Raw genomic sequence first — 56,608 nt, 5'->3', positions numbered from 1 at the left:
CGGCTTGGCAGTCAAGCGTCACCACTTTTGTTTGAGTTGCGCTAAGACAATACGTTTCCCAGTCTGCTAACAGCAATCGTCGGCGTTCTAGTAGCTTGCCTCTTCTGTATGCCGCTTCAACTTTATTGGCTATGGTGTGAGCAAGTGCCATCTCAGCAACCTCTGGGCTGTGCTCAGTTTCTTCAGAAACCCAGTCGCGAAAGGTGCTTCTAAAGCCGTGCACAGTAAGTCCCTTTTTTAATCGCCGGACTTTCATCAGCATCGCCATATTTGAAAGATGCTTTCCATTTTTCGAGAATATGTATTCGCTTTCTGGATCAAGTAACTGTGCTTTTTCAATTAGCTGAATAGCTCTGAATCCAAGTGGTACTTGATGCTCGTTTCGTGCCTTCATACGTTCTGCTGGAATGGTCCAAACATCTCCAGATACCTCTCGCCTTTTGGCGTACAGAACTTCACCCGAGCGTGAAGCATTAAGGATGGTGAACTGAAGGGCTAGTGACGATGTGCATTCGATGTCATGTAGTTTTGCCATCATTAGGGGCAACTCTTTGTAGTTGAGAGCCTCAAAATGATCGTGAGTTCGTCTGATAGCTGGGAGTAAATTTTCAAGGTGACCTCGCCATATTGCCGGATTTGATTTTGTTCTGAGGCCGCTGGTGATTGATGCAGAAATGATGCGCTCTAACCGTCCTCGTAGTCGTATTGCAGTTTCGTGCTTACTGGCCCATATCGGTGAAAGTACATCGAGAACATCTTCTGTTGTGATTTCTTCAAGCGTTAACTCGCCAATTACAGGTATTGCGTAATTTGTTACCGTGCTGACCCATTGCGTTTCATGTGCCCTATTGGTCCATTTCGGCGACATTCGCTCTATATATTCAAGTGCAAATTTAGCAAACTTGATAGTTTTCTTTTCTTTCGATTTTTCGATACGTTTCAATCGTTTTTCGTCAGCAGGATTGATTCCGTTCAAAAGAAACCCCCTGAGTCGCTGGTGTGTGATGCGAACCTCTGAAAGCGAGATATCAGGAAAGTTTCCGAGACTCATGTCAATTCGAGTGCCCTCATGGGAAAATCTGTAAACCCAATATTTTTTTCCATCAGGTCGAACCCATAGGTGTAAGCCTCTGCTGTCGGGGATCGTGTATCGAATAGGTTTGTGTAGATTTTTTAGCGTGCGGATGTCAGTTGATTTCTTCATGGGCAGAGCTTTCAAAAAAAATGAAAATCTGTTACCACACGAAGACGACAACTCAAACAAAAGTGGTGACGCTTGACTGCCAAGCCGACTAGTTCAACAAGGCTGTGTCGACCTTTAAAAGGCTTTAAAAGCAACGGTTTAGGGTAGACACCCTTACACCATTTATTCGGGCTTAATGAGGTGCATAGCACCCATTAGAGACCGATATACATGAGCCAGTTTTATTGTTGGTTTTAGTTTGAGGACCTTAACTGTTCTGATTTTATAGGCATGAATATTTGAACAGCAGTCTGTCAATATGTGTATAGCGAAGGTGTATGAGTCCAAGGTCTCTGAGCTAAATGCAAAAGCTCATGGTTTCGACTGTGCTTGGAATTGTGACGATACAGCCAACCTTTCTGATGCCTTGAGGCAACTTATGGCTAGTTCCATGAAATTCGAATTCATTTGAAATAATTCCTAACTCTTCATTAAATCGCATTTTTGAATTCAATGGTTATGCATGTGTGGGTGTCGACAATGTGCAACGAGCCTGCCTAAGACACTTGACATGACAAATGGATTGTTCAATTCGAAGTCATAGTGGTGGGGCAAAGGTAGCTAATTGAAAAAGGGGGGCATTGTCTAAATTGAAGAAGCTCTCATGGTTGAAAATTGCTTGTGTGTTAGGAAGCACATTCAAAAATTACGCTAAGTGATTGCATTGAATGGACTTTTTTTCACAAATAAACAACAAATAAATTCGATTTATGTGGTTTTTGATGGTTTGTTTGATAGACTTTAGGTAAGGAGTCCATATGTCAAATCAATCTGATTCGCTCGAAAGTGTTGTTATCGGTGACGGCGTCGTCGTCAAAGGTACGTTCACAGTTCCCTCAAAAGCCATCATTAATGGCGTTATCGAAGGTGATTTAACTGCAGAAGAGGTCTTGATCGGTCCAACAGGAAAGATTACAGGGCGTGTTTCTGCCAAAGTGATTGATGTTCGTGGCCAGCTTCACAACACCATCATTTCTGAGAAGAGCCTGATTGTTCGTTCAACTGGCAAGATCGCAGGCAAAGTTCAATACTCAGAAATCGAGATTGAAAAGGGTGGCGAGATCGAGGGTACTCTGAGTCAAGATGCCAATGGTCCTGTGATCCAAGTGGGCGGTAACGCAGCCGCTTAACTCGAGGCCTCTGAGTAATGATTCGCCGACTACTTACTGCTGCTTACTTGCTTCCGGGTGTCGTATCCCGTGGGTGGGCGCGTCAGTACGAGGATGCGAGAATTATTCTTGAGCAAAACGGCGATCTTCATTACCTCAATATCAGTGGTCGCATGCAGCGTATTTTGGTGCGTGGTGGCATCTTGACAACAGGGGCGATGCTGATTGCAATCGCAGTGTTGTTTGCGACCAGCATCAGCTTGATGCTGAGTCGCTCTAAATTAGAGCGCTCCCATGAAGAGGTTTACCGTGCCTTGCTCAGTAGCGCATCAGATGTAGATGGTTCTGAACCTCTATCTATGAATGATGAGCAAATGGTGGCCCTGGCTCAGACCATTCGTGATCGAGATATGAGCATTCGTCGATTTGTGGATACATCAATGGTGGCTGTTTCGCAAGAAAACGTCAGCATGAAATCCCAACTTGAAGCCTCTGGTTTGACTGAAAAGATTGTGAAGATCATTCAGCAGAATGCGGCGAATGGTGGCTTTAGTCTCGAGGATGATGTCAAAAATAATCCGTTGTTGCGTGGCAAAGTCGCAGATGAGTTGTCAACCAATCGCGGCTTGCGTGAAGTGCTGTATGCATTGCCTAGTGTGATGCCAGTGCCTAACTACAGCGTGACATCTGACTTCGGTGTGCGTCGGCACCCCATTTCTGGACAAACCCACTTTCATACAGGCGTCGATTTACAGAGCCAAACAGGAGATGAAAAAGTTCATCCTGTTAAGCCTGGGGTTGTTGTCTTGGCTCAGTTTCACACACAGTATGGCAACACGGTGGTCGTGCGTCATACGAACGGCGTAGAGTCTCTCTATGCTCACATGGCAAATATTGCTGTCAAGCTGGGCGATAAAGTTACTAACGAATCTGTGTTGGGCAACATTGGCAGCACAGGTGCTTCTTCAACTGGAAAACATTTGCATTTGGAAATTTTGATTGGTGGATATCCAGTCAACCCACAAAAAGTTATACGGACGGCACAATATGTTCAACAAATCCAAAATCAACAACATTAATCAGTCTCAGCCTGATACGTCTGCGATAGAAGACGAATTGGTCGCAGAAGAGCAGATTGAAGAGGTTGTATCTCAACCTGCACCCGCTCCTGTAGTCACACCTACAACAACACCGAGAAATAGCATGATGGACATCATTTCACCCGCCGCAACAAAACCCTCCATTTTGAGCGAGGGCTTCTCGTTCCGTGGTGAGATTTCCGCCAAAGGTGCTATTCACGTTGAAGGTGCATTGAATGGGCAAATCCAGGTTGACGAGTTAACGATTGGTGCACGCGGTCAAGTTGAAGGCGTTGTGACATGCAGTAGTTTGCATATCAAGGGTAAGTTCTCTGGTACGGCAACATGTGACGAGTTGATCGTGACATCGTCTGCGACCGTTGATGGCCACGTTGTTTACAAGACTTTGTCTGTTCAAAAGGGTGCGTCTATCAAGGGCGAACTTTTGTTGGTCAAGTAATTCATTAAAAACAGATCAAGCACCGTTTGGATATGAGCCAAGAAGAAATCTACATCAATGGCGAATTATTGCGACTACGTCGTGAAACTCGCGGTTGGGCTCTAAGTGATCTCGCAACGCGTGCTTGTATGTCTGTTAAACAAATCCGTCAACTTGAAGAGGGCGGACTGAATTCTTTCTACAGCCAAGCTGTCAAGTTAACTGCAGCCAAAAAAGTAGGTGCTTTGCTTGGCGTATCTGCTGAAGAGGTTTTCGCGCAAGAGGCAGAGGTTGAGGTTGTGCCTGAGGTTGCCGCCAGCGTTGAATTAGCTCATACCGAAGAGCCTGCTGTTGAAGATGAAGCAGTTGTTGAGGTTGATGCTACGGTTGCCCCTGCTGAAGAAAAAGCAGTTGATTCCTCTCCGACTCATGTGGAGCATGTAGAGTCTTCAACTAGCAAAGTTGAAGTTACTGAGCCGACCAAGCAAAAAACATCATTGTGGGTAATCGCTGGTTTGTTTGCTGCTGCTTTGGCGGTTGCTGCCTATATGCAGCCAAAAGAAGATCCTGTGACAGAGCCTGCACCTCCTCTGCAAGTGATTCCAAGTGAAGCTGATGCAGCGGCAAGTGCAGCAGAAGATAGTGCTTCATCGGCATCAGCCGCTGCCTCTGCAGAGTCAGTCGCACCTGTTGTTCAAAAGACAGCATCTGCCAGCGTTACTAGTGCATCTGCATCTGTTTCTTCTGCCAGTGTGCCCCGCACTACATCGCCTTTGCCTTTTGCGTCAGCTGTTAAAACAGTGACAGTCCCATCTGCTGCAACGACTGCATCAACTGCCAGCGCAGCCAAAGCACCTTGAACGAAAATCACTCACAAAACTAATAAAGCCGCTTTTGAGCGGCTTTTGTTTTGGTTAATTTTTTGCACCTAATGCAAGAGCTTCTTGCCGACTCGTTTGCAATTCAGTGCTGTTTTGTGAACTAAGTATTGGCCAACCACCCATATGTGATTTGCTGAGCTCATACAAGCCTGTTACCCAGGCTGGGCTGTCATTCAAACAAGGAATGTAGTGAAACACTTCACCACCTGCATGCAAATATGCCTCTTGGGCTTCATCAGAAATTTCTTCCAATGTTTCTAAGCAGTCGCTTGTGAAGCCTGGGCAAATCAAATCAACACGTTTCACGCCCTTCTGGGCCAGTGCAATTAAGGTGGGCTCTGTGTAGGGTTCTAACCACTTGGCTTTACCGAAGCGAGACTGGAATGTCACCATGTATTGGGCTTTGGTTAGCCCCAACGCTTCACCTAACAAACGTGCAGTCTTATAGCACTCGCAGTGGTATGGATCACCTAAATGCAATGTGCGCTCAGGTACACCATGAAAACTCATCACCAAGCGCTCAGCTTGTCCGTGTGCGGCCCAATGTGAGCGTACACGCTCAGCCAATGCTTGAATGTAGGCAGGATGATCGTGATAGTGGTTGATGAACCGGAACTCTGGCAGTACGCGGCTACGAAGCCCCCATTGATACACAGCGTCAAAAACACTGGCCGTGGTGGTACCTGAGTATTGTGGGTAAGCCGGCAAAATCAAAATGCGAGTGAAGCCTTCAGCTTTTAATGCATCGAGTTGGCTGGTAATGGATGGATTGCCATAGCGCATGGCATAGCGCACAGTGATGGCCTCACCGTTCGAGTTGAATACTTCTTGCAAAGCCTGTGCTTGCTTGGTTGTCCAGATTTTCAAGGGTGAACCATCTGCAGTCCAGATACTGGCATATTTGGCCGCTGATTTAGCTGGGCGCACCCGCAAGATGATGCCGTGCAGGATCGCCATCCAAACGAGGCGTGGGATTTCTACGACGCGGTGATCACCCAAAAACTCAGCAAGGTAGCGACGCACCGCCGAAGCTGTGGGTTCGTCTGGTGTCCCCAAGTTACAAAGCAACACCGCTGTGAGCTGTGCTTGTCCGTGAGTGAAGGGGGGTTCGGGTTTGAATGTGGGTGTAAACATGATGAGGTATTCTCGCCCAGCATGCTGAACCTTTCCAAAATCCAAGCCATAACCCTAGACCTTGACGACACTTTGTGGCCCGTTTGGCCCACAATTGCCCGTGCAGAGCAGGTTTTGCAAGAGTGGTTGAGTGTCCATGCCCCACAAACTGCGCAGTTGTGTGCCGATGCTGATCTGAAGAAAAGCATTCGAAGCGAGATCAATCAACGTCATGCTGACAAAGCGCATGACCTGAGCTTTTTAAGGCGAGAAAGCATCCGTGAATGTTTGTTTCGCGCAGGTGATGCGCCGCACCTGGCCGAGCCTGCATTTGAGGTGTTTTTTGCCGAACGCCAAAACGTCACGCTTTATGAAGGAGTGCAACAGGCACTCGAGCGTTTATCCATGCGTTATCCGCTCGTGGGACTGTCCAATGGCAACGCAGATGTCTTTCAAACAGCAGCTGGTCCCTACTTTCAAGCATCACTGAGTGCGCGATTGTTTGGTGTCGCTAAGCCTGATGTGCGTATTTTTCATGCGGCGGCAGCTAAACTCAACTTGCCAGTAGAAGCCGTCTTGCACATAGGTGATGACGCCACAACGGATGTCTTAGGTGCGAGAAATGCTGGCATGCAAACTGTGTGGGTGAATACCCAAGGCCATGAATGGCCGTATGGGTCAATTCAACCGTTGACGGTGGCTAGCTTGGTTGAGTTGTGCGACCACCTGTTGCCCTGATTGCACGGCTCCTTCAAGCGTAGAGGGGTAGGGGCCTCGGATGTAGTCCCCACAGGCCCAAAGTCCCTCTGCGACCAGTGCCTCAGGTCTATTGAGCATCGGTGTGCACGCGAGCGTGGCGCGTTTTTCAACCACGGTCTGCAAAATTTCTAAATCCTTGAGCCCTAGCTGATCGCCAACTTGTGCACGCACTTGCTCGGCCACCAGGCCGCGCTCTGTCGTGCATGCGCTGACCACTGCAGCCAATAAGCGCGGTTGATTGGACAGTAGACCTTTGTCAAACACGAACTGTGCAGGCGCCTTTGCTTCACTGTGAAGCGCCATCATGGGTCTTGCTAAGCCTCTGAAATTTGGGTCTTTGCACTGTAAATACACGGTTGCAATCGCTGAGTGAGGCAACTCTGCACATTGGCTTGCCCAGTTTGGCGCAATGTCTGCGGTGAGTCGCGCAGCTTCCCAAGGTGGGCAAGAGAGTAAGGTGGCGTTTTGTGCTGATGCGTTGTGATGAAGCTCCAAGATTTCTTCGGCAGAGAGGCGCGTGCCAAGGTGAATGTGCGCCCCATGTGTGTTCAGCCAGTCCAAACATCCGTCCGGTAGCAAGGCGCCTAAGTCGACGCGAGGCACTAGCAGGTCAGAGCTACCAGCACCGCCCAAGAGGGCATCCTGCAGAACGCGCAAAAACACGTTGGCACTTGCTTCATGTATCGGTGTGTTGAGTGCCGATAGGCAAAGCGGTTCGATGAGTTGCAGCATCACGCGAGGGCTGAGCTGGGATGCGTCGCACAGATGAGCGACCGTCCATGTCGGTTCGCATTCAAACTGTGCACGTTGCCATCTCCATGCCGCTTGAATTAGGCTGGATTTGTCATGCAAGGACCAGCCTTGCGCACGAGCTAAGCCTGCCAGTAGGTTGAGGGGAGTGGGCCAATCCGGCAGATTGAGGCCTTGGCCATCTGCAAATCGCAAATCTAGTGGCAAGCGTTGCAGCAGGCCTTCTGGTTTTAAACCTACCGTGCGCATCAGCGAGAGGGTGTCGCGATAGGCGCCAATGAGCACATGCTGCCCATTGTCCAAAGGTTTGCCGCAAAAGCTTTGTTGCAGGCTACGTGCACGGCCACCTGCCGTGACTGCTGCTTCATGCAACTCGACATGCCAGCCGGCTTGTGTGGCGGCTACGGCAGCAGCCAAACCCGCCCAGCCTGCGCCCACGATGGTCAGTTGCTTCATGTGCTGTCTGGCGTGCTTAGAAGCGACCCAACGCTTGCATCTTCCAAGCAAGCCAGAGTTTGTGCAGGGGGGTGAGTGCCACGCGTTGCTTGAGAACCGGGAACTTTTTGGCTTCGATTTCGCGCAGCAGAGTTCTGTAGATGCTGGCCATCATCAGGCCTGGTTTTTGGTGTTTCCAATCGCCTGCAGGCAGCAGTGCAAAGGCTTCGTCATACAAGGCATGCGCGCGTGCAGCTTGGAACTGCATGAGTGCTTGAAAACGCTCTGAGTCCAATCGGTTCAAAATTTCGTGCGCTTTCACATCAAACTGCTGCAGCTCTGTGACGGGCAAGTAAATGCGTCCACGCAGCGCGTCTTCACCCACATCACGAATGATGTTGGTGAGCTGAAACGCTTGGCCTAATTTGTGAGCGTACGCAGTCGTGGCTGCATCAGTTTGACCAAAAATCTTGGCTGACACTTCGCCCACTACACCTGCGACCAAATGGCAGTAGCGGGTGAGGTTGGGATAGTCGAGGTAGCGGGTCTGGGTCAGGTCCATTTCGCAACCGTCAATCACCGATTGCAAAGAGGATTCTTCAATACCAAACTCTTCCACCAAAGGCATTAGCGCCTGTGTGACCGGGTGGTTGGGCTTGCCCGCAAAAGCTTGGCGCACTTCGTTGTGCCACCAAGCCAGTTTGCTGGCAGCCACACCAGGGTCGCTGACCTCGTCCACCACATCATCTACCTCGCGGCAGAAAGCATAAAACGCGGTGATAGCAGCTCGGCGCTGTGGTGGTAAAAAAAGAAAGGCGTAATAAAAGCTGCTGCCCGAAGCGGAAGCTTTTTGCTGAACGTAGTCTTGGGGTGTCATGTGTGCCTGATTATCGGGCACGCAGAGTGCTATCTAGCGACGAGCTCACATGCGTATGCAACGCCAAAGAATGCGAAGGAAGTCTGGTTTTTTTAAGGTGGGGCGTTCTAGCTGTGTGTGATCTTCGGTTTCAACACGCGCTTGCAGCTTGTCCAAGATTCTTAAACCGCCTTGCACCACTGCGCGCAGCTCCCAGCCCGCACGACCTTTGACTCGGTGTGCCAAGGGCGCGCCTTGCAGCATCAGTTCACGCGCAAAAACCAGTTCTTCTTGCAGTTTGTGGCCTTGCGGCAGATAGTCGCGGCCGCGCTGTAGGTCCTCTGCGCGATCTTGCCAAAAGTTGATCAGCTGCAACGATGTGCAAATGGCGTCACTTTGAGTCAGTGATGCGACGTCGTCCACACCATACAGATGCAGCATCAAACGACCCACAGGGTTGGCCGATCGGCGGCAATAGTCCAGTAATTCTTCGCGGTTGCGATAGCCTTGGCCCACGCTGCTGTAGACCACATCTTGTTCAAAGGCATCGATCAAATCAAACATCGGCTGTGCAGGCAGTTTGTGCTGTTTGATCGCGAGTTTCAGCGGGCCAAATATTCTTGGCCATTTGTCACTGGGTGTTGCGTTGCTTAGGCAGTTGGTGAGATCGGCTCCGTATTCACCCAGCGCATCTAGCCGATGGTGTGCGGGTTCAAAGCCTTCATCCGCCAAATCATCTGCTGTACGCGCAAAGTAGTAAAGCGCTTGAACGGAGGATCGAAGATGTGCTGGGCATAGCCAAGAAGCGACGGGGAAGTTTTCGTAGTGGTCGATGCTTGACATAAGTAACAACATTGTCGTCCCCCTTTGTGTACGCGGGGTAAACGAATTTAAGGTACATTAATAACCATTCGGTCATTAATAATTTTGAAGACTTTATGATTCGCAACATGCAATCCATTTCTCGTTGGTCTTTGGTGCTCATTTGTGTCGCAGTTCTAGTTGCGTGCGGTAAAGCCCCACCTGATCAGGAACCAGTGCGAGCAGTCAAGGTATTAACAGTCGGCGCATCTGCATCCTCATTTGATCTCGAATTTTCCGGCGAGGTCCGGGCGCGCATCGAATCCTCGCTGGGTTTTCGCGTGGCTGGCAAGTTGATTGCACGTCAAGCCGAACTTGGTCAGCGCGTTAAAGCAGGGCAGTTGCTTGCTCAAATTGACCCGCAAGACTATCGCGTGACGGCGGATGCTGCTGCTGCACAGTTGATCGCCGCGGAAAGCAATCGTGATGTTGCTGCAGCCGATTTAAAGCGTTATCGAAATCTGTTCGAACAAGGTTTTATAAGTGCGGCTGAGTTGGAACGCAGACAAGCCAGTGACAAGGCTGCACATGCTCAATGGCGTCAAGCCCAAGCACAAAACACTGTGCAAGGGAATCAATCGAACTACACGCATCTTTTGGCCGATGGTTCAGGTGTCATCACTTCAGTGGATGCTTCTGCAGGTCAAGTGGTTGTGGTAGGTCAGCCAGTGGTTCGCTTAGCGCTAGATGGCCCACGCGATGTGGTGTTCTCCGTGTCAGAAGACAAGTTGTCCTCGTTGAAGACGGGAGTGGTGGTGGACGTGCGTCAATGGACGGATGGCAAAACGTTTGAAGCCAAAGTCCGTGATGTGTCGGCCAGTGCGGACGCCATCACACGCACATTTATTGTGAAGGCGGCTTTGCCCAAAGAAGCAGACCCCGTGTTGGGCTCTACCGTAACGGTGAGTTTGCGAGCGGCAAATCTCAAAGGCGAAACCCCGCGTATTAAGCTGCCTACCAGTGCTTTGCGCACAGAAGCGGGAACTACATCGGTTTGGGTGCTAGACCCTGCCACTATGACCGTCAAAGCGCAGTCGATCCAAGTGACGACAGCAGATGGCAATGATGTCGTTGTCGATTCTGGTCTGCAAAACGGCGACCAAGTGATCGTCTCAGGCGTGCATGTGTTGACGGCTGGTCAGAAGGTATCGATCTTCGGCGCAGCCAAGTGAGGTGAGCATGGAAAAGTTCAACCTCTCCAAATGGGCGATCGATCACCCTGCGCTGACTCGTTATTTGATGGTAGTGCTCATGGTATTGGGCATGGCGTCTTACTTTCAGTTGGGACAAGACGAAGACCCTCCGTTCACCTTTCGCGCCATGGTGGTTCAAACTTATTGGCCGGGGGCTACTGCACTGCAAGTGGCTGAGCAAGTCACGGACAAGCTAGAGCGCACCTTGCAGGAAGTGCCTTACGCCGACAAGATTCGCAGCTACTCCAAGCCAGGTGAGTCGCAAATCATTTTCCAGATCAAAGATAACTCCAAGCCAGCGGATGTGCCCAATGTTTGGTACTCCGTGCGAAAGAAAATTGGAGATATCCGATACACCTTGCCCCAAGGCGTGCAAGGGCCATTTTTTAACGATGATTTTGGTGATGTGTTTGGTGTGATCTATGCCCTTGATGCGCCAGGGTTTACGCCTGCAGAGGTGAAGAAATTTGCAGATGATGTGCGCCAGCAGTTGTTGCGCGTCAAAGATGTGGCCAAAGTTCAGCAGTTTGGTGTCCAAGATGAAAAAATCTTTGTGGAGATTCCACAAAAACGTTTGGTGCAACTTGGGTTGGATCTCAATGCCGTTTTGGGGCAGTTGGGACAAGAAAACGCGGTAGAGAATGCGGGGTCTGTTCAGACCCCTCTTGATGTTCTGCAAATTCGCATTGAAGGCCAGTTTGAAACAGAAGAGCAATTGCGTGCCATGCCCATTCGCGGTACTTCAGGTCAGCAGGTCAAGCTAGGTGACATTGCCAAGGTCCAGCGCGGCTATATCGATCCTGCCGTGGTGAAAGTACACCACCAAGGGAAATCTGTGATTGCGCTTGGCGTCTCCATGGCCAAAGGTGGTGACATCATCGCCTTGGGTAAAGCGCTTGAAGTAGCTACTGCACGTATTGAAAAAATTCTGCCTGTCGGTGTGAAACTCGAGCAAGTGCAGGACCAACCAAAGGCTGTTGCTAAATCCGTGGGTGAATTCGTGCACACGCTGATAGAAGCTGTACTTATTGTTTTAGTGGTGAGCTTTATAGCGTTGGGTTTGCACAAAGGCGGGCGTTACGGCTGGTATGTCGATGTGCGGCCAGGTTTGGTGGTGGCCATTACGATTCCTTTGGTATTGGCCATGACATTTTTGGCCATGAACTATTGGGATATTGGGTTGCACAAAATTTCGCTAGGTTCGCTCATCATCGCTTTGGGATTGTTGGTGGATGACGCCATCATTGCGGTGGAGATGATGGTGCGCAAGATGGAAGAGGGCTACGACCGCGTGCGTGCTGCCACTTTTGCGTATGAAGTGACCGCGATGCCCATGTTGACAGGTACGCTGATTACAGCCGCCGGCTTCTTGCCCATCGGCATGGCCAAGTCCACTGTGGGCGAGTACACATTTGCTATTTTTGCGGTCACAGTCATAGCGCTGGTTTTGAGCTGGTGGGTGTCGGTGTACTTTGTGCCGTACTTAGGCACCTTGCTATTGCAGGTCAAGCCCCATGGCGAACATGGCGGTGAGCATGAACTGTTTGATAGTCCGTTTTACAAGCATTTCCGCACTGCAGTGACTTGGTGTGTGGAATACCGCTGGAAAGCGATTGGCATCACTATGTTGTTGTTTGCCTTGGGCCTCGTGGGAATGGGGCGTGTGCAACAACAGTTCTTCCCAGATTCAGCACGGCCAGAGATTTTGGTTGACCTTTGGTTCCCAGAGGGTACATCGTTCAAAGAGAACGAAGCTGTGACCAAAGCTGTGGAGCAACGGCTACTCAAAGAACAGGGCGTGCAAACGGTTAGCACTTGGATTGGCTCGGGAGCGCCTCGTTTTTATTTGCCCCTCGATCAAGTTTTTCCCCAGTCCAACGTGTCGCAAATCATTGTGGTGCCAGAAGACTTGAAACGTCGTGAGACTTTGCGCTTGGCTTGGCCCACCATGTTGGCTCAAGAGTTTCCAGAAGCGCGCGCGCGCGTCAAGCTTTTGCCCAATGGCCCGCCTGTGCCTTACCCAGTGCAGTTCCGTGTAGTAGGGCCAGACCCCAAAGTCCTGCGTTCGCGCGCTGATGAAGTCAAAGCCGTCATGCGTGCCAACACAGCCACGCGTGGAACCAATGACAACTGGAATGAAAACGTCAAAGCCATCAGCTTAGATGTAGACCAAGCCAAGGCTCGTAACTTGGGTGTGACCAGTCAGTCCATCGCCCAAGCGGTACGCACTTTGCTGGTTGGTTCGACCGTAGAGCAATTCCGCGAAGATAACAAGTTGATTGATATCGTCTTGCGCCAACCTTTGGAAGAGCGCGATGCCATCACCGATTTGGGCAATGCCTATGTGCCCACCAGTTCTGGCCGCATGATCCCTCTGGCGCAAATTGCCAAGTTGAATTTCACTTGGGAGCCTGGTGTGATGTGGCGCGAAGGCCGCGAATATGCCATCACGGTGCAGAGCGACATCGTTGAAGGTTTGCAAGGCGCAACGGTGACCCAGCAGTTGTTGCCAGAGCTCAAACAGCTTGAGGCCAAGTGGGTCAATACCGATGCGCCCAACTACCGTATCGAGGTAGCTGGCGCAGTGGAGGAAAGCTCCAAAGGTTCAAGCTCGATTTCAGCCGGTATGCCAGTGATGCTTTTCATTACCTTCACCTTGCTGATGCTGCAGCTGCAAAGCTTCAGTCGCGCTGTTTTGGTTTTTTTTACCGGCCCACTAGGCTTGGCCGGGGTGGCGGGTGCGTTGATTGCACTCAATCGACCTTTTGGTTTTGTGGCTTTGCTTGGGGTGATTGCCTTGATGGGCATGATTCAGCGCAATTCGGTCATCTTGATTGACCAAATCGAGCAAGACCGTGCCAACGGCGTGCCCGCATGGGAGGCCATTGTGGAGTCAGCCGTGCGACGGTTGCGCCCAATTGTGCTGACCGCAGCAGCGGCTGTGTTAGCCATGATTCCGCTCACACGCAGCGTTTTTTGGGGCCCTATGGCTGTTGCCATCATGGGCGGCCTCATCGTGGCCACGGTCTTGACGCTTCTTGCACTGCCTGCAATGTATGCGGCGTGGTTTAAGGTCGAAAAGCCGTCTAAAATGGCAAGCTGACCGATTTCAAACGGGTGGTCTACCTGACCACCCGTTGTTATTTAGATACCCGCGCGGGTGGCGAAATTGGTAGACGCACCAGGTTTAGGTCCTGACGTCCGCAAGGATGTGCGGGTTCGAGTCCCGCCCCGCGCACCACTTGATTCATAGCAAGCGGCCAAAAAGGCCGCTGCTAAACATGCCAATTTAGGAGAAACCACATGGCCGTGACAGTTGAAACTTTGGAAAAACTCGAACGCAAGATCACTTTGAGCTTGCCAGTGGACGTCATCACCAAAGAAGTTGACCTGCGCTTGAAGCGCGTGGCACGCCAAGTCAAGATTGACGGTTTCCGTCCAGGCAAAGTGCCTATGAACATCGTGGCACAACGCTACGGTTACTCCACCCAGTTCGAAGTGATGAACGACAAAGTGGGCGAAGCCTTCGCTGTGGCCACCAACGAAGCCAAGTTGCGCGTTGCCGGTCAACCCAGCATCACTGAAAAAGAAGGCGCACCAGAAGGCCAAATGCAATTCGACGCCATCTTCGAGGTGTACCCAGAAGTGAAATTTGCCGACATGGGCAGCGTTGAAGTGGAAACCGTATCTGCCGAAGTGACAGACGCTGCCATCGACAAAACCATCGACATCTTGCGCAAACAACGCCGTACTTTCGCCCAACGTGGCTTGGACGGTGCAGCTCAAGACAACGACCGCGTGACCATCGACTTCGAAGGCAAGATCGACGGCGAGCCATTCCAAGGCGGCAAAGCCGAAGACTTCCAGTTCTTGCTCGGCGAAGGCCAAATGCTCAAAGAGTTTGAAGACGCAGTGCGCGGCATGAAGTCTGGCGAAAGCAAGACCTTCCCATTAAGCTTCCCAGCCGATTACCACGGTAAAGAAGTGGCTGGCAAACAGTCTGATTTCTTGGTGACTTTGAAGAAAGTCGAAGCTGCTCACCTGCCAGAAGTGACCGACGAATTGGCCAAGTCTTTGGGCGTGGCTGATGCGACCGTTGCTGGTTTGCGCGCTGACATCAAGAAGAACTTGGAGCGTGAAGTCAAGTTCCGTTTGTTGGGCCGCAACAAGCAAGCTGCGTTGGACGCAGTGGCCACAAAAGCTGAACTCGACTTGCCTAACGCCAGCGTACAAGCTGAGCTCGAGCGCATGGTCGAAGGTGCTCGCGCTGACCTCAAGCAACGCGGCATCAAAGACGCTGACAAAGCGCCAATCCCTGATGACATCTTCCGTCCACAAGCTGAAAAGCGCGTGCGTATGGGCTTGGTGGTGGCTGACTTGGTTCGTGCCAACAACCTGCAAGCAACGGCTGATCAAATTAAAGCGCACATCGAAGAGTTGGCATCTAGCTATGAAAAGCCTGCTGACGTGGTGCGTTGGTACTACGGCGACATGAGCCGTTTAGGCGAAGTTGAAGCCATCGTCATTGAAAACAACGTGACTGACTTCATCTTGTCTAAAGCTAAGGTCAACGCCAAAGCGATTTCATTCGACGAATTGATGGGTCAGCAAGGCTGATTCACCTACAAGGAAACAACATGAGCGCACTGGATACACAAGCTTTGGGCATGGTTCCCATGGTCATTGAGCAGTCGGGCCGCGGTGAGCGGTCTTACGACATCTATTCACGTTTGCTCAAAGAGCGCGTGATCTTCTTGGTGGGCGAAGTCAACGACCAAACTGCCAACTTGGTAGTGGCTCAGTTGTTGTTCCTTGAGAGCGAGAACCCTGACAAGGACATCTCGCTCTACATCAATTCCCCTGGCGGCTCAGTGAGCGCCGGTATGTCGGTGTTTGACACCATGAACTTCATCAAGCCCCACGTCTCTACGCTGTGCATCGGCATGGCCGCCAGCATGGGCGCGTTCTTGTTGGCTGCAGGCGAGAAGGGCAAGCGCTTCTCTTTGCCTAACTCCAAGGTCATGATTCACCAGCCTTTAGGCGGCACACGTGGTCAAGCCACTGAGATTGAAATTCACGCGCGCGAAATCTTGAAAACACGCGAGCAGTTGAACAAGATCTTGGCTGAGCGCACAGGTCAACCGTTGGAAAAAATCCAACGCGACACCGAGCGCGATTACTATCTGAGTGCAGACGAGTCCAAAGAGTATGGTTTGATTGATCAAGTGATTAGCAAGCGCGGTTAAAAGACACATTTCAGCGACACAACAAACACAAGCACTTACATGGCTGACAAAAAAAGCGCTTCAGGCGAAAAAACGCTGTACTGCACCTTTTGCGGTAAGAGCCAGCACGAAGTCAAAAAACTCATCGCAGGCCCATCAGTCTTCATTTGCGACGAGTGCATTGACTTGTGCAACGAAATCATCCGTGATGAGCTGCCGAGCCTAGAAGCTGCCAAAGAGAATGGCAGCGATCTGCCCACTCCTGCGGAAATCAAAGCCAACCTCGACAACTATGTGATTGGTCAAGAACTAGCCAAGCGCACCTTGGCAGTGGCGGTGTACAACCATTACAAGCGTTTAAAGCACAAAGAGTCGTCAAAGAAAGACGACGTTGAGCTGACCAAAAGCAACATCTTGTTGATTGGGCCAACAGGCTCAGGCAAGACCTTGCTGGCGCAAACTTTGGCGCGTATGTTGAATGTGCCTTTCGTCATGGCCGATGCCACCACTTTGACCGAAGCCGGTTATGTGGGCGAGGACGTTGAAAACATCATTCAAAAGCTGTTGCAAACCTGCGATTACGATGTGCAGCGTGCTCAGCGCGGCATCGTTTACATCGACGAGATCGATAAGATTTCACGCAAGTCCGACAACCCCTCTATCACGCGTGATGTGTCGGGTGAGGGCGTGCAGCAAGCCTTGCTGAAGCTGATCGAAGGCACGATGGCGAGCATTCCGCCTCAAGGTGGCCGTAAGCATCCCAACCAAGACTTCTTGCAAATCGACACGACCAATATCTTGTTCATTTGCGGCGGTGCGTTTGCAGGGCTTGAGAAAGTCATCGAGAACCGTACCGAAGCTTCTGGCATTGGTTTTGGCGCCACCGTTAAGAGCAAAGAGGCTCGTAGCCTCACCGAAGTTTTTGGTGAAGTGGAGCCGCAAGACATCATCAAGTTCGGGTTGATTCCTGAATTGGTGGGCCGTATGCCCGTGATCGCTGCCTTGGCTGAGCTGACCGAAGATGCCTTGGTGCAAATCTTGACTGAGCCAAAGAACGCCTTGGTCAAGCAATACAGCAAGCTGCTGGCCATGGAAGGTGCTGAGCTTGAAATTCGCCCAGCCGCATTACGTGCCATCGCCAAAAAAGCTTTGGCGCGTAAAACAGGTGCGCGTGGTTTACGCTCTATCCTTGAACAATCACTCATCGACACCATGTATGAATTACCCAATTCGTCAAATGTCGAGAAAGTGGTGGTCGAAGAGGCCACAATCGATGAGAACAAGCCACCTTTGCTGGTGTACCGAGAAGCTGCCAAGAAGGCTTAAAGATTCATCTCGGGGACGGTGCCTAGCACGCGTCCCTTTTTTACAGGAAGGCTGACCATGTCTGGACAACCCCCGCTGCCCGCTACCCCTCTTGAACTGCCATTGTTGCCTTTGCGTGACGTGGTTGTGTTCCCGCACATGGTCATTCCTTTGTTTGTGGGACGTCCTAAAAGCATTAAGGCACTCGAAGCTGCCATGGCCGCTGAACGCCGCATCATGTTGGTGGCACAAAAAGCCGCTGCCAAAGATGAGCCTGCTGTCACCGACATGTTTGAAGTGGGCTGCGTGTCAACCATTTTGCAAATGCTCAAACTGCCAGATGGCACGGTCAAGGTGTTGGTCGAAGGTCAGCAACGCGCCAAGGTGGACGGCATTGAAGATGGTGAATCACACTTCACCGCACACGTAACCCCCATCGAGGTGTTGCCAGCTGAAACTGGCAGCGAAGTCGAAGCCTTGCGCCGTGCAGTCATGCAACAGTTTGACCAATACGTCAAATTGAACAAAAAGATTCCACCTGAAATCTTGACTTCTATCTCTAGCATTGATGATGCAGGCCGCTTGGCTGACACCATTGCCGCGCACTTGCCTTTGAAGCTCGAGAGCAAGCAAGTGGTACTCGATTTGTCGCCCGTGCGCGAGCGCTTGTCTAACTTGTTTGAGCAAATCGAACGTGAAGTCGAAATTCTCAACGTTGACAAAAAAATCCGTGGGCGCGTTAAGCGCCAGATGGAGAAAAACCAACGTGACTTCTATCTGAACGAGCAGGTCAAAGCCATCCAAAAAGAATTGGGCGAAGGCGAAGAGGGCGCGGACATCGAAGAGATCGAGAAAAAGATCAAAGCTGCTCGCATGCCCCAAGAGGCACGCAAGAAGGCAGAGTCAGAGTTGAAGAAACTCAAGCTCATGTCGCCCATGTCGGCCGAAGCCACTGTGGTGCGTAACTTCCTTGATGTGCTGGTGGGCTTGCCTTGGAATAAGAAAACCAAAATTAAACACGACCTCGGTAATGCCGAAGATGTGTTGAACGAAGACCACTACGGCCTCGACAAAGTCAAAGACCGCATCTTGGAATATCTTGCTGTGCAACAGCGCGTGGACAAGGTTAAAGCGCCCATTCTTTGCTTGGTAGGCCCTCCTGGCGTGGGTAAAACATCGTTGGGTCAATCCATCGCCAAGGCGACGGGACGCAAGTACGTGCGTATGGCCTTAGGCGGTATGCGTGACGAGGCTGAGATTCGCGGTCACCGTCGTACCTACATTGGCGCGATGCCCGGCAAGGTTCTGCAAAGCCTGACCAAGGTCGGCACCCGTAACCCGTTGTTCTTGCTCGACGAAATCGACAAGCTCGGCATGGACTCGCGTGGCGATCCTTCTAGTGCTTTGCTTGAGGTGTTGGACCCCGAACAAAACAACAAGTTCGCAGACCACTATGTGGAAGTCGATTACGACTTGAGCGACGTGATGTTTGTGGCTACGTCCAACTCGATGAACATTCCACCAGCCTTGCTGGACCGTATGGAAGTGATTCGTTTGTCGGGCTACACCGAAGACGAAAAAACACACATTGCCGTGAAGTATTTGCTGCCGAAGCAAATGAAAAACAATGGCGTGAAAGACGAAGAGCTGTCGGTGGACGAAGCGGCGGTGCGCGACATCGTGCGTTACTACACCCGTGAAGCGGGTGTGCGTTCGTTAGAGCGCGAAATGTCCAAGATTTGCCGCAAGGTGGTCAAGGCTTTGCTCCTCAAGCAAATGACACCTCAGGTCAAAGTCACTGCTGACAACTTGCCCGACTTTCTGGGTGTGCGCAAGTACACCTATGGTCGTGCAGAAGCCGAGAACCAAGTGGGTCAAGTTGTTGGCTTGGCATGGACCGAAGTCGGCGGCGATTTGCTGACCATTGAAGCCGCCATCATGATTGGCAAGGGCACCATTACACGTACCGGCTCGCTGGGTGATGTGATGAAAGAGTCTGTGGAAGCAGCCCGAACTGTCGTGCGCAGTCGTGCACGCCGTTTAGGCATTTCAGAAGACTTGCTTGAAAAGCGTGACATTCACATTCACGTGCCTGATGGCGCAACGCCTAAAGACGGCCCAAGCGCAGGTGCAGCTATGACAACCGCATTGGTTTCAGCTCTTACAGGCATTCCTGTGCGTGCAGATGTCGCCATGACAGGTGAGATCACCTTGCGTGGTGAGGTCACTGCGATCGGCGGCTTGAAAGAGAAGCTCTTGGCTGCATTACGCGGTGGAATCAAGACCGTGTTGATTCCAGAAGAAAACGTAAAAGATCTGCAAGAAATTCCAGAAAACGTGAAGAACGGTTTGGAAATCGTGCCGGTGCGTTGGATCGACAAAGTGCTTGAAATTGCACTTGAGAAGATGCCCACGCCACTGCCTGACGAGGTGCCAGCTGCGGCCGCCGCGGCTGCAGCAGACCCAGTGACAAAAGCCGAAGCGATCAAGCATTAAGATTTTTCTAGTGCATGCCAAAACAGGGTGAAAAATGCGCTAGAATATACGTCTTATGCGGGAATAGCTCAGTTGGTAGAGCGCAACCTTGCCAAGGTTGAGGTCGCGAGTTCGAGCCTCGTTTCCCGCTCCAAATTCGATAAGGGAAGCACACCATGCTTCCCTTTTTCGTCAAAGTGAATGGCGCGATAGCAAAGCGGTTATGCACCGGATTGCAAATCCGTTTAGCCCAGTTCGACTCTGGGTCGCGCCTCCAGATTTCCTTCGTGGAATCAACAATTTAGCCCCGTGAGGGGCTTTTTTGTTTGCATTTGCAAATTTGCTGTCAGGGTTGAACTTCAAGATGGGGCACTGATTTCAAAATATCTCGTTTTATGTCACTGCCATTTGTGCAACCAACAGCCGTTGAGCGTCTGATTTACATCTCTAGGGCTAGCGAGCCAATGGGGACGCTCGATTTATTCAATTTATTGAATAATTGCCGCGAGAAAAATGCTCGTTTGGGTATCACTGGCCATCTACTTTATGCAGATGGCATATTCAAGCAATGTATTGAGGGGCCGCCTGCCGCCATTGATGGCCTTTGGCAATCTTTGCTTAAAGACAATAGGCATGAAATTTTGGAAGTGCGTCACAGGGGGGCTGCCGAGTTTAGGCGCTTTGAGGAATGGGCGATGGCGTTTAGCAGTTACCGATATCTGAATGATTTCAATATGCCTGGCTTCTTTCCGTTAGATGCCAACGGCGTCTCTGAAAAGTCTCTACTTTGCTCGTGATAGCGCTGACTCAGGACCCATTTCCTCGTGCATAGAGACGCGTTTAGACAGTTCGTAGGCGAGCAAAGATGCAAGGGTTGCCATCACGGCACAAAGCCAATAGTGCGTGACGTGTCCACTGGGTTCACGCTGTAGTAATAGACCCCCAACCCAAGAAGCGAGTCCCATTGAGAACGACTGCACGGCGCCATTCAGAGAGAGAAACGTACCGCGAAATTTAGGATTAGCTGCTGATGTAAGCAAAGCCATCCCCGGGATCATGCGAGCGTTCATTGCAAAGAATAAGGTAGTCGTGACCGCCAAAACAAATGGCAAAGGGACCGGCTCTAGCAAGGTGACGATGATCATGGGGATGATCGAAAAAAGAACGGCTCTTTGAAATGTCTGTCGTTTACCGATGCGATCGGTTAATCCGCCTACCCAGCGTCCACTGAAGAGGGTAATGACTCCGCCACAGAAGTAAAGCCATGGTATTTCGCTGGACGTCATCACTTGGTTGGTTTGAAGGTAAAGGGTAATGTAGGGAATGATAGTGAAAGCAGCAAACATCATCGTGCCGGATAGGAGCAATGCCATGCGTTGGTTGTGCTCGCCCATCACCTGTCCCATCGCATGTAAGACATGTTTGTCTTTGGCATGTGCCACGTGCGCATCGAGCTTGGGAACGCTGTAACAAGCCAATGTGCCAATTCCGATACACATCACACCGATGCCAAAGAATGCATAGTGCCAACCCCATAAGTTTGCAAATAGCAAGCCTGCAGGTACACCCGCAACTGTTGCCACAGAAAACGAAGTCATCACGATGCCAGTTGCTCGGCCGCGTCGAGCGAACGGGATCACATCGCCGATGATGGTTTGGCTCATGGTTGATAACACGCCACCAAAAAAACCTGATGCGATGCGCGCTACCATCAGCCAGCCATATGTTGGCGCTAAGCCGCAGGCTACCGTCGTGAGTGCAAAAAGTACGTAGAGCGCAAGCAAAAGACGTTTTCTATCGAATCGATCGACAAAGGTCGTTGCAAACAGACCAGACATGCCTGCTGCTACGGTATAAGCAGACACCAACAGCCCAAATTCAGCCAAGCTGATGTTAAATAGCGCGGTGAGCTGAGGCCCCAAGGGCATCATGATCATGAAGTCCACGATGTGAGTGAACTGGATGCCTGATAAGGATAGGAGTAAATACAGTTCTTTGCGCGAAGACAGATGTGTTTGCATGGGCTTAAGTGTCGTTGCGCTTTGTAAAGTTCAGCCACTGTTGGACTGCTAACCCAAGTAAATTGAAAATTAAAACGCTTAAGAAAAAGTTGCGATACCAACGTGTGTTGTTACGTTCTTTTTCTGTTTCTAATGCATCCATCAAACGTGCAGTTAGGTCATGCTCTTGCAAGCCTTCGTCGCAAATTTGGTGGTTGGCACCGTAGGGCGTATTTTCTTTTTGCGCATTGCGCTCGCAGTTGCTCAGAAGCTTGTCTGTGCTGAGGTGAAGACTTTGTTCAAGTTTGAACTGTTCTGTGATCTCAAGTAAATTGGCCTCATGTCGCCAGTTGGCGCTGAGGTAGGCGCAAGGCAAACTGAGTGCAAAAAAAACAACCCCGATTTTTTGAGCGCGCGAGAGTGTCATGCGGTGTAGCCGTCAACCAGCACCAATGCGCCTGTAGAGTTATCTGTGCGATGTTTGATGATGGACTGATAGGCGTCACTTGTGTACCAAGCCTCAGCTGCTTGTCGATCAGGAAATTCAATAGCAACATTGCGATCGCCTTGAGGTCGACCTTCAACTTGGGTGGCATGACCACCGCGAACCAAATATTTGCCCCCGAAGTCTGCGATTGTTTGAGGCACTCGCGCAGCATAGAAAGCATACCCTTCAGGGTTGGTGATGGTAATTTGGCCTATCAAATATGCTTTGGTCATATCGCGTCCGTTTATTTGTAAAACGCTTCGACTTTACCTTTGAGTTTGATAAGCAGGGGTTTGCCTTTGCGATCTAGTGTTTTATTGGCAGGCACTTTGATCCAGCCTTCAGAAACGCAATATTCTTCGACATCAAATCGTTCTTTGTCGTTGAACCGAATGCCGATTTCGTACTCAAAGACGGCAGGCGCATAGTGTGGGCTTCGAGGGTCGATCGACAAGTGGTCGGGCAGGGCAGGGCGTTGTGTTGTTGCATCAGTCATAGCTTGATTTTCCATGATTTGGGTTTGCAAATAAAATGAGGCTACCTTATGCCTAAATATTTACTCGTCCTACTTGTGTCAGCTTACCAGCCCAACCTTTGGGCTGGCTGGGTTTATTTCACGAATAACAACCATGGCTCGAACGATTATTACTACTCGCCGGTCGAAGATAAGGGTAAGGTCAAGGTGTTGCGCACATTCACCCAGTTACCTGTGGATGCCAAAGTGCCGTTTCACACGCCTAAAGCTGTGGTGAAGGTCATGTTGTACAACTACTCGTCAGAGCAGTCGACCTATGAGATCAATTGCCAAGAGCAAAGCATTCAACTGGTCGAGCGGATTTTTTATCGCGACATGGTGGGTAAAGTGCCGTTCATCACCCACAAAGTGAAAGACACATTCATTGAGCAGAGTAATTCAGAGTTTGCAAGGCAGTTCATTAAGACCCCTCTGCATTTTGAGGACATCAGACACTACCGGATGCACGAGGTAGTTTGTAAGTAAAAAAGGGGACCGCTCCCGGCGGTGAATTGGAGTCCACACGCGCCCTAAAACTTCGGGCTGGTAGCGAGAGCGGTCATAAACCTCAGCAACCTTGAACCCTATATATCGGCGCAAGTTGCTGGGGCTTTAGCGATTTAGCCAATCAAATCTACGCGACCATCCAAGCTCATGATGCCAGTGATCACGCTCAACTTAGGATGACGCTTTTGAACTTGACGGCGGAACTCATTCAATGCTTCTGCATGTGATTCAGTTTCGGTTTCTTTATCAGCCACCTTGTCGTCACCAAAAGCCAGTTTGGCTGCACCGCAATCACGGTGAGTAATGCCCACCACGCGTTTGATGTGATGCAAGGACACAGTGATGTCCAAGTTGTCCCAATAAGCTTTGTGCCATGCTGAAAACTTGGGGTGTACTGCACCAATAGGGCCACCAGCAATAACGAATTGACTATAGTTGTCGGTCAGTTTTTCACGACTGATGCCTTGAAGCAGACCCATGTATTGCCAGCTCAGGGTAGTGAAGCGTGGGTCAATGCAGTTGACCAACATGGCTTCGTAGTTGCCACTGGCCGCTTGGGCTTGAAAGGGCATCATGCCCATCAAGCTGCCAGCGACGGTGGCAGCGCCTGCAGTTAGAAAGCCGCGACGTGAGTGATTGCCGGCCAATTGAAGAGGCCCGCAACAGGCGCAAGTAGGTGTGATTTTGCTCACGATGATGTCCTTGTTGTGGTTAAAAAGAAAGTTAGCCATTAGGTATCGACGTTAAAAGTCAAACCTTGAGTGGGTTTGATAATTTTTACAGATTTAGAGTTCTATGAGTAAACGGACAACTGGCACTGATAATGGCGCCCAGAATGTCCGAATTCAAATTTTCCTCGTCAAATTTTAGAGTTCTGAGTCTCATCCCCCCGATGACTCAGCTCAACACGCCTTATCCGTCTACTGCCTATCTCACTGGTTTTCTACGTTCGCAGGGAGTAGATGCCGTACAGGAGGACTTGGCTTTGGCTCTGGTCTTGGCGTTGTTTACGCCAGAAGGTTTGGAGCAAGTTCATGACTGTGCGTTGGCACAGCCCGAGGCTGAACGCACGGCTTGCGTGAACTACTTCTTAGACTATTTTGAGCGTTACCAATCGACCATTGCACCCACCATTGCCTTTTTGCAAGGTCGTGATTCCACGCTGAGTCACCGTATGGCAGGGCGAGGCTTTTTGCCCGAAGGCCCACGTTTTGCCTCGCTAGACGCCTACGAAGATGACGGCAGCGGCGATCCACTGGCTTGGGCATTTGGCGCGTTGGGTCAGCAAGATCGTGCCCGTCACTTGGCCACCTTGTATTTGAACGACTTGGCCGACGTGCTGCGCGATGCGGTGGACAGTCGTTTTGAGTTTGTGCGTTACGCCGAACAATTGGCTGGCAGCCAAGCTACCTTTGAACCCTTGGCTCGAGCGTTGGCTGCAGTCCCCACGTTGGTAGACCGCACTTTGCAGACCTTGACGCTAGATGTGATTGCCAAACACCAACCGCAATTGGTGTTGCTGTCCGTGCCGTTTCCTGGTGCGGTATATGCAGCGTTTCGCATGGCGCAGACTATCAAGGCATATCACCCGCACATTCGCATTGGATTGGGGGGCGGCTTTGTGAATACCGAGTTACGTGAGCTGACCGAGCCGCTCGTATTTGACTATCTGGATTTCATTAGCTTAGACGCAGGCGAGCGCCCTTTGTTGGCTTTGTTAGAGCATCTACAAGGCAAACGCAGCGCACAACGCTTGGTGCGCACTTTTGTACGTAACGATGCTGGCGCGGTGCAATTCATGAACTGGGCTGAGCCCGATGTGTCATTTGAAGACGTGGGCACGCCTACGTGGGACGGCCTACCGCTAGACCGATATTTGTCGCTGCTGGATATGCTCAACCCCATGCATCGTCTTTGGAGCGATGGACGTTGGAACAAGTTGACCGTGGCGCATGGCTGCTACTGGAAAAAGTGCAGCTTTTGTGATGTGAGTCTCGACTACATCTCGCGTTACGAAACCGCATCGGCCACCACGCTGGTGGACCGCATTGAACAAATCGTGGCAGAGACAGGTCAAACGGGTTTTCATTTTGTGGATGAAGCTGCACCACCTAAAGCCCTCAAGGCTTTGGCCGAAGAATTGCTGCGTCGTAGGGTGCACATTTCTTGGTGGGGCAATATCCGCTTTGAAAAAACCTTTACGCCAGAGTTGGCTGAGTTGTTGGCCGAGAGCGGTTGTATTGCCATGTCAGGTGGCTTAGAGGTGGCGTCAGATCGATTATTGAGCTTGATGAAAAAAGGCGTTTCAGTTGAGCAAGTGGCACAAGTCACCAAAGGCTTTTCCGAGGCAGGCATCTTGGTGCATGCCTACCTGATGTACGGCTTTCCCACGCAGACCTTGCAAGACACGGTGGACGCTTTGGAGTACGTGCGCCAACTGTTTGAGAATGGGTGCATTCAAAGCGGCTTCTTCCATCGCTTTGCATGCACTGTGCATTCGCCAGTGGGCAAAAACCCTGCAGCGTATGGTGTACAGGTTGTGCCGTTACCAGAAGTGAGTTTTGCAAAAAACGATATTGCTTTTGTTGACCCAACCGGTACTGATCACGACACGCTAGGTCATGGTTTGAAAAAAGCCATTTACAACTACATGCATGGTGTAGGTTTAGAAAACGATGTGCGCCAGTGGTTTGAATTGCCTAAGGGAAAGTGTCCCAAAACTACGGTGCCGCGTCACAAAATAGCAAAGGCACTTGGGCATTGAAAAATTCTTCGTGTATCGCTCGAAAACCACTGAATTTGCGATTAGAATTATGTCTTCGGAATTAAACACTCCACGCGGGAATAGCTCAGTTGGTAGAGCGCAACCTTGCCAAGGTTGAGGTCGCGAGTTCGAGCCTCGTTTCCCGCTCCAATTTCAAAGAGCCCCTGAAACTCATGTTGCAGGGGCTTTTTTGTATCTCTCAAAACAATGCCAATGACCCACAGCAATTTGGATGCACCTAACTCTGAAGAGTTATTTCGCTTGACCGATAACGGTTCAGGTGGATGGTTGCAAACGGCCAAACGACGCTTGAAGTTTCGTTTGCGTTATTGGTTGTGTGAAAAACAATTACATCGCATTCGTCTTTTTTTTCAAGACCATGGCCTGAGCGAGCTGACGCATAGCGAATTGCCAGTCATGTTGCGACCCATGCGCCCCTATTTATGGGGTAGCTTGAGTCCAGAAGCCAGAACAGACGCCATGTTGGCTCATTTTGAGTGGTTGATGGCACGTCATTCTGCTCAGAGTGTGGTCGAGTTTTACAAGCGCGGTTCCTTTGTTTATTTCACGCAAAGTTATCCAGAGGGCAATATCACCATCGAAATTGAGCCCGGTCGTGGCTTGGGGCGCGAAGGTGAATTTGAGTTGCATCTCAAGTTCAATGGCGCGGCGGTGACGCGCGCTGCATTCAATATCTTGCCTGCGTCTATGGTGGGTATTCAAGAATCGGGTTTTGTGATGGCTATTGGCAACATGCAAGGGCAGCGATTTTTGAATCAAGAAATAAAAATCGTCACGCAAAAAATGGAGCGCACGCGTCCACAAAATATTTTGATGACTGCGCTTCAGGGCTTGTCTACTGGTTGGCAGTTGATAGGTATGGTTGGCGTGTCAGATGTCGCCCACGTTTACTCAGGCTATCGCAGCTTGTCACAGCGTGTTGGTCAAAGCTACAACGCCTTGTGGGAAGAAATGGGCACGACGGGGGCCGTATCTCAGTCACATTGGCGTTTGCCCATTCAATGGGTGGCACGCTCAGAACAAGATGTGCCATCCAATAAACGCTCACAACTGCGTCGCAAAAACGAAATTCGCCAAAAGATTTTTGACGAAGTGGCTCGCAACAGCGCAGGCCTTTGAACGCTGCGCTTTAGGCCTCTTGCTTACTTCTTAGGCAGTGTGCCGCCGCTCTTGACGCATTCGTCCATTGTTTTAAATTCAGTGAATTTTTTGGTGCGTTCGTAGCTGGGGCTGTTTTTGTCATGGCAAATGCCAGAGTCTGACTTTTTAACGATGGGCTCAGCTGCTGCAGGTTGACCAGCTGCGGGGCGACCGCCACTTTTCACGCATTCGTCCATAGATGCAAACGCAGTGAATTTCTTGGTGTTGCCAAAAGAGTTGCTGCTTTTGTCGTGGCATATGCCAGAGTCAGACTTTTTCACTACGGGGTCAGCTGCTTCTTTTTTGTCTGCAGCATGAGCCACGCTAAGGCTCAAGCCAAGCAGGGCAGCCAGCAAGAAATGGTGTGTGGTGCGTTGTGTCATGAACAGATTCCTTAATTGGTTCAATGATTTGATGTTTTAAGCAGAGCTTAAAAATTTCAAACGCCAATATAGACGAAAAAATATCTGAAATCGGTCATGACTTGTCCGAGTGTCAGAGGAGGCTGGCGTAAAATCTGCCAATACAACGACACTGCCCGAGTGGTGAAATTGGTAGACACAAGAGACTTAAAATCTCTCGCTTCCGTAAGGGGCGTGCCGGTTCGATTCCGGCCTCGGGCACCACTGAACAGGCACAAGGAAGGAGTTTCGTCATGGCACGCTACAACGCCGCGTATGAAATCCATGTGCATGGACTGGTTCCGCTGCAGTCCGAAGTCAGCTTAGACCAGTTGCAAGATGCACTGCGCCCCTTGTGGCTTTACGCAGGCGCCGCATCTCTTGAAGACGGTGCGACCAGTTCCTACCCTGAAGAACCTGGCATTCGCTTTAACCCCGAAGAACACACGCTGCAAATGTGCTGGACTGTGCCTGGTGATGACGACTTCCGTCAAAGCTTGGACGAAATGTGTATGAGTTTGAACGAGCTCACAGCCGCTGGTGCGCCTATTGAAGTCACGTTTTACGACAACGACTTTGACGACGAAGATGAGTCACGCGGTCAAGATTCTCGCGATGATTTCATCATGCTCTTTGTTGGCCCAACGCCCGCCGATATCATGCAAGCGCAGCGCGACATGTTGGTCAACGACGTGATTCACCTGATGGAACGCCACTTTGACGGCGCTGAGTTGGGCGGTGTGGTTAACGAGATTGACAAGCTGTTCTCAGAGCGATTTGACAATCTCGTGAACTCGCTTGATTTGGGGCGCCCTCCACGTGGGCCCAACGGGGGTCACGGTGGTAGTGGTCATGGCGGTCGCAAACCGCGTCACCTGCACTGACAAGACAATAAAAAAACCGGCCTCTGCAAAGAGGGCCGGTTTTTTATTGGGCGCTTAAAACGCAGAGCGTTTTAAGCCTTCAAGCTCAGTTGGACTTGATGCCTATGCCTTTGAACTCGCCCGTGGCAATGCGCTTTTCCCACTCGGCTGGGCCGGTGATGTGGGCGCTGGTGCCGCCTGAGTCCACAGCAACCGTCACGGGCATGTCGACCACGTCGAACTCGTAAATGGCTTCCATGCCGAGGTCCGCAAACCCCACCACTTTGGCGTGCTTGATGGCCTTGGATACGAGGTAAGCCGCACCGCCCACTGCCATGAGGTAGGCAGACTTGTGCTTCTTGATCGCTTCAATCGCCGTTGGGCCGCGTTCGGCTTTGCCGACCATGGAAATCAAGCCAGTTTGCGACAGCATCATCTCTGTGAACTTGTCCATGCGGGTAGCGGTGGTGGGGCCTGCTGGGCCCACCGCTTCATCGCCTACTGGGTCAACTGGGCCGACGTAGTAGATGACACGGTTGGTGAAGTCCACCGGCAGCTTCTCGCCTTTGGCCAGCATGTCTTGGATGCGTTTGTGCGCAGCATCACGGCCGGTGAGCATCTTGCCGTTGAGCAAAATAGTTTGACCTGGCTTCCAGCTCGCCACTTCCTCTTTGGTGAGGGTGTTGAGGTCCACACGCTTGCTTTTTTCAGTGTCGGGTGTCCAGTTGACGTTGGGCCACAGGTCGAGTGAGGGGGCTTCCAAGAACACAGGGCCAGAGCCGTCCATCACAAAGTGGGCATGGCGTGTGGCAGCACAGTTGGGGATCATCGCAATTGGCTTACTGGCGGCATGCGTTGGGTACATCTTGATCTTTACGTCGAGGACGGTTGTCAAACCACCCAAGCCTTGTGCGCCAATGCCCAAAGCATTCACCTTGTGATACAGCTCCAAACGCAGTTCTTCGACCTGGCTGAGCTTGTCGCCCTTGCTGGATTTTTCCAGCAACTGGTACATATCGAGGTCATCCATCAAGCTTTCTTTGGCCATGAGCACGGCTTTCTCTGCAGTGCCGCCAATACCGATGCCCAACATGCCAGGAGGGCACCAGCCTGCGCCCATGGTGGGCACAGTTTTAAGCACCCAGTCCACCACGTTGTCGCTGGGGTTGAGCATGTACATCTTGGATTTGTTTTCGCTGCCGCCACCTTTAGCTGCAACGGTGACATCCACTTTGTTGCCGGGCACGATTTGCGTGAAGATCACGGCGGGTGTGTTGTCTTTGGTATTTTTGCGTGCGAACTGTGGGTCATCGACCACCGAGGCGCGCAGCATGTTGTCTGGGTGGTTGTAGCCACGGCGCACGCCTTCGTTGATTGCATCTTCTAAGCTGCCGGAGAAACCTTCCCAGCGCACGTCCATGCCCACCTTCAAGAAAACGTTCACGATGCCGGTGTCTTGGCAAATTGGGCGATGGCCGTAGGCGCTCATCTTGCTGTTGGTCAGAATTTGCGCGATGGCGTCTTTGGCTGCAGGGCTTTGCTCACGTTCGTACGCGCTGGCCAAGTGGCTGATGAAATCGGCAGGGTGGTAGTAGCTGATGAACTGCAGTGCGGCTGCGACCGATTCAATCAGGTCGTTTTGGCGGATCGTGGTCATGGAAATAGTCCTGAAAAAGGCCAGAGGTAAAAACAGCGGCTGAGTTTACTCAAAGCCGCTGTCGCCATGCTTGCATGGGGGGGTGGGCTTATTTGACAGTCAGCACCCAAGCCGCCAGTTTTTTGGCTTCGGCGTCATTCACTTGTGTGTTGGCAGGCATGGGCATGGGGCCCCAAACACCGCCGCCGCCTTTTTGAATTTTGGTGGCCAGTCTGTCAGCCGCAGTTTTGTCGCCAGCGTATTTGGCTGCTACATCTTTGTAGGAGGGGCCGACGATGCGTTTGTCTAGTGCGTGGCAGGCCATGCAGTTTTTCGAGGTCGCTAGCGCGAGGTCTGCCCATGCGGGTGAAGACGCCGAGGCGACAGCGATGGCCGCGAGTGCAAAAAGTGGCTTGTTCATACACATACCTCACGTGTGGAATCGGGAACGATGCCAGTGTAGCGCGCACATTCGGGCGATAATCTCGAAAGATTTTTTTGAAGTTTTTTGACCGGAGTCCTCACATGCCTGCTTACCGTTCCAAGACCTCCACCGCTGGCCGCAATATGGCGGGTGCCCGTTCCTTGTGGCGTGCTACAGGCATGAAGGATGACGACTTCAGCAAACCCATCATTGCCATTGCCAACTCGTTCACGCAATTCGTGCCAGGCCACGTGCATTTGAAAGACTTGGGTCAACTGGTCGCCCGTGAGATCGAAGCTGCAGGCGGCGTGGCCAAGGAGTTCAACACCATTGCCGTGGACGATGGCATTGCCATGGGCCACGACGGCATGCTGTATTCGCTGCCCAGCCGAGACATCATTGCGGACTCGGTGGAATATATGGTCAACGCCCATTGCGCAGACGCTATTGTGTGCATCTCTAACTGCGACAAGATCACCCCCGGCATGCTGATGGCCGCCATGCGCTTGAATATTCCCGTCATCTTTGTGTCGGGTGGCCCTATGGAAGCCGGCAAGGTGCGCTTGGCCAATCCGCAAACGCAAGTCATGGAATTCAAAAAGCTCGACCTGATCGACGCCATGGTCATGGCCGCTGACGATAAGGTGAGCGATGCTGATTTGGCCGAAGTCGAGCGCTCGGCTTGCCCCACCTGCGGTTCATGCTCGGGTATGTTCACCGCCAACTCCATGAACTGTTTGGCCGAAGCTTTGGGCTTGGCCTTGCCAGGTAACGGCACCGTGGTGGCAACGCACGCGGACCGCGAGCAACTGTTCAAGCAAGCTGGTCGCACGATCGTTGAGCTGTGCAAGCGCTATTACGAGCAAGAGGACGCCTCGGTCTTGCCACGTTCGATGGGCTTCAAAGCTTTTGAAAACGCGATTGCGTTGGATATCGCCATGGGCGGCTCAACTAACACCATCCTGCACATCTTGGCGATTGCACAAGAAGCTGAGATCGAATTCACCATGGCCGACATTGATCGCATGTCCAAGATCGTTCCTCAGTTGTGCAAGGTCGCACCCAACACCAACAAGTACCACATCGAAGACGTGCACCGCGCTGGCGGCATCATGGGTATCTTGGGTGAATTAGACCGTGCAGGCAAGCTGCACACAGATGTGGGCACCGTGCTGGGCAAGACTATGAAAGAAGTCTTGGACCAATGGGACATCGCACGCAACCCAAGCGAAGATGTGAAAAAGTTTTACATGGCCGGCCCAGCTGGCATTCCTACGCAAGTGGCATTCAGCCAAAACACTCGCTGGCCTAGCTTGGATACCGACCGTGCAGAGGGCTGTATTCGCTCAGTCGACAACGCATTCAGCCAGCAAGGTGGTTTGGCTGTGTTGACAGGCAACATTGCTTTGGATGGTTGTGTGGTCAAAACCGCAGGCGTGGACGACAGCTTGCTGGTGTTTGAGGGCCCAGCCCACGTAGTCGAGTCACAAGACGAAGCGGTAGAGCACATCTTGAATGACCAAGTCAAAGCCGGTGACATAGTGGTTGTGCGCTATGAAGGTCCCAAGGGCGGCCCAGGCATGCAAGAAATGCTGTACCCCACCAGTTACATCAAGTCCAAGGGCTTGGGCAAGGCATGCGCCTTGTTGACCGATGGTCGTTTTTCTGGCGGTACATCAGGTTTGTCGATTGGTCACTGCTCTCCCGAAGCTGCAGCAGGCGGCACGATTGGTTTGGTCAAGAATGGTGACCGTATTCGCATTGACATCCCCAATCGCAGCATCAATGTGTTGGTGAGCGATGACGAGTTGTCCAAGCGTCGCGTTGAGCAAGACAAGTTGGGCTGGAAGCCTGTGTTGGCGCGTCCACGCAAAATCTCGGCAGCGCTCAAAGCCTATGCCTTGTTGGCCACCTCGGCTGATAAGGGCGCTGTGCGTGATTTGTCGATGCTCGACTAAAGCGTTCAAGCTCGCATGTTGATTCACCCGCAAATTGACCCCGTCGCCATTGCGTTGGGGCCCATAGCCATTCATTGGTACGGCCTGACTTATTTGGCTGCGTTTGCCTTGTTTGTGGGCTTGGGCCATCTGCGTTTGAAGCATGAGCCCTATGCTGCGCAAGTGGTGCTGGGCTCGTGGTCCAAGCAAGACATCGAAGACATTTTGTTTTATGGCGTGATGGGCGTGGTCTTGGGGGGACGCATTGGTTACTGCGTGTTTTACAACCCCAGTTATTACGTCGACCATCCACTTGAAGTGTTTGCTGTGTGGCAAGGTGGCATGAGTTTTCATGGCGGCATGCTGGGTGTGTTCGTTGCCACCGCTGTGTTTGCTTGGCAGCGTCATCGTCCTTGGCTGTGGGTGACCGACTTCATTGCGCCATGTGTGCCTACCGGTTTAGCTGCGGGCCGAATTGGTAACTTCATCAACGGCGAGTTGTGGGGCAGAGCTGCTGACCCTGAGCTACCTTGGGCCATGATCTTTCCGCAAAGTGGTACTTTGATCGGGCGCCATCCTTCGCAGATTTACCAATTTTTGGGCGAGGGCATTTTGTTGTTCATCGTCTTGTGGTTTTATGCCCGCAAGCCTCGTGCGATGGGCGCGGTGTCTGGTGTTTTCATGATCGGCTACGGCAGCTTGCGTTTCATGGCTGAATACTTCCGTGAGCCTGATGCGCACTTGGGCCTGTTGGCGCTGGGCATGAGCATGGGCCAATGGTTGTGTGTGCCTATGGTGTTGGTAGGGCTGGTCTTGTGGCTGCACGCCACGCGTCAAGCGCAGCCTTAAGCGGCTTGCGCTAAATCTGACAGCGACGACAGCAAGTCGCCAAACCGTGCGCCTTGCACCACCACATGTTCACGAAGCGCAAGGGCAGCGGCCTCTGCATCGCCTGAGGTGATGGCGTTGACGATGGCATGGTGTTCTTTATAAGACACGCTCATGCGGTCACGCACGCGTAACTGTAATCTGCGATAGGGCCGCAAGCGGCGGTGTAATTGATTGGCTTGTTCGCGCAAAAAGCTGTTGTGACTGCCTGCATAAATTGCTGCGTGAAAGCGCTCATTGCAATAGAAGTATTGGTCCGAATCTTGGTTGGCTCGGGCGTCCTCGCATGCAAGATGTGAGGCTGTGAGTTCTTGGCGCTCTGCATCGGTCATGCGACGCGCTGCCAGTTGGCCGCACATGGCTTCAAGTTCGGCCATCACCTCAAACATTTCAATCAATCGAGTCGGTCCAATGCTGGTGACGATGGCCCCGCGTCGTGGGCGAATCTCAATCAAACCCTCTGCCGCCAGTTGAATGAGAGCTTCGCGAATGGGGGTGCGAGAGACACCGTACTGCTCAACCAAGGTGGCTTCATCCAACGAACTGCCAGGCGCAAATTCGCCTGTGGCAATTTTTTCCTCAATTTGTTCGCGTAACTTGTCCGAGATTCTCATGGTGTGAATTCTGCCACTTTGATCGGCCTTGGATGCAAAACTATTTATAGGGTATTCACTACAATCAATGTCGAATACAAATGGTAAATTAATAAATACAAAATTCGATGCTCTGAATGTCACAGCATCTAACAGCAGTCCAAGGAGACATCATGAAACGTCGCAGCCTTCTTCAGTCCGTCGGTGGTTTTTCGCTCAGCGCATTGCCTTTTGCCAACGCGTTTGCCCAAAGCAAGACGCTCAAAATTTCCCACCAATTTCCTGGTGGGACGATCAAAGAGGGCGATTTTCGTGATCGTCTCGTGCGCATGTTTTCCGCTGAAGTGGAGAAGCGCACCAAGGGCAATTTGAAGTTTGAGATTTATCCAGGCTCTTCGTTGATGAAGACCAATGCGCAGTTTTCCTCCATGCGCAAAGGTGCTTTAGATATGGCCTTGATTCCGCTTTCCTACGCAGGCGGTGAGATTCCTGAAGTCAACATCGGTCTGATGCCAGGTTTGGTGGTGTCTTATGAGCAGGCTTACAGCTGGAAAAACAAGCCCGTGGGTGCTGAGCTCAACCGCTTGTTGTTGGACAAAGGGATTGTGCTGATTAGCTGGATTTGGCAAGCCGGTGGTGTGGCTTCTCGTAACAAGCCCATCGTGGATCCAGAAGACGCCAAAGGCATGAAAGTGCGAGGTGGCTCACGCGAAGTTGACATGATCTTGAAAGAGGCGGGCGCCGCTGTGGTGACTTTGCCTTCGAACGAGATTTACGCTGCTATGCAAACTGGCGCAATGGATGCGGCGATGACGTCATCGACTTCTTTCATCTCTTTTCACTTGGAAGAAGTGGCCAAGGCTTTGACGACCGGTCGCAAGGGCGCGTACTGGTTCATGTTTGAGCCTTTGATGATGTCCAAAGCCATCTTTGATGCGTTGCCACAAGACCAACGTGACGCCATCATGGCCGTGGGCGCAGAGATGGAAAAGTTTGCCTTGGAAGCAGCTAAGAAAGACGACATTGAAGTGGCAAACGTCTATCAAAAAGCTGGCGCCAAAGTGGTGGACTTGACGCCGGCTTCAATTAAGAAATGGCAAGCCATTGCGCGTGAAACAGCATGGAAAGATTACGCGTCTAAGAATGCAGGTTGTGCCAAGTTGCTGGCCTTGGCGGAGCAAACACTGTGAGCCACGGTTTCGAATTAGATACAGGCGTCCCAGCTGAGATTAAGCGCCCCAAAAACGCAGTCGTCGCAGCGTTGCTTGCTGCTTTAGACGCGCTCAATGTGTTGGTGCTCCGTTTGTCGATGCTGGCGTTGGTCTTGACCTCTTGTGTCCTGACCTATTCCGTGCTCACACGCTACTTGTTCAAGGTGGCGACAGATTGGCAAGACGAAGCGTCCGTGTTCATGTTGGTCGGCGCCACATTCATGTGTACAGCCTATGTGCAGTCACAACGTGGTCACATCGGCATTGAAGCACTTGCTTCCATCTTGCCTGACTCGGTTAACAAAGTGCGTGCCGTGTTGGTGGATGTGGTGTCGACTGCTTTTTGTGTGTTCTTCTCTTGGAAGTCATGGGCTTTGTTCCATGAGGCATGGACTGAAGGTCAAACAACCTCCAGTAGTTTTGCGCCTCCCTTGTGGATTCCATATTCTTTGATGGCCGTGGGCATGAGCTTGTTGGCCATCCAGTTGTTCTTACAGTCAGCGGTTCAGCTCACTGGTGGTGAAGTCCGTGGAGACCAGAAATGAGTGAACTTGCGATTGGTTTGAGCTATGGTGCAGCCACGCTCTTAGTGATGTTCTCAGGCATGCCCATTGCATTTGCATTGGGTACCGTCGCTGTGGCGTTCATGTACTTTTTCATGCCCGCATCGTCGCTGGATACGGTGACGCAAAACGTGTATGAAGAAATGGCATCGATCACTTTGTTGTCGATTCCTTTGTTCATCATGAAGGGCGCAGCCATTGGTAAGTCGCGTGCGGGTCAAGACTTGTACTCTGCTATTCATGCATGGTTGCACAAGGTGCCTGGCGGTTTGGGCATTGCCAACGTGTTTGCATGTGCATTATTTGCTGCAATGGCAGGTTCATCGCCAGCCACTTGTTCTGCGATTGGTTCTGCTGGCATTCCTGAAATGCGCAAGCGCGGTTACTCACCAGGTTTTGCGGCAGGCATCATTGCGGCAGGCGGTACTTTGGGTATTTTGTTGCCGCCTTCCATCGTGATGATTTTGTATGCAGTGGCCGCTGAACAATCGCTCGGCCGTTTGTTCTTAGCTGGCATAGGCCCAGGCTTATTGTTGGTGGTTTTGTTTGCTGGTTATGCCGTGGTGCGTGCACGCAAGGAATACCAAATTGCATTGAAGGTTTACGAAGAAGGCGGCGCTAAGTCGGCTTATTTGGACAAAGAACATTTCACCTTGGCACAAAAAGTAGAAATGTTGCCACGTGTGTTGCCATTCTTGGTGCTCTTAATTGGTGTGATGGTGGCTTTGTATGGCGGCTATGCCACACCGTCTGAAACTGCGGGCTTGGGTGGCTTGTTGGCCTTGGGTTTGGTCGCGGTGGTCTATGGCCTGTGGCGTCCGAAAGACGTGATGCCCATTTTGTCGTCAACGCTCAAAGAGTCGACCATGCTGATGCTCATCATTGGTATGTCTTTGCTATACAGCTACGTCATGAGCCATTTGCACATCAGCCAAAGTGCAGCACACTGGATTGTGGGCATGGAGTTGTCGCGCTGGGTTTTGCTGTCAGTGATTTTGCTGATGGTGGTGGTTTTGGGTTTCTTCTTACCGCCTGTGTCGATCATCTTGATGACGGCTCCCATCATTTTGCCGCCGCTCAAAGCCGCTGGTTTTGACCTGATTTGGTTTGGCGTCGTCATGACCATCGTGATGGAGATGGGTTTGATTCATCCTCCAGTGGGTTTGAACATTTTCGTGATCAAAAACGTAGCACCTGATATTTCATTGAAAGAAGTGATCTGGGGTGTGATGCCTTTCTTGGGGCTCATGTTTGTTGCGGTGTTTTTGCTGTGTTTGTTCCCTGAAATCGCCACGGGCTTACCCAATTTGGTGATGGGTGTGAAGTAAATTTTTGACGAATCAAAAAGGCGCGAGATGAATGCAACCACGTGGCTGAACAGCAAATTGAATTTGCTTCGCAATTCAGCGCCCGCCAGCGAGCCGCCTAAGCCTGAAGACCGCTCTACACGGGAGCGTTTGGATTCATCGATGCGGCAAAAGAAAGAGGCTTTATCGCCGCGCCACTTGCGACGCACCTTACTTTTGTTGCAATCTGTGGTTGACCCTCGCGTGAGCGAAGTGGAGGGTGGGCGGCGCGCCAAAGCGTTGGCCGATTGGTACATCAACGCAGAAGTGGCAGAACGTCAAGATCTTTGGCTGTTGATCAGCGAGCAGTTCGGGCCAGATGCCACTAAGGTACGCGCTGCGCGTGATGATTACGACGCCTCCTTGGGGACAGCAGACGAAGGCTCTGCGGAAATTCGTTTGCGCCGAGCACTGGTGTCACCACGCACACGGTTACTGCAGCGCTTTGCAGCCTATCCGGGTGGCATGCGCTTTTTGGTCGATATGCGTGCTGAGTTGTTACCGCAACTAAAAAACAACAAACGTTTATTGGCCTTGGATGCAGAGCTGGAAAACCTATTCTCTACCTGGTTTGACATTGCGTTTTTGGAGTTGCGCACTATCAGTTGGGATTCGCCTGCTTCGTTGATTGAAAAACTGATCAAGTACGAAGCTGTGCACGACATTCGCAGTTGGGCTGACTTGAAAAACCGTTTGGATAGTGATCGCCGCTGTTATGGTTTCTTTCATCCCAGTTTGCCTAGTGAACCTTTGATTTTTGTTGAGGTTGCGCTGCTTCATGAAATGGCTGACAACATCATGCCGTTGTTGGATGAGAGCGCTGCACCCGAAGATTTGAAAAAAGCAACGGTGGCTATTTTTTACTCGATCAGCAACACGCAAACAGGCTTGCGAGGCGTGAGCTTTGGTGATTCGTTGATCAAACGCGTGGTGGAAACTTTGCGTGAAGAGTTTCCTAAGCTTAAAACTTTTGCCACCTTATCTCCGATTCCTGGATTGCGCCCATGGTTGGCACGCAATGCCGAAACGATGCTGACTAAGTTGAGCGAGAAAGAGTTAGCTGCACTCGGTCGAGAGATCAGTTTTGAACCGCCGACAGCGACACACGTGTTGGCTGCCATTGATCAACCCTTGGTGTTGGGTGCTCTGTCGACCAAGTCACCTTTGCGCTCATTCCTCACGCGATGTGCTGCTCAATATTTAGGTTTGGAAAAACAGGGCGATCAAGTGCTTGACCCTGTTGCCCGTTTCCACTTGGGCAATGGGGCGCGTGTTGAACGCATCAATTGGTTTGCCGATCCTTCACCCAAGGGGCTCAAACAATCACACGGGTTGATGGTGAACTACCTTTACGACCTGAAGCGAATCGATAAAAACCGCCAACTGATGGCTAAAAATATTGCGCCTGTTTCAGGCGATGTTGAAGATCTATTTTTTTCTTGAATCTAAAGAAACCACATGAATCACAATCTTTTTGCAGCATTGCGTGCTGCTTTTCCTAAAAACCTAAACGCCACGGCCATCGAAACCGATGATGGTTTGCACTACAGCTGGTCCGACCTTGAGCGTGCCAGCGCCATGATGGCCAACCTGTTGGACTCACTGCACATTCCCAAAGGCTCACGCGTGGCGGTGCAAGTGGAGAAGTCGGTTGAGGCCGTCATGCTCTACCTCGCCACCTTGCGTGCGGGCTATGTGTTTTTGCCTTTGAACACCGCTTATCAAAGCGCTGAGATTGAATATTTTATTGGCAACGCCGAACCCGCCGTGGTGGTGTGCAGCAGCAAGAACTTTGGCTGGGTCAGCAAGATTGCCTTCAAGGCGGGGACGCAAAACGTGTTCACCTTGGACGACAACCGCACCGGTAGTTTGCTTGAGCGTGCCGCGCATTGCTCTGACAAACACGATGTGGTGCAAAGCAAGGCCGACGATTTGGCCGCCATCTTGTACACCAGCGGCACCACAGGTCGCAGCAAAGGTGCGATGCTGTCACACGGCAACATGCTGAGCAACGCACAGACTTTGAAGAAATACTGGGGCTGGAAGCCAGGCGATGTGTTGATTCATGCATTGCCCATCTTCCATGTGCACGGCTTGTTTGTGGCCATCCACGGCGCCTTGCTCAATGGCAGCAAGATGATTTGGTTGTCCAAATTCGATCCCAAACTCGTCATCGCCAAAATGCCAGAGGCCACCGTGTTCATGGGCGTGCCCACTCTGTACGTGCGGATGTTGGCTGAGCCTACGTTGACGAAAGCGCAAGCCTCGAACATGCGTTTGTTCGTGGCAGGCTCTGCGCCACTGTTGCTGGAAACTTTCAACGAGTGGGAAGACCGCGTAGGCCAGCCTATTCTTGAGCGTTATGGTATGAGTGAAACCGTCATGCTCACCTCCAACCCCTACGCAGCCGATGCCCGCTACCCCGGCCAAACCGAGCGCCGTGGTGGCACAGTGGGCTTCCCGTTGCCGGGCGTTTCCCTGCGCGTGCAAGACGACGAAGGCAAGTCTTTGCCCGTGGGTGAAATTGGCGGCATCCAAGTCAAAGGCCCCAATGTGTTTGGTGGCTACTGGCGCATGCCCGAGAAAACCAAAGAAGAGTTCACGACAGACGGTTATTTCAAAACGGGTGACGTGGGTAAGGTCGACGAGCGCGGCTACGTGGTCATCGTGGGCCGCAGCAAAGACCTGATCATCAGCGGTGGGTACAACGTCTATCCCGCAGAAATTGAGGGCTACATCAACGAGATGCCTGGTGTCGCTGAAAGTGCTTTGATTGGTGTGCCGCACCCCGACTTTGGTGAAGTAGGCGTGGCAGTTGTGATTGCCAAACCTGGTGCCAAGGTCGATGCTGATGCCATCATTGCAGCGCTCAAGTCACAACTGGCGAACTTCAAGATTCCCAAGAAGTGTTTTGTGGTGGCTGAACTGCCACGCAACACCATGGGTAAGGTGCAAAAGAACTTGCTGCGCGATCAGTACAAAGGCTTGTTTTAATTAGCTTAACCACAACTCGGATGCTGATGGGGCTGTGCGGCGGCTGACGATATTCTGGTACCCCAGTGAGGCAGCTGCCGCACAGCCCCGTCAGCATCAGCGATAGAACAAAGAAGTGCAAACAAAGAAGCCACTCCAAAAAAGAGTGGCTTTTTTGTGAGCGAGAGAAAAACTTAGCCAGCCAAAGCCGCCGAGTTCACGCGCTGCGTGATGTGTGCCAAAGCCTCATCCACTTGGTCAATCAAGATCAAGCACAAATCGCCTTTTTGCAAACGCTCCATCGCACGGTCAATCGCCAAAAACTCACCGTGAATTTCGTCGATGTGCGAGGTGCGTTTCGCACCCTCCAGTCCTTGACGTAAGAGCTTTAGTACCTCGCCATCCACACGCCCACGTTGACATGCGTCTTGGTACAACACCACATCGTCAAACGCTTCACCAATGATGCGCGTTTGCTCGCGGATGTCTTCGTCGCGACGGTCACCCGCACCGCTGATCACCACACTGCGGCGTTGGGCGGGCAGGTTGGTCACCGCTTGCACCAGTGCTTTGATGGCGTCTGGGTTGTGGCCGTAGTCGGCAATCACCGTCGCGCCTTTGTAGTCGAACACGTTGAAGCGCCCGGGTACGGCATTGCTGTCGCTCACAAATGTGGCCAAGCCTTTGCATATGGTTTGCCAAGGCACACCCACAGCCCAAGCAGCACCGATGGAGGCCATGGCATTTTCAATTTGGAAGCTGATCGCGCCACCGCGTGTAACGGGGATCTCAGACAAAGGAATGCGCACCGAGTGGTTGCCTTGCATGGCCACAATTTGGTCGTCTTCTACAAACAACACGCGTTTGCCCTGCGCACGGTGCGTGGCAATGACAGGGTGGTGTGAGTCCAAGCCAAAGAAGGTCACTTGGCCTGGACATTTGTTTGCCATGCTGACCACGATGGGGTCGGTCGCGTTGAGCACCGCAATGCCTGACTCGGCAACGTTTTGAACGATCACGCGCTTCAAGACCGCCAAGTCTTCGACGGTGGTGATGTAGTTCAAGCCAAGATGGTCGCCCATGCCAATGTTGGTCACCACGGCCACTTGGCAGCGGTCAAAAGCCAAGCCTTCGCGCAACATGCCGCCGCGCGCAGTTTCTAGCACAGCAGCATCTACGTCGGGGTGTGCCAGTACGTTGCGACCGCTGCGTGGACCACTGCAGTCACCACTGTCGGTTTGGCGGCCATTCACGTACACGCCATCGGTGTTGGTCATGCCCACGCGCAAGCCATTGGCGCGCAGCAGGTGGGAGGTCAAGCGCACGGTGGTGGTTTTACCGTTGGTGCCCGTCACGGCAATCACAGGAATACGACCATCACCACCATCAGGGAACATGGTGGCCATGACGGCCTCACCCACGTCACGGCCTTTGCCAAAAGAGGGGCTTAGGTGCATGCGCAAGCCAGGGGCTGCATTGACTTCGACCACGCCGCCGCCTTGTTCTTCGAGGGGGCGCAGCACAGATTCGCACACCACGTCCACACCGCAAATGTCTAGACCCACCATTTGTGCGGCGGCAATGGCACGCAAGGCAACTTCGGGGTGTACGTCATCGGTCACGTCGGTGGCGGTGCCGCCGGTGGACAGGTTAGCGTTGTTACGCAGAATCACACGCGCGCCTTTGGCAGGCACGGAGTTGGCTTCATAGCCCTGTTCTTTGAGGCGCGCAATCGCGATGTCGTCAAAGCGAATTTTGGTGAGTGAGGTGGCATGGCCTTCGCCACGGCGAGGATCGGCATTGACGATGTCGACCAACTCGCGCACGGTGTTTTTGCCGTTACCAATCACCAGTGGAGGTTCGCGTCGAGCGGCGGCCACCAGCTTGTTACCGACCACCAGCAACCGGTAATCGCTGCCTTGCAAGAAGCGTTCGACCAACACATCGTCGCGGTGTGCAACGGCAGCCAAATAAGCCGCTTTCACGCCTGCTTCGGTGGTGACGTTGACAGAAATGCCTTTGCCTTGGTTGCCATCGCGAGGCTTGACCACCACGGGCAAGCCAATCTCTTGAGCGGCAGCCCATGCGTCATCAGCGCTGATGACTGGGCGACCCAAAGGCACAGGAACACCGGCTGCGTGCAGCAGCTTTTTGGTGAGTTCTTTGTCTTGCGCAATGGATTCGGCAATGGCGCTGGTCGAGTCAATTTCAGCGGCTTGGATGCGGCGTTGCTTGCTACCCCAGCCCAGTTGGACCAAGCTGCCTTCGGTCAAGCGACGGAAAGGAATCCCACGCGCAATGGCGGCGTTGACGATAGAGCCTGTGGATGGGCCTAAGCGAATGTCCTCGTCAAGTTCCTGTAGTTGGTGGATAGCCGCATCCACATCAAAGCTGGTGTTGTTGAAGGCAGCGACGCAAAGTTCATGGGCCAGTTTGATGGCCATGAAGCCCACTTGCTCTTCGGTGTACTCGACCGCCACTTGGAATAAACCGTGGTCTGTGGTGGCCGTGGTGCGGCTGAAGGTGACGGGGCAGCCCGCTTCAATTTGTAAATGCAAAGTGGCAGCTTCGAGCGCGTGCGCCATGCTGAGCTTGACCTTGTGTTGCGTGGGTTGCAAGTTGCCCACGCCAGGAAACAAATTGCGCAAGCGGCTTTCAAATTCAGGCTGCTGGCTCAAGTCGATTTCAGCGTCCTCGCACTTGACCATTGCTTCTACGGCAGTGTGACGGGTCCAGAGGTTAGGGCCGCGCAGGGCGCGGATACGAGAGACTTCCATTAGCCATTCATCCTTGCAACGTCTTTGGCAACGTGTTGGTTTTGTTGTCCGAAATTCTTCAAGCCAGCGCGAATCAGCAGTGGCGCAATGTCCAGTGACCAAGCAGCTGCTACAGCAGCTAGCAACGTGGAGATATGCAAGCCGTCTTTGAGCAGGCGTGCAATCAATTCGAGATCGAGGTGGAACAGTTGTGTTTCTTGATCGCCGCGTGCCAAAGTCACGTGACCGTCTTTGCAGAATACGGCACGACCGCCGGCTTGCAGATGTGCCATCAAGACGGCGTTGTCTTGCGACTTGCCGTAGTACACGACTTCGCCGTCACTCAGTTCGGCCAAGGTCGTGACTGCTTCTTCGTCAGCGTTGAGGACTGCGGCACCTTCTGGCAACACCAAGTCGATTTGTGTGCGGACCACTGTTCGCATTTGCTCAGCGGTTTGTATGTCGTGTTTATCAATCAAGGCTGCGGTGGTGTCGGGCATGTTGGTGACCACGCCGATCAAGCAACGGTCGTAGGCCAAGCCTTCGTCCAAGATGTGGGCTGGGGTGGTCTCAAATACAGCGGCATCGAGCGCGCGGTTGATAAGTAACCGCTCTGAGGCTTCAAAGCCACGCGAGTCTGTTTTGCCCAAATGCTGTTGGTCCATATACAGGCCGTCTTTGCAAGCCAAACCTGTGCGCTTGCCAGACAGGTGCAACAACCAAGCGATGAGCTGAGATAACTCTGTTGTTTGTTGGCTGCCCACGATGCCCACCACGGGGATACGGCCAGATTCATTAGGGCCAAACAAATGTTCGACGATGGCTTTGCCCACCGGGCGGGGCTGGCCCACAGCGGGTTTGACATGCATCAGCAAGCCTGGGCCTGCATTGACTTCAATGATTGCGCCTTTGGTTTCTTCCAACGGGCGAGAGATATCTTGGGTGACGATGTCTATACCAGCAATGTCCAAGCCAATCACGCGTGCGGCGAGGGTGGCCACGGCTGCAACTTCAGGGTGAACCAAGTCGGTCACATCATTGTTTAAGTTGCCGTTGCGTTGAACCACAACAATGCGATCTTTTTCGGGCACGCTGTCGGGCTTCAAACCTTGGCGTTGAATTTCGAGCAACGACATTTCGCCGCGTGGGGTATGCAAACGAATCAAGTCGAGTGGGAAGCCCTCTGCAATGCCGCGACGTGGGTCGGTGTTGATTTGGCTGTCGATCAACTGCTCCACGGTAGAGGTGCCATCACCTGTGATGCAAGCGGTTTCGCCACGGGTGGCAGCCACCACGCGGTCACCGACTACCAAGACGCGGTGTTCATCGCCGCGCACATAGCGCTCAATCAACACTTCGCTGCCTTCTTTTTCAGCAGCGGTCCATGCTGTGCGCACGCCTTCTTCGGTGTTCACGTCCAAAGACACGCCCCAGCCGCGGTTTCCGTCGAGGGGCTTGACCACCACAGGTAAGCCGATGTCTTGCGCTGCTTCCCAGGCTTGATCCGCGGTTTTGACAATTTGTCCTTCTGGCACAGGAATACCGCATTGCGTAAGCAAGCGCTTGGTCAGGTCTTTGTCGCTGGAGATACTTTCAGCAATAGCGCTGGTGCGGTCGGTCTCGGCTGTCCAAATGCGGCGTTGCTTTGAGCCGTAACCCAGTTGCACCAAATTGCCTTCAGTCAGGCGGATGAACGGTGTTTTACGTTCCACCGCTGCATCGACGATGCAAGCAGTGCTGGGGCCTAAGCAGCGCAAGTCGGCAATCTTTTTCAGGCGATCGACGGTAGCGTCAATGTCAAATGGTTTGTTATTGGCCGCGGCCATCACCAGTTCACGGGCTGCCAAAAAGCTTTCGCGACCCAACTCTTCGTGCTCGGTGCGAAACACCACTTTGTAGATGCCACGCTTGCTGATTTCACGGGCTTTGCCAAACTCAGCACGGGCACCAGCCAAGAGCTGCAGCTCGATGGAGACGTGCTCCATGATGTGACCCATCCACGTTCCACCCACCAATCGGGTGAGGAAACCCCCGCGATGGCCTACACCGCAGTGGTGCTCGACCAGGCCAGGCAACCAGCCGTTGATGCGGTCATTGAAACCATCAATTTTGTTAGAGGGGTGGTCTTCCATTTCGCCCAAGTCGATGAGGGCTTCGATGATGGGGCGGTAAGTCCAGATGTTGGGCCCACGCAAGTAGTTCATGCGTAGGATTTGGATGTCTTTGAAGGCCATAAATGAGGGGAGGTATTTAGCGGATGTTTTGGGTGGCTGAAGCAGGGAGGAGAGCCAAGGTCACCACAGCGACCTCCGAGGCTGCGGCGATACAATCATTTGCAAACGTGCTGGGGTTTAACAAAGTCCTGGCTCCTGCTTTTTATTTTTATCGCCGTCCATCGATTTGCATCGATTGAAGCAGCAAAATTCCAATAATGAATTCTTCTTTATCGGCTTCCACCAAAGTTGTTCTGCCTGAGGGCTGGCGAACTTCAGCGATTGCACAACTGTCTGCTCATGAAAACGTTCTAGCCTGGCTAGAGGTTGACCTGAACGCCCAATTGCATTTTTCGCTAGGGCTACTGATTGTGACAGACCAAAGGGTGCTTTTCGGTGCTCAAGAGGCCGGTTCTGCCCCCGTCTGGGACAGCTGGACTTTGGCTGCAGGCATGAAGATGACCCACACCGACCACGCGGGCGTGGGCACCCTGAGTTTGATCGATGCCACACGCCGCATCGCCAGCTGGCGCTTTACCTTGACGCACAACGTGACGGCCATGCGTTTGCAAGAAAAGTTGACGGACCACCTAGAAATTTTGACGCACGGCAAATCATTGGCTGCAGCAGTGCAGGCGCGCTGCCCGCAGTGCAAATTGCAACTTGAGAACGCGGGCGACGACTGCCCCGTCTGTAGCCGCGAGCAACACGCACCGTTATCAACCTGGGGCTTGTTCCGTCTGTGGCGCTTTGCCAAGCCTTACCAATGGCGCTTATTGGCTGGCTTTTTGTTGACATTGGCTTCCACGGCTGCCACCTTGGTGCCGCCTTACCTGACCATGCCGCTGATGGACGATGTACTCATCCCATTTCAAAACGGCAAAGACATTGACCACGATTTGGTCTATTTGTATTTGGGAGGCCTTTTGGGGGCTGCCATGCTGGCTTGGGGTTTGGGTTGGCTCAAAACCTACATCTTGGCCTTGGTGTCTGAGCGCATTGGCGCTGATTTGCGAACCACGGCTTACGAGCACCTGATGCGCTTGTCACTTGAATACTTTGGTGGTCGCCGCACAGGTGACTTGATGAACCGAATTGGCGCGGAGACTGACCGTATTTGCGTGTTCCTGTCACTGCACTTGTTGGACTTTGCTACCGACGTGTTGATGATCGTCATGACGGCATCTATTTTGATCAGTATCGATGCCAAGCTGGCCGCAGCCACTTTACTGCCATTGCCATTCATCGTGTGGTTGATTCACACCGTACGCGACAAATTGCGCACAGGCTTCGAAAAGATTGACCGCGTTTGGTCAGAGCTAACCAATGTGTTGGCCGACACCATTCCTGGCATCCGTGTGGTCAAAGCCTTTGCCCAAGAGACGCGCGAAGCCAACCGTTTCCGTGATGCCAACAAGCACAACTTGGCTGTGAACGACCGCATCAACTTTGTGTGGTCTTTGTTTTCTCCCACGGTCACGCTGATGACCGAGGTGGGTTTGTTGGTGGTTTGGGGCTTTGGTATTTATTTGGTGTCACACAACCAAATTTCGGTGGGTGTGTTGGCCGCGTTTTTAGCTTATATCGGGCGTTTTTACACACGCCTTGATTCGATGAGCCGCATCGTGTCGCACACCCAAAAAGCGGCGGCAGGTGCCAAGCGTATTTTTGAAATCTTGGACCATGTTTCAAGTGTGCCGGAGACGGTCAATCCGCAAAAACTGCCTGTGCCTTTGCAGGGCAATATCGAAATTAAAGATGCTGGTTTCCGCTACGGTAACCGTGCTGTGATTCGCGGCATGAATTTGAGCATACGCCCTGGCGAGATGATTGGCTTGGTGGGACAAAGCGGCTCAGGCAAGAGCACTTTGGTCAACTTGATTTGCCGTTTTTACGACTTGAGCGAAGGCTCCATCAAGCTCGACGGCATCGACATTCGCAACATCGCTTTGTCGGATTTCCGCAGCCACATTGGTATGGTGCTGCAAGAGCCGTTCTTGTTTTTTGGCACGATTGCAGACAACATCGCCTATGGTTTGCCAGATGCGAGCCGCGAAGAAATCGTGGCTGCAGCCCGTGCAGCGCATGCGCACGAATTCATCTTGCGCTTGCCGCAAGGCTACGACTCCTTGGTGGGTGAACGCGGTCAAGGCCTCTCGGGTGGTGAGCGTCAGCGCATCTCCATCGCACGTGCGTTGTTGATCAACCCACGCATCTTGATCTTGGACGAAGCCACTGCATCAGTGGACACCGAGACCGAGCAAGAAATTCAAAAGGCGTTGGACAACTTGGTGCAAGGCCGCACCACGATTGCCATTGCGCACCGTTTGTCGACGCTCAATAAGGCGGATCGTTTGGTGGTGATGGAGCAGGGCGTAGTGGTGGAAGAGGGCGACCACAACACGCTCATGGCACATCAAGGTGCTTACTATCGCCTATATGAAGCTCAGGCAAAAAATGCAGAAGACGCCGTGGCGCGTGCTTTGACGAAGGAGTCTGTATGAGCGCTGAATTTACCTTAGTCTTTGATGCCTATGGCAAATTGGTGGTCACATTGGCCGATGGCACCCAGCACGTGGGTGCGTTGGTGGCCCGTGCGTTCCCAATTGCCACGCCGGATCAGTGCATTTCCATCTTGAGCGCCGAAGGCAAAGAGTTGGCTTGGGTGGAGAGCCTCAACGACTTGCCTGCGAATGAGCGAGATATCGTGGCTCAAGCCCTTCAAGGCCGTGAGTTCATGCCCGAAATTTTGCGTTTGGACGGGGTGAATAGCTTTTCCACGCCCAGTGTGTGGCGTGTGCAAACCAACCGTGGTTCTGCGCAGTTAGTGCTCAAAGGCGAGGAAGATATTCGTCGCCTAAGCGCCACACGCCTCATTGTGGCCGATGCGCATGGCGTGCAGTTTTTGATTCGCGACTTGCCGTCGTTAGACCGTCACACCCGCAAGCTGCTCGACCGATTCTTGTAAATTGATTAGGTTTTTAGCGGCCTTCGCAGGTCGCGAAGAAATCACGATCGCGCTGATATGCAGTGGTTTTTACCGCCATCAAGCCCAGGACCGAATGAAACAAGTTGTCATGTGACATGGCTTTGTCGCGATTGTTTTGCAAGCATTTTGTGCTCACCCGGCTGAGTTGTTCAAAGCCGGGTGACAGCCAAGTGATCATGGGTACTGTCGTTTGCTCAGGCGGCGCCACGCTGTAGGGCAGGCCATGCAAATACATGTTTTTCTCGCCCAATGATTCACCATGGTCTGACACATACAGCATGGCGGGTGTACTGGTTTTTTCTTGGGTCTTGAGCCAGCCAATCACGCGCGACAAGAAGTAGTCAGTGAACACAATTGTGTTGTCGTAGGCATTCACTACTTGCGCGCGGTCACATTGTGAGAGTGAAGTGTCGGTGCACTCTGGTGTGAAGGGCTTGAACTCTGCGGGCGTGCGTTTGAAATAGGCTGGGCCATGGCTGCCCATTTGATGCATGACCACTACCGTGCCACGTGCGCGGCGCTCTGGAGAAAGTTTGGCCAGCTCTACCTCAATGCGTGCGAGCATGACGGTGTCGCGACATTCGTCGCCCTCGCAGTACTCAGGTATTTTCAAGTCAGACGTATTCACATAGGGCACGCGTGCACATTGCCCCTTGCAACCCGATTGGTTGTCCATCCACAGCACTGCATAGCCGGCATGGTTCAGTACATCGAGCAGGTTTTCAAATTCGCTGATGCGTTTGTCAAATGCATTGCGTCCTAAGTGGGAGAACATGCAAGGCAAGGACTCTGCCGTACTGGTGCCGCAAGAGCTGACACGGGTGAAGCTTGTGACGTTTTCTTTGGCAAGTTGTGGGTTGGTGTTGCGCTCGTAACCATTGAGGGAAAAATTATGGCTGCGCGCTGTTTCGCCCAAAACGAAAACCAGCAAAGGTGGACGTGGCGTTGCGGCACCCGCGTGTGGAACGATGTGTGCGTCTTCACCCAGTGGTTGCATCGGCCCGCGAGGTTGCTCGGCTGGAATCACCGTCATATCAAGCACGGCATAGATGCTGTTGAGTGGATTGATCTGGTAGCGCATCTCTGTGTAGTTGCGCATGAGAGAGGAGAAATCTTGGAATACCAGTTGCGTGGTTCCAAACGCCAGCGCAAGCGCCGCTCCAAGCAAGCATATGTTTTGTATCGCTTGTTTGCCTATGCCAGGTTGGGTCATAGGTTGTCGCCATAGCCAGACTATAGGAAGCGCAGCCAGTAGTAAAACGGTGATAAGTAGACGCCAGCTAAGTTGATCTCGTGCTTCTTTATTGTCGGTTTGCAACACGTTGATCAACATGGGCGTGTCGACGACGATGCCGTACATGAGCATGTAATGTGTGGCAAATGCAGCCAGTAGTAACAGAAGAGTAATGGCAGGTTTGAGGGTGAAGCGCCATGCAAATAGCGACAACACTGCCGCCACAATGCATGCAATGACGAGCGCGAATGCTGCGCCAAAAAACAGCCCGTGCCAGCCTGTGAGGTCAGGCAAAGCTATCAAACTTCGCCAAAGTGACAAGTTACCCAGCAGGGCCAGCCAAAGGCTTGCCATGATGATCAAGGTGACGCAAGAGCGAGGTTGGCGGACAGGAGGATCTAAAAACATGATGCGCATTGTCTCGCGCCTTTGAGTCAAATTAAGTGGGCCAAGTGCTGCCGTGCTCGGGCACGATGGCACGCCAGTTCAGGTCGCGTTCGATGCGCTGTCGCAGCGCGTCAGAGGCTTCGGGCTCGCCATGCACCACATAGACCTGATCGGGCTTGTTTTTCATTTGACCTAACCAGCCAATCAACTGCGTGGCATCGGCATGCGCCGATGAGGATTGAAGTTGCACCACCTCGGCATGTACCGCCACATCTTGTCCATGCATACGCAGCAGTGCCCCGCCGCTGGCAATGGTGGCGCCTCGGGTGCCCGGTGCTTGGTATCCCGTGAGGATGACCATGTTGCGGTGGTCTGGCAGGTAATGCGCCAGATGATGCAGCACGCGTCCACCCGTGGCCATGCCGCTCGCTGCCAAGATGACCATCGGTCCGTGGCGTTTGGACAAAGCTTTGGATTCTTCGGTGCTCTCAATCATCGTGGCCACATGTTTCAAGCCTTTGAGCGCGTCTGTATCTAGGCGGTGTGCATCTGGGTGGCGTTGGAACAAATCGGTGGTGTGAACCGCCATTGGGCTGTCCAAAAAGATGGGCAAGCCATGTGGGATTTCGCCACGTTCTTTCATCAAAGCGATGGCATGCAGCAAGGCTTGTGCACGTCCCACTGCAAACACCGGCACTACGGCCACGCCGCCGCGTGCGGCCACACGCTTGAGGGCGGGGGCCAGCTCGGCCATGATGTTTTCGTGAGGATGTTCGCGGTTTCCGTAGGTGGATTCGATCAGCACGGTGTCTGCATCAGGTGGGGGCGCAGGCGGGTTCATGATCATGTCGTCTGGTCGACCCAGATCGCCGCTGAACAAAATACGTCGGCCGGCCACTTCGATCAACACGCTCGCAGCGCCCAAGATGTGGCCTGCTGTGGTGAAGGTAGCTTTCCAGCCGGGAATGGGCGAGAAGGTTTTGGTTTCGCGTTCTGGCTTGAGCAATTGCAAAGACAGCAGCGCATCGTGCTTGCCATACAAAGGCATAGCGGGATCGTGCTTGGTGTAGCCGTGGCGGTTTAAGAAGGCTGCATCTTCTTCTTGGATGTGTCCGCTGTCTGGCAGCAAGATGGCGCACAAATCACAAGTAGCTGGGGTGGCATGAATTTGCCCACGGTAGCCTTGGCGGTAAAGCAATGGCACATAGCCGCTGTGGTCCAAATGTGCATGCGTCAAGATAACCGCATCAATGTCAGTCGGGGTGACTGGCATAGGGTTCCAGTTGCGCAAGCGCAGTTGTTTGTAGCCCTGAAACAAACCGCAATCGACTAGTAATTTCTTGCCGTCGTGCTGAACCAAATATTTAGAACCAGTAACAGTACCGGTTCCGCCCAAGAAGGTGATGTTGACGCTCATGCAATGAGTATCCCCTGTTTTAAGAGGGGAACTTCATGAGTGCTTTAGTTGAAAAAGCGCTTGAGTTTTTCGGCCCATCCACCTTCGGCGGGTGAGTGCTTTGAGCCACCTTTTTTCAGCGATTCATCCAGCTCTTTGAGCAGCTTGCGCTGATGCTCGGTGAGCTTGACTGGCGTTTCCACAGAGATGTGGCAGTACAGGTCGCCAGGGAAACTCGAGCGAATGCCTTTAAGGCCTTTGCCACGCAAGCGGAATTGCTTGTCGTTTTGGGTGCCTTCTGGAATGTCAATGGCCGCCTCGCCTGCGAGCGTAGGCACGCGAATTTCCCCGCCCAATGCGGCGGTAGTGATGCTGATGGGTACCGAGCAGTGCAAGTCGTCGCCATCACGTTCAAAGATGTCGTGCTTCTTGACGCGAATCTCGATGAACAAGTCGCCAGGTGGGCCACCGTTGGTGCCTGGCTCGCCGTTGCCAGTGCTGCGGATGCGCATGCCGTCGTCGATGCCAGCTGGGATTTTGACTTCGAGTGTTTTTTGCTTTTTGATCTTGCCTTGGCCATGGCACATATTGCATGGGTCGGGGATGATCTTGCCTGAGCCTCTGCAATGTGGGCAAGTTTGCTGTACGCTGAAAAAGCCTTGGCGCATTTGCACTTGGCCACTGCCGTGGCAAGTGGTACAGGTCTTGACCGAAGTGCCGGGTTTGGCACCTGTGCCGTCACAGGTTTCACATTCGTCCCAGCCTGGAATTTTGATTTCGGCGTTCTTGCCATTGGCCGCCTCTTCGAGCGTGATTTCCATGGCGTAGCTGAGGTCGTTGCCACGGTATACCTGCCGCCCGCCCGGGCCGCGACGTTGCTGGCCAAAGATATCGCCAAAGATGTCGCCAAAGGCCTCACCAAAACCCGCACCGCCAAACCCGCCAGCACCTGGACCACCGCGCATATTGGGGTCGACACCTGCATGGCCATACTGGTCGTAGGCGGCACGCTTTTCGGGGTCAGACAGCATCTCATAGGCCTCTTTGACCTCTTTGAATTGCGCCTCAGCTTCCTTGGCTTTGTCGCCTTGGTTGCGGTCAGGGTGGTGCTTCATCGCGAGTTTGCGATAAGCCTTTTTGATCTCTTCGTCGCTCGCGCCTTTGGCAAGACCGAGAACTTCATAAAAATCGCGTTTGGACATGGTGTGGACAGTGCCGTGTTTTGTGGGGCTTGATCAAGACTTCGCCGCGTGTTCACCTTTTCAGGCGAAACGCGGCGAGGTCAGCTCAGAAGATGAGAAAAGGGTTTAGCCTTTTTTGACTTCTTTCACTTCAGCGTCGACCACGTTGTCGTCGGCTGGTTTGGCTTCAGGGCCAGCAGCTGCTTGGGCTGCTTGCATGTCCGCGTAGACTTTTTCGCCCAGCTTTTGTGAGGCGGTCATCAAGGCTTCGGTCTTGGCATCGATGGCGGCTTTGTCTTCGCCTTTCAATGCTTCTTCCACTTCTTTGATGGCAGCTTCGATGGCTTCTTTTTCGCCAGCGTCGAGCTTGTCGCCGTGCTCGCCCAAGCTCTTCTTCACGCTGTGAACAGCGGCGTCTGCTTGGTTGCGAGATTGCACGATTTCAAGTTTCTTCTTGTCTTCAGCGGCGTTCAACTCGGCGTCTTTCACCATTTGTTGAATTTCGTCTTCGCTCAAGCCAGAGTTGGCTTTGATTGTGATTTTGTTTTCTTTGCCTGTGGCTTTGTCCTTGGCGCCCACGTGCAAGATGCCGTTGGCGTCAATGTCAAATGACACTTCAATTTGAGGTGTGCCACGTGCTGCGGGGGCAATGCCTTCGAGGTTGAACTCGCCCAAGCTCTTGTTACCAGACGCCATTTCGCGCTCGCCTTGGTAGACCTTGATGGTCACGGCAGGTTGGTTGTCGTCGGCTGTTGAGAAGGTTTGCGCAAACTTGGTTGGGATGGTCGTGTTCTTGGCGATCATCTTGGTCATCACGCCGCCCAGGGTTTCGATACCCAAGGACAGTGGTGTCACGTCGAGCAACAACACGTCAGTGCGGTCACCTGAGAGCACTTGACCTTGAATCGCAGCGCCCACGGCAACGGCTTCGTCAGGGTTCACGTCACGACGTGGCTCTTGACCGAAGAACTCTTTGACCTTTTCTTGCACCTTGGGCATACGGCTCATACCGCCGACCAAGATCACGTCATCGATGTCGCTCACAGACACGCCCGCGTCTTTGATGGCGGTGCGGCAAGGGGCGATGGTGCGCTCGACCAACTCGTCCACCAGTTGCTCTAACTTGGCGCGGTTGAGTTTGATGTTCAAGTGCTTAGGACCAGAAGCGTCAGCTGTGATGTAAGGCAAGTTGATATCAGTCGATGTGGCTGATGACAACTCGATCTTGGCTTTCTCAGCGGCTTCTTTCAGGCGCTGCAAGGCCAACACGTCTTTGGACAAATCAACGCCAGATTCTTTCTTGAACTCAGCAATGATGAAGTCGATGATGCGTTGGTCGAAGTCTTCACCACCCAAGAAGGTGTCGCCGTTGGTGGACAACACTTCAAATTGCTTCTCGCCATCCACGTCAGCGATTTCGATGATGGACACGTCAAACGTACCGCCACCCAAGTCATACACAGCAATCTTGCGATCGCCTTTTTCGGTTTTATCCAAGCCGAAGGCCAATGCAGCTGCAGTGGGTTCGTTGATGATGCGCTTGACGTCCAAACCAGCGATGCGGCCTGCATCTTTGGTTGCTTGACGTTGTGCATCGTTGAAGTAAGCGGGCACCGTGATGACGGCTTCGGTCACTTCTTCGCCGAGGTAGTCTTCGGCAGTTTTCTTCATCTTGCGCAGAATTTCAGCGCTGATTTGAGGAGGGGCTAACTTGTTGCCGCGAACTTCCACCCATGCGTCGCCGTTGTCGGCTTTGGCAATGGTGTAGGGCATCAAGTCGATGTCTTTTTGAACTTCTTTTTCCGCAAACTTGCGACCGATCAAACGCTTAACCGCGTACAAGGTGTTGCGTGGGTTGGTGACCGCTTGGCGCTTAGCAGATGCGCCGACCAAGATTTCGCCGTCTTCTTGATACGCAATGATCGACGGGGTGGTGCGAGCGCCTTCGGCGTTCTCGATCACTTTGGTCGTGTTGCCTTCCATGATGGCCACGCACGAGTTGGTGGTGCCCAAGTCAATACCGATGATTTTTCCCATTTGTAACTCCAGTAACTTTTAAAGATTCAGATAAGGCTTAGTTGTGGATAACTTCGCCAATTTCAAGTGTTTATTTCGGTGCGGCCACAGTGACCAGTGCAGGACGCAACACACGCTCGGCGATCAAATAGCCTTTTTGCAAAACAGTTACCACGGTGTTGGCTTCCTGCTCGGCTGGCACCACGCTAATGGCTTGGTGCTGTGCGGGGTCAAATTTGGCACCGGCCGCAGGGTCGATGGCCACAATCTTGTTGCGCTCCATGGCGCTCTTGAGCTGACGCAGCGTGGCTTCAGCGCCTTCGCGGATTTGCTCAGGCGTGGCGGTTTGCACGGCCAAGCCAGCTTCTAGGCTGTCGAGCACAGGCAGCAAGCTGTCGGCAAAGCTTTCCAGCGCAAATTTGCGTGCTTTAGAAACTTCGTCGTCAGCGCGACGGCGGGCGTTTTGCACTTCGGCTTGACCACGGATGTATTGGTCTTGCAACTCGGTCACTTTGGCTTGCAGGGCTGCAACTTCGGCTTGGGCTGCTGCCAATGGGTCTAGTGCAGCGGCTGGTTCTGCAGTTGAGGTTGCTTCAGCGGCTGGGGCCATGCCCGCCATGTGTGAAGCCAAATGCGCGGCTGCTGTATCTAAGTTTTCTGTAGGTTCTGACATGCTTTGTAGGGCTTGTGTGAAGGAGATTCAGCAAAGCTGAGGCCATCCGACCCTATTTCAAGAGGGGTTTTGTAAAAAATTTGTACTGGGCAAAACAAAGCGGGGCCGCGCCCCGCTTGTGTTCGACAGCTAAAAGCTGCCGTTTAGCCTGTTTATTCGAGGCCGAGCAACTCGACGTCGAACTTCAAGGTTGCGTTTGGTGGAATCACACCGCCCGCGCCACGTGCGCCGTAGCCCAACTCTGGCGGGATGATGAGGGTGCGTTGGCCGCCAATCTTCATGCCTTGGACGCCTTCGTCCCAGCCCTTGATGACCATGCCAGCGCCTAATGGGAAGTCGAACGGGTCATTGCGGTCGCGGCTGGAGTCGAATTTGGCGCCTTGTTCGCCGTCTTTGTAGAGCCAGCCGGTGTAGTGCACGCTCACGTGCTGGCCAGCAGCAGCTTCAGCGCCGTCGCCCACCACGTTGTCGATGTATTGCAGTCCGGAAGGGGTCGTGTTCATGGCAAATCCTTGAATAGGTCTAATAAATACGTAACCCTAGAGTGTACCCAGAGAGGCGACTTTCAATGGGAGCGGTTCTTGATCGCTGACTCAGGACTTTCACGATGGAAGAGAATGGCGTTTTGATTCATTCTGTGGAGTGTCCTATGCAAGCTCGTCGATGCTTTATGTCTAGGTTATTTGCATTAAGCCTTCTGGCGTGTTGTGTGTTGACTGCGCAAGCGCAAGGTTTCCCAACCAAACCTTTACGCATCGTGGTTCCTTTTGGCGCGGGTGGAGTGGCTGACCTGACGGCTCGCACCGTTGCGCAAAAAATGTCTGAAGGCTTAGGCCAATCGGTCGTGATTGATAACCGGCCAGGTGCGGGCGGCATTGTGGCGGCTGAGATGGTGGCCAAGGCTGAGCCCGATGGCTACACGCTCTTGTTAATGTCTAACGCTAACGCCGTGAGTGCTGGCCTTTTCAAAAATTTGCCTTTTGACCCCGTGAAAGATTTCACGCCTGTGTCTTTGATGGGCACCTTTGATTTGGCCATCGTCACCAGCGCCGAGTCGCGCTTTCAAACCCTGCCCGAGTTGCTTAGTTGGGCTAAGGCCAACCCTAGCAAGCTCAATATTGGCAGTATCAACATCGGCAGCACGCAGCATTTGACCGCCGAGTTGTTCAAGTCGGTCGCTGGCTTGGATGCGCAAGTGGTTCCGTTCAATGGCACGCCTGCGGTTATGACAGCTTTGCGTGGTGGTCAAATTGATGTGGCTGTCGAAGTGCTCAGCCCCGTGTTGCCGCAAATCAAAGGCGGTGCATTGCGAGCTTTGGCCGTGACAGGACAAAAACGCAACTCAGCCTTGCCACAAGTGCCGACTGCGAAAGAGGGTGGTTTGCCCAATTTGGTGTCGACCTCGTGGAACGGTTTAGGCGTTCCTGCCAAAACACCGCAAACCGTGGTGGAGCGTTTGAACAAAGAAGTCAACGCTGCTTTGCAAACGCCAGCTGTGCGTCAAAAATTGTTGGAGTTGAATGTGGAGCCTCATCCCAGTACTGTGCCCCAAGCGCAAGAGTGGCTGCAAAACGAAATCAAGCGCTGGGGTGATGTGATTCAACGCGCTGGCATTCAAAAACAATAAACACACCACGTCTAATGATCAACATTCTCACCATCACGGGCCCCATCTTCTTATCGATTGGTTTGGGTTTTGCTGCCACCCGCCGCGGCATGTTCAGCAAATTGGATGGGCAAGTGTTGGGGCGTTTCGTGTTGAACTTTGCGTT

49 protein-coding genes and 5 tRNA genes (2 of these 54 cut by a window edge) are annotated in these 56,608 nt (G+C 52.5%); 32 read left to right on the top strand and 22 right to left on the bottom strand.

Annotated elements, in window-relative coordinates; genetic code table 11:
- Window positions 1–1,204 carry the 5' portion of an integrase arm-type DNA-binding domain-containing protein gene (locus B9Z35_RS12730; protein ID WP_108284066.1) on the bottom strand. Its footprint begins 5 nt before the window's first position, so the window shows 1,204 of its 1,209 coding nt (coding positions 1–1,204); it begins with the start codon at window positions 1,202–1,204; its stop codon lies off the left edge, out of view.
- A gap of 797 nt (window positions 1,205–2,001) precedes the next feature.
- Here B9Z35_RS12730 and B9Z35_RS12725 point away from each other — a divergent pair.
- From B9Z35_RS12725 to B9Z35_RS12710, 4 genes are read left to right on the top strand one after another with little or no spacing between them, the layout of a single operon-like run.
- A complete protein-coding gene (locus B9Z35_RS12725; RefSeq protein ID WP_108284065.1) occupies window positions 2,002–2,373 on the top strand; it encodes a polymer-forming cytoskeletal protein in 372 nt (123 codons plus the stop codon).
- Window positions 2,374–2,390: 17 nt separating this feature from the next.
- Window positions 2,391–3,431, top strand: a complete 1,041-nt coding sequence (locus tag B9Z35_RS12720) for a M23 family metallopeptidase (RefSeq protein ID WP_108284064.1) — start codon at window positions 2,391–2,393, stop codon at window positions 3,429–3,431.
- Complete coding sequence (locus tag B9Z35_RS12715) at window positions 3,400–3,891, top strand: polymer-forming cytoskeletal protein (RefSeq protein ID WP_108284063.1); 492 nt, start codon at window positions 3,400–3,402, stop codon at window positions 3,889–3,891. The genes B9Z35_RS12720 and B9Z35_RS12715 overlap by 32 nt, the downstream gene beginning before the upstream one ends.
- 32 nt (window positions 3,892–3,923) lie before the next feature.
- On the top strand, window positions 3,924–4,730 hold the full coding sequence (locus B9Z35_RS12710) for a RodZ family helix-turn-helix domain-containing protein (protein ID WP_146178999.1): 807 nt from the start codon (window positions 3,924–3,926) through the stop codon (window positions 4,728–4,730).
- A gap of 54 nt (window positions 4,731–4,784) precedes the next feature.
- Here the strand turns inward: B9Z35_RS12710 and hemH are convergent, their stop codons facing one another.
- Window positions 4,785–5,885: a ferrochelatase gene (gene hemH / locus B9Z35_RS12705; protein WP_108284061.1), complete on the bottom strand. Its 1,101-nt coding sequence runs from the start codon at window positions 5,883–5,885 to the stop codon at window positions 4,785–4,787.
- 21 nt (window positions 5,886–5,906) lie between these two features.
- Here hemH and B9Z35_RS12700 point away from each other — a divergent pair, with 21 nt between their 5' ends.
- Complete coding sequence (locus tag B9Z35_RS12700; RefSeq protein WP_108284060.1) at window positions 5,907–6,602, top strand: HAD family hydrolase; 696 nt, start codon at window positions 5,907–5,909, stop codon at window positions 6,600–6,602.
- Here the strand turns inward: B9Z35_RS12700 and hpnE are convergent.
- The 3 genes from hpnE to B9Z35_RS12685 are packed head-to-tail and all read right to left on the bottom strand — an operon-like array spanning window position 6,543 to window position 9,507.
- Entirely contained in the window at window positions 6,543–7,829 is a 1,287-nt protein-coding gene (gene hpnE / locus B9Z35_RS12695) for a hydroxysqualene dehydroxylase HpnE (protein ID WP_108284059.1), read from the bottom strand. The two genes, B9Z35_RS12700 and hpnE, sit on opposite strands and share 60 nt — an antisense overlap.
- A gap of 16 nt (window positions 7,830–7,845) precedes the next feature.
- Entirely contained in the window at window positions 7,846–8,685 is an 840-nt protein-coding gene (hpnD, locus tag B9Z35_RS12690; protein WP_108284058.1) for a presqualene diphosphate synthase HpnD, read from the bottom strand.
- 45 nt (window positions 8,686–8,730) lie between these two features.
- Complete coding sequence (locus B9Z35_RS12685) at window positions 8,731–9,507, bottom strand: squalene/phytoene synthase family protein (RefSeq protein WP_233246582.1); 777 nt, start codon at window positions 9,505–9,507, stop codon at window positions 8,731–8,733.
- 107 nt (window positions 9,508–9,614) lie between these two features.
- Between B9Z35_RS12685 and B9Z35_RS12680 the strand changes: the two genes are divergently transcribed.
- The 10 genes from B9Z35_RS12680 to B9Z35_RS12635 all read left to right on the top strand — a co-directional run bounded on the left by B9Z35_RS12680 (window position 9,615) and on the right by B9Z35_RS12635 (window position 20,520).
- Complete coding sequence (locus B9Z35_RS12680; protein WP_108284093.1) at window positions 9,615–10,697, top strand: efflux RND transporter periplasmic adaptor subunit; 1,083 nt, start codon at window positions 9,615–9,617, stop codon at window positions 10,695–10,697.
- A 7-nt stretch (window positions 10,698–10,704) separates the two neighbouring features.
- Window positions 10,705–13,821 carry an efflux RND transporter permease subunit gene (locus B9Z35_RS12675; RefSeq protein WP_108284056.1) on the top strand — a complete coding sequence of 1,039 codons (3,117 nt, stop codon included), beginning with the start codon at window positions 10,705–10,707 and terminating at the stop codon, window positions 13,819–13,821.
- Between the two features lie 51 nt (window positions 13,822–13,872).
- A tRNA-Leu gene (locus B9Z35_RS12670) sits at window positions 13,873–13,959 on the top strand.
- A 62-nt stretch (window positions 13,960–14,021) separates the two neighbouring features.
- On the top strand, window positions 14,022–15,335 hold the full coding sequence (gene tig, locus B9Z35_RS12665) for a trigger factor (protein ID WP_108284055.1): 1,314 nt from the start codon (window positions 14,022–14,024) through the stop codon (window positions 15,333–15,335).
- Between the two features lie 20 nt (window positions 15,336–15,355).
- Window positions 15,356–15,964: an ATP-dependent Clp endopeptidase proteolytic subunit ClpP gene (gene clpP / locus B9Z35_RS12660; RefSeq protein ID WP_108284054.1), complete on the top strand. Its 609-nt coding sequence runs from the start codon at window positions 15,356–15,358 to the stop codon at window positions 15,962–15,964.
- Between the two features lie 39 nt (window positions 15,965–16,003).
- Window positions 16,004–17,269, top strand: coding sequence for an ATP-dependent Clp protease ATP-binding subunit ClpX (gene clpX / locus B9Z35_RS12655; RefSeq protein WP_108284053.1), 1,266 nt, complete (start codon window positions 16,004–16,006; stop codon window positions 17,267–17,269).
- A gap of 57 nt (window positions 17,270–17,326) precedes the next feature.
- Window positions 17,327–19,744: an endopeptidase La gene (gene lon / locus B9Z35_RS12650; protein ID WP_108284052.1), complete on the top strand. Its 2,418-nt coding sequence runs from the start codon at window positions 17,327–17,329 to the stop codon at window positions 19,742–19,744.
- Window positions 19,745–19,801: 57 nt separating this feature from the next.
- Window positions 19,802–19,877 (top strand) — tRNA-Gly (locus B9Z35_RS12645).
- 49 nt (window positions 19,878–19,926) lie between these two features.
- Window positions 19,927–20,000 (top strand) — tRNA-Cys (locus B9Z35_RS12640).
- Window positions 20,001–20,118: 118 nt separating this feature from the next.
- The gene (locus B9Z35_RS12635; RefSeq protein WP_108284051.1) at window positions 20,119–20,520 is read left to right on the top strand and encodes a BLUF domain-containing protein; all 402 of its coding nucleotides are present in this window, start codon (window positions 20,119–20,121) and stop codon (window positions 20,518–20,520) included.
- Here B9Z35_RS12635 and B9Z35_RS12630 read toward each other — a convergent pair.
- Genes B9Z35_RS12630 through B9Z35_RS12615 form a run of 4 tightly spaced genes read right to left on the bottom strand, consistent with a single transcriptional unit; the run spans window position 20,506 to window position 22,706 of the window.
- Window positions 20,506–21,744, bottom strand: coding sequence for an MFS transporter (locus tag B9Z35_RS12630; RefSeq protein ID WP_108284050.1), 1,239 nt, complete (start codon window positions 21,742–21,744; stop codon window positions 20,506–20,508). The genes B9Z35_RS12635 and B9Z35_RS12630 overlap by 15 nt on opposite strands.
- 4 nt (window positions 21,745–21,748) lie before the next feature.
- Window positions 21,749–22,150 carry a hypothetical protein gene (locus B9Z35_RS12625; protein ID WP_108284049.1) on the bottom strand — a complete coding sequence of 134 codons (402 nt, stop codon included), beginning with the start codon at window positions 22,148–22,150 and terminating at the stop codon, window positions 21,749–21,751.
- Window positions 22,147–22,443: a DUF1330 domain-containing protein gene (locus tag B9Z35_RS12620; RefSeq protein WP_108284048.1), complete on the bottom strand. Its 297-nt coding sequence runs from the start codon at window positions 22,441–22,443 to the stop codon at window positions 22,147–22,149. Before B9Z35_RS12620 ends, B9Z35_RS12625 begins: the two co-directional genes overlap by 4 nt.
- 11 nt (window positions 22,444–22,454) lie before the next feature.
- A complete protein-coding gene (locus B9Z35_RS12615) occupies window positions 22,455–22,706 on the bottom strand; it encodes a DUF3297 family protein (RefSeq protein WP_108284092.1) in 252 nt (83 codons plus the stop codon).
- 48 nt (window positions 22,707–22,754) lie between these two features.
- On the opposite strand from B9Z35_RS12615, the gene B9Z35_RS12610 reads away from it, so the two are divergent.
- Window positions 22,755–23,210: a hypothetical protein gene (locus B9Z35_RS12610; protein ID WP_108284047.1), complete on the top strand. Its 456-nt coding sequence runs from the start codon at window positions 22,755–22,757 to the stop codon at window positions 23,208–23,210.
- A gap of 134 nt (window positions 23,211–23,344) precedes the next feature.
- On the opposite strand, the gene B9Z35_RS12605 is transcribed toward B9Z35_RS12610, so the two are convergent.
- Window positions 23,345–23,923 carry a twin-arginine translocation signal domain-containing protein gene (locus B9Z35_RS12605; protein ID WP_158268154.1) on the bottom strand — a complete coding sequence of 193 codons (579 nt, stop codon included), beginning with the start codon at window positions 23,921–23,923 and terminating at the stop codon, window positions 23,345–23,347.
- A 200-nt stretch (window positions 23,924–24,123) separates the two neighbouring features.
- Here B9Z35_RS12605 and B9Z35_RS12600 point away from each other — a divergent pair, with 200 nt between their 5' ends.
- The 3 genes from B9Z35_RS12600 to B9Z35_RS12590 all read left to right on the top strand — a co-directional run bounded on the left by B9Z35_RS12600 (window position 24,124) and on the right by B9Z35_RS12590 (window position 27,135).
- Window positions 24,124–25,995: a radical SAM protein gene (locus B9Z35_RS12600; RefSeq protein WP_233246581.1), complete on the top strand. Its 1,872-nt coding sequence runs from the start codon at window positions 24,124–24,126 to the stop codon at window positions 25,993–25,995.
- 74 nt (window positions 25,996–26,069) lie between these two features.
- Window positions 26,070–26,145, top strand: a tRNA-Gly gene (locus tag B9Z35_RS12595).
- A 63-nt stretch (window positions 26,146–26,208) separates the two neighbouring features.
- Window positions 26,209–27,135, top strand: a complete 927-nt coding sequence (locus tag B9Z35_RS12590) for a DUF535 family protein (RefSeq protein WP_158268153.1) — start codon at window positions 26,209–26,211, stop codon at window positions 27,133–27,135.
- Window positions 27,136–27,158: 23 nt separating this feature from the next.
- Here the strand turns inward: B9Z35_RS12590 and B9Z35_RS13060 are convergent, their stop codons facing one another.
- A complete protein-coding gene (locus B9Z35_RS13060; RefSeq protein ID WP_199219829.1) occupies window positions 27,159–27,539 on the bottom strand; it encodes a hypothetical protein in 381 nt (126 codons plus the stop codon).
- A gap of 153 nt (window positions 27,540–27,692) precedes the next feature.
- Here B9Z35_RS13060 and B9Z35_RS12580 point away from each other — a divergent pair.
- A tRNA-Leu gene (locus tag B9Z35_RS12580) sits at window positions 27,693–27,782 on the top strand.
- A 29-nt stretch (window positions 27,783–27,811) separates the two neighbouring features.
- Window positions 27,812–28,441 (top strand): DUF6806 family protein, encoded by a 630-nt coding sequence (locus B9Z35_RS12575; protein WP_108284043.1) that lies wholly within the window; start codon window positions 27,812–27,814, stop codon window positions 28,439–28,441.
- Between the two features lie 85 nt (window positions 28,442–28,526).
- On the opposite strand, the gene B9Z35_RS12570 is transcribed toward B9Z35_RS12575, so the two are convergent.
- Entirely contained in the window at window positions 28,527–30,077 is a 1,551-nt protein-coding gene (locus B9Z35_RS12570; RefSeq protein WP_199219828.1) for a fumarate hydratase, read from the bottom strand.
- Between the two features lie 88 nt (window positions 30,078–30,165).
- Window positions 30,166–30,477: a c-type cytochrome gene (locus tag B9Z35_RS12565; protein WP_108284041.1), complete on the bottom strand. Its 312-nt coding sequence runs from the start codon at window positions 30,475–30,477 to the stop codon at window positions 30,166–30,168.
- Between the two features lie 104 nt (window positions 30,478–30,581).
- Between B9Z35_RS12565 and ilvD the strand changes: the two genes are divergently transcribed.
- Window positions 30,582–32,438: a dihydroxy-acid dehydratase gene (gene ilvD, locus B9Z35_RS12555; protein WP_108284040.1), complete on the top strand. Its 1,857-nt coding sequence runs from the start codon at window positions 30,582–30,584 to the stop codon at window positions 32,436–32,438.
- 15 nt (window positions 32,439–32,453) lie between these two features.
- On the top strand, window positions 32,454–33,266 hold the full coding sequence (gene lgt / locus B9Z35_RS12550; RefSeq protein WP_108284039.1) for a prolipoprotein diacylglyceryl transferase: 813 nt from the start codon (window positions 32,454–32,456) through the stop codon (window positions 33,264–33,266).
- On the opposite strand, the gene B9Z35_RS12545 is transcribed toward lgt, so the two are convergent.
- On the bottom strand, window positions 33,263–33,919 hold the full coding sequence (locus tag B9Z35_RS12545) for a GntR family transcriptional regulator (protein WP_108284038.1): 657 nt from the start codon (window positions 33,917–33,919) through the stop codon (window positions 33,263–33,265). The genes lgt and B9Z35_RS12545 overlap by 4 nt on opposite strands.
- A 152-nt stretch (window positions 33,920–34,071) precedes the next feature.
- On the opposite strand from B9Z35_RS12545, the gene dctP reads away from it, so the two are divergent.
- From dctP to B9Z35_RS12520, 5 genes are read left to right on the top strand one after another with little or no spacing between them, the layout of a single operon-like run.
- Window positions 34,072–35,088: a TRAP transporter substrate-binding protein DctP gene (dctP, locus tag B9Z35_RS12540; protein WP_108284037.1), complete on the top strand. Its 1,017-nt coding sequence runs from the start codon at window positions 34,072–34,074 to the stop codon at window positions 35,086–35,088.
- Window positions 35,085–35,654, top strand: coding sequence for a TRAP transporter small permease (locus B9Z35_RS12535; RefSeq protein ID WP_233246580.1), 570 nt, complete (start codon window positions 35,085–35,087; stop codon window positions 35,652–35,654). The genes dctP and B9Z35_RS12535 overlap by 4 nt, the downstream gene beginning before the upstream one ends.
- Complete coding sequence (locus B9Z35_RS12530) at window positions 35,651–37,000, top strand: TRAP transporter large permease (protein ID WP_108284036.1); 1,350 nt, start codon at window positions 35,651–35,653, stop codon at window positions 36,998–37,000. The genes B9Z35_RS12535 and B9Z35_RS12530 overlap by 4 nt, the downstream gene beginning before the upstream one ends.
- Window positions 37,001–37,027: 27 nt before the next feature.
- Window positions 37,028–38,461: a malonyl-CoA decarboxylase gene (locus B9Z35_RS12525; protein ID WP_108284035.1), complete on the top strand. Its 1,434-nt coding sequence runs from the start codon at window positions 37,028–37,030 to the stop codon at window positions 38,459–38,461.
- A 15-nt stretch (window positions 38,462–38,476) separates the two neighbouring features.
- On the top strand, window positions 38,477–40,012 hold the full coding sequence (locus B9Z35_RS12520; RefSeq protein ID WP_108284034.1) for a malonyl-CoA synthase: 1,536 nt from the start codon (window positions 38,477–38,479) through the stop codon (window positions 40,010–40,012).
- Window positions 40,013–40,185: 173 nt separating this feature from the next.
- Here the strand turns inward: B9Z35_RS12520 and cphA (B9Z35_RS12515) are convergent, their stop codons facing one another.
- On the bottom strand, window positions 40,186–42,768 hold the full coding sequence (gene cphA / locus B9Z35_RS12515; protein ID WP_108284033.1) for a cyanophycin synthetase: 2,583 nt from the start codon (window positions 42,766–42,768) through the stop codon (window positions 40,186–40,188).
- Entirely contained in the window at window positions 42,768–44,981 is a 2,214-nt protein-coding gene (gene cphA / locus B9Z35_RS12510; protein ID WP_108284032.1) for a cyanophycin synthetase, read from the bottom strand. Before cphA (B9Z35_RS12510) ends, cphA (B9Z35_RS12515) begins: the two co-directional genes overlap by 1 nt.
- 197 nt (window positions 44,982–45,178) lie before the next feature.
- Here cphA (B9Z35_RS12510) and B9Z35_RS12505 point away from each other — a divergent pair, with 197 nt between their 5' ends.
- Together B9Z35_RS12505 and B9Z35_RS12500 are read left to right on the top strand one after the other, a co-directional pair.
- On the top strand, window positions 45,179–47,464 hold the full coding sequence (locus B9Z35_RS12505) for an ABC transporter ATP-binding protein (protein WP_108284031.1): 2,286 nt from the start codon (window positions 45,179–45,181) through the stop codon (window positions 47,462–47,464).
- Window positions 47,461–47,928, top strand: a complete 468-nt coding sequence (locus tag B9Z35_RS12500; RefSeq protein WP_108284030.1) for a DUF1854 domain-containing protein — start codon at window positions 47,461–47,463, stop codon at window positions 47,926–47,928. The genes B9Z35_RS12505 and B9Z35_RS12500 overlap by 4 nt, the downstream gene beginning before the upstream one ends.
- Before the next feature lie 13 nt (window positions 47,929–47,941).
- Here the strand turns inward: B9Z35_RS12500 and B9Z35_RS12495 are convergent, their stop codons facing one another.
- The 6 genes from B9Z35_RS12495 to B9Z35_RS12470 form a co-directional block, all read right to left on the bottom strand.
- The gene (locus tag B9Z35_RS12495; protein ID WP_108284088.1) at window positions 47,942–49,591 is read right to left on the bottom strand and encodes a phosphoethanolamine transferase; all 1,650 of its coding nucleotides are present in this window, start codon (window positions 49,589–49,591) and stop codon (window positions 47,942–47,944) included.
- A gap of 31 nt (window positions 49,592–49,622) precedes the next feature.
- Entirely contained in the window at window positions 49,623–50,987 is a 1,365-nt protein-coding gene (locus B9Z35_RS12490; protein ID WP_108284029.1) for an MBL fold metallo-hydrolase RNA specificity domain-containing protein, read from the bottom strand.
- A gap of 44 nt (window positions 50,988–51,031) precedes the next feature.
- A complete protein-coding gene (dnaJ, locus tag B9Z35_RS12485; protein ID WP_108284028.1) occupies window positions 51,032–52,168 on the bottom strand; it encodes a molecular chaperone DnaJ in 1,137 nt (378 codons plus the stop codon).
- Window positions 52,169–52,273: 105 nt separating this feature from the next.
- A complete protein-coding gene (gene dnaK / locus B9Z35_RS12480) occupies window positions 52,274–54,184 on the bottom strand; it encodes a molecular chaperone DnaK (protein ID WP_108284027.1) in 1,911 nt (636 codons plus the stop codon).
- 70 nt (window positions 54,185–54,254) lie between these two features.
- Window positions 54,255–54,773, bottom strand: coding sequence for a nucleotide exchange factor GrpE (gene grpE, locus B9Z35_RS12475; protein ID WP_233246587.1), 519 nt, complete (start codon window positions 54,771–54,773; stop codon window positions 54,255–54,257).
- A gap of 215 nt (window positions 54,774–54,988) precedes the next feature.
- Complete coding sequence (locus tag B9Z35_RS12470; RefSeq protein ID WP_108284026.1) at window positions 54,989–55,339, bottom strand: FKBP-type peptidyl-prolyl cis-trans isomerase; 351 nt, start codon at window positions 55,337–55,339, stop codon at window positions 54,989–54,991.
- 146 nt (window positions 55,340–55,485) lie between these two features.
- Here B9Z35_RS12470 and B9Z35_RS12465 point away from each other — a divergent pair, with 146 nt between their 5' ends.
- Both B9Z35_RS12465 and B9Z35_RS12460 read left to right on the top strand, forming a co-directional pair.
- Window positions 55,486–56,463: a tripartite tricarboxylate transporter substrate binding protein gene (locus B9Z35_RS12465; protein ID WP_233246578.1), complete on the top strand. Its 978-nt coding sequence runs from the start codon at window positions 55,486–55,488 to the stop codon at window positions 56,461–56,463.
- A gap of 14 nt (window positions 56,464–56,477) precedes the next feature.
- Window positions 56,478–56,608 carry the beginning of an AEC family transporter gene (locus tag B9Z35_RS12460; protein ID WP_108284025.1) on the top strand. The gene runs 820 nt beyond the window's last position, so 131 of the gene's 951 nt are visible here — the first part of the coding sequence; it begins with the start codon at window positions 56,478–56,480; its stop codon lies beyond the right edge, outside the window.

The sequence above is a fragment of the Limnohabitans sp. Jir61 genome (genome assembly GCF_003063545.1).
Taxonomy (GTDB): domain Bacteria; phylum Pseudomonadota; class Gammaproteobacteria; order Burkholderiales; family Burkholderiaceae_C; genus Limnohabitans.
Note: the sequence above shows the minus strand (reverse complement) of the source record. Positions and strands in the feature narration are given on the sequence as shown.

Excerpts from the sequence above, each read along its gene's own strand:
- cphA (WP_108284032.1), bottom strand. The coding sequence starts at position 44,981 with ATGGCCTTCAAAGACATCCAAATCCTACGCATGAACTACTTGCGTGGG.
- hpnD (WP_108284058.1), bottom strand. The coding sequence starts at position 8,685 with ATGACACCCCAAGACTACGTTCAGCAAAAAGCTTCCGCTTCGGGCAGC.
- hpnE (WP_108284059.1), bottom strand. The coding sequence starts at position 7,829 with ATGAAGCAACTGACCATCGTGGGCGCAGGCTGGGCGGGTTTGGCTGCT.
- tig (WP_108284055.1), top strand. The coding sequence starts at position 14,022 with ATGGCCGTGACAGTTGAAACTTTGGAAAAACTCGAACGCAAGATCACT.
- B9Z35_RS12590 (WP_158268153.1), top strand. The coding sequence starts at position 26,209 with ATGACCCACAGCAATTTGGATGCACCTAACTCTGAAGAGTTATTTCGC.
- B9Z35_RS12625 (WP_108284049.1), bottom strand. The coding sequence starts at position 22,150 with ATGACACTCTCGCGCGCTCAAAAAATCGGGGTTGTTTTTTTTGCACTC.
- grpE (WP_233246587.1), bottom strand. The coding sequence starts at position 54,773 with ATGGCCCCAGCCGCTGAAGCAACCTCAACTGCAGAACCAGCCGCTGCA.
- B9Z35_RS12505 (WP_108284031.1), top strand. The coding sequence starts at position 45,179 with ATGAATTCTTCTTTATCGGCTTCCACCAAAGTTGTTCTGCCTGAGGGC.
- clpP (WP_108284054.1), top strand. The coding sequence starts at position 15,356 with ATGAGCGCACTGGATACACAAGCTTTGGGCATGGTTCCCATGGTCATT.
- B9Z35_RS13060 (WP_199219829.1), bottom strand. The coding sequence starts at position 27,539 with ATGACACAACGCACCACACACCATTTCTTGCTGGCTGCCCTGCTTGGC.
- B9Z35_RS12675 (WP_108284056.1), top strand. The coding sequence starts at position 10,705 with ATGGAAAAGTTCAACCTCTCCAAATGGGCGATCGATCACCCTGCGCTG.
- ilvD (WP_108284040.1), top strand. The coding sequence starts at position 30,582 with ATGCCTGCTTACCGTTCCAAGACCTCCACCGCTGGCCGCAATATGGCG.
- B9Z35_RS12465 (WP_233246578.1), top strand. The coding sequence starts at position 55,486 with ATGCAAGCTCGTCGATGCTTTATGTCTAGGTTATTTGCATTAAGCCTT.
- B9Z35_RS12495 (WP_108284088.1), bottom strand. The coding sequence starts at position 49,591 with ATGTTTTTAGATCCTCCTGTCCGCCAACCTCGCTCTTGCGTCACCTTG.
- B9Z35_RS12715 (WP_108284063.1), top strand. The coding sequence starts at position 3,400 with ATGTTCAACAAATCCAAAATCAACAACATTAATCAGTCTCAGCCTGAT.
- B9Z35_RS12570 (WP_199219828.1), bottom strand. The coding sequence starts at position 30,077 with ATGACCACGATCCGCCAAAACGACCTGATTGAATCGGTCGCAGCCGCA.
- B9Z35_RS12725 (WP_108284065.1), top strand. The coding sequence starts at position 2,002 with ATGTCAAATCAATCTGATTCGCTCGAAAGTGTTGTTATCGGTGACGGC.
- B9Z35_RS12530 (WP_108284036.1), top strand. The coding sequence starts at position 35,651 with ATGAGTGAACTTGCGATTGGTTTGAGCTATGGTGCAGCCACGCTCTTA.
- B9Z35_RS12520 (WP_108284034.1), top strand. The coding sequence starts at position 38,477 with ATGAATCACAATCTTTTTGCAGCATTGCGTGCTGCTTTTCCTAAAAAC.
- B9Z35_RS12685 (WP_233246582.1), bottom strand. The coding sequence starts at position 9,507 with ATGTCAAGCATCGACCACTACGAAAACTTCCCCGTCGCTTCTTGGCTA.
- dctP (WP_108284037.1), top strand. The coding sequence starts at position 34,072 with ATGAAACGTCGCAGCCTTCTTCAGTCCGTCGGTGGTTTTTCGCTCAGC.
- dnaK (WP_108284027.1), bottom strand. The coding sequence starts at position 54,184 with ATGGGAAAAATCATCGGTATTGACTTGGGCACCACCAACTCGTGCGTG.
- B9Z35_RS12575 (WP_108284043.1), top strand. The coding sequence starts at position 27,812 with ATGGCACGCTACAACGCCGCGTATGAAATCCATGTGCATGGACTGGTT.
- B9Z35_RS12565 (WP_108284041.1), bottom strand. The coding sequence starts at position 30,477 with ATGAACAAGCCACTTTTTGCACTCGCGGCCATCGCTGTCGCCTCGGCG.
- B9Z35_RS12700 (WP_108284060.1), top strand. The coding sequence starts at position 5,907 with ATGCTGAACCTTTCCAAAATCCAAGCCATAACCCTAGACCTTGACGAC.
- lgt (WP_108284039.1), top strand. The coding sequence starts at position 32,454 with ATGTTGATTCACCCGCAAATTGACCCCGTCGCCATTGCGTTGGGGCCC.
- hemH (WP_108284061.1), bottom strand. The coding sequence starts at position 5,885 with ATGTTTACACCCACATTCAAACCCGAACCCCCCTTCACTCACGGACAA.
- B9Z35_RS12710 (WP_146178999.1), top strand. The coding sequence starts at position 3,924 with ATGAGCCAAGAAGAAATCTACATCAATGGCGAATTATTGCGACTACGT.
- dnaJ (WP_108284028.1), bottom strand. The coding sequence starts at position 52,168 with ATGTCCAAACGCGATTTTTATGAAGTTCTCGGTCTTGCCAAAGGCGCG.
- B9Z35_RS12620 (WP_108284048.1), bottom strand. The coding sequence starts at position 22,443 with ATGACCAAAGCATATTTGATAGGCCAAATTACCATCACCAACCCTGAA.
- B9Z35_RS12630 (WP_108284050.1), bottom strand. The coding sequence starts at position 21,744 with ATGCAAACACATCTGTCTTCGCGCAAAGAACTGTATTTACTCCTATCC.
- lon (WP_108284052.1), top strand. The coding sequence starts at position 17,327 with ATGTCTGGACAACCCCCGCTGCCCGCTACCCCTCTTGAACTGCCATTG.
- B9Z35_RS12615 (WP_108284092.1), bottom strand. The coding sequence starts at position 22,706 with ATGACTGATGCAACAACACAACGCCCTGCCCTGCCCGACCACTTGTCG.
- B9Z35_RS12490 (WP_108284029.1), bottom strand. The coding sequence starts at position 50,987 with ATGAGCGTCAACATCACCTTCTTGGGCGGAACCGGTACTGTTACTGGT.
- cphA (WP_108284033.1), bottom strand. The coding sequence starts at position 42,768 with ATGGAAGTCTCTCGTATCCGCGCCCTGCGCGGCCCTAACCTCTGGACC.
- B9Z35_RS12610 (WP_108284047.1), top strand. The coding sequence starts at position 22,755 with ATGCCTAAATATTTACTCGTCCTACTTGTGTCAGCTTACCAGCCCAAC.
- B9Z35_RS12470 (WP_108284026.1), bottom strand. The coding sequence starts at position 55,339 with ATGAACACGACCCCTTCCGGACTGCAATACATCGACAACGTGGTGGGC.
- B9Z35_RS12720 (WP_108284064.1), top strand. The coding sequence starts at position 2,391 with ATGATTCGCCGACTACTTACTGCTGCTTACTTGCTTCCGGGTGTCGTA.
- B9Z35_RS12635 (WP_108284051.1), top strand. The coding sequence starts at position 20,119 with ATGTCACTGCCATTTGTGCAACCAACAGCCGTTGAGCGTCTGATTTAC.
- B9Z35_RS12545 (WP_108284038.1), bottom strand. The coding sequence starts at position 33,919 with ATGAGAATCTCGGACAAGTTACGCGAACAAATTGAGGAAAAAATTGCC.
- B9Z35_RS12525 (WP_108284035.1), top strand. The coding sequence starts at position 37,028 with ATGAATGCAACCACGTGGCTGAACAGCAAATTGAATTTGCTTCGCAAT.
- clpX (WP_108284053.1), top strand. The coding sequence starts at position 16,004 with ATGGCTGACAAAAAAAGCGCTTCAGGCGAAAAAACGCTGTACTGCACC.
- B9Z35_RS12680 (WP_108284093.1), top strand. The coding sequence starts at position 9,615 with ATGCAATCCATTTCTCGTTGGTCTTTGGTGCTCATTTGTGTCGCAGTT.
- B9Z35_RS12500 (WP_108284030.1), top strand. The coding sequence starts at position 47,461 with ATGAGCGCTGAATTTACCTTAGTCTTTGATGCCTATGGCAAATTGGTG.
- B9Z35_RS12600 (WP_233246581.1), top strand. The coding sequence starts at position 24,124 with ATGACTCAGCTCAACACGCCTTATCCGTCTACTGCCTATCTCACTGGT.